Origin of the sequence: Actinoplanes sp. NPDC051411, assembly GCF_040682075.1 — a bacterium.
Lineage (GTDB): Bacteria > Actinomycetota > Actinomycetes > Mycobacteriales > Micromonosporaceae > Actinoplanes.
Window position 1 is genome coordinate 1 of the sequence record NZ_JBFBAD010000038.1, and the last position, 55647, is coordinate 55647.

General features: G+C 71.6%; 53 protein-coding genes (1 of these 53 only partly in view). 20 read left to right on the plus strand and 33 right to left on the minus strand.

All coding sequences use genetic code 11. The features are described 5' to 3' along the window. The first annotated feature begins 109 nt into the window (after positions 1–109). The 5 genes from AB0M88_RS21765 to AB0M88_RS21785 all read left to right on the plus strand — a co-directional run bounded on the left by AB0M88_RS21765 (position 110) and on the right by AB0M88_RS21785 (position 4617). Complete coding sequence (locus AB0M88_RS21765; RefSeq protein WP_364104884.1) at positions 110–346, plus strand: helix-turn-helix domain-containing protein; 237 nt, start codon at positions 110–112, stop codon at positions 344–346. A 2-nt stretch (positions 347–348) separates the two neighbouring features. Next, positions 349–963, plus strand: coding sequence for a Clp protease N-terminal domain-containing protein (locus AB0M88_RS21770; protein ID WP_364104886.1), 615 nt, complete (start codon positions 349–351; stop codon positions 961–963). 18 nt (positions 964–981) lie between these two features. Continuing rightward, positions 982–1827 (plus strand): NAD(P)-dependent oxidoreductase, encoded by an 846-nt coding sequence (locus AB0M88_RS21775; RefSeq protein ID WP_364104888.1) that lies wholly within the window; start codon positions 982–984, stop codon positions 1825–1827. Beyond that, positions 1824–3083 carry an enolase C-terminal domain-like protein gene (locus tag AB0M88_RS21780; protein ID WP_364104890.1) on the plus strand — a complete coding sequence of 420 codons (1260 nt, stop codon included), beginning with the start codon at positions 1824–1826 and terminating at the stop codon, positions 3081–3083. Before AB0M88_RS21775 ends, AB0M88_RS21780 begins: the two co-directional genes overlap by 4 nt. Positions 3084–3234: 151 nt before the next feature. Continuing rightward, positions 3235–4617 carry a pyridoxal-dependent decarboxylase gene (locus tag AB0M88_RS21785; protein WP_364104892.1) on the plus strand — a complete coding sequence of 461 codons (1383 nt, stop codon included), beginning with the start codon at positions 3235–3237 and terminating at the stop codon, positions 4615–4617. 9 nt (positions 4618–4626) lie between these two features. Here the strand turns inward: AB0M88_RS21785 and AB0M88_RS21790 are convergent, their stop codons facing one another. Together AB0M88_RS21790 and AB0M88_RS21795 are read right to left on the minus strand one after the other, a co-directional pair. Continuing rightward, positions 4627–5154 carry a GNAT family N-acetyltransferase gene (locus AB0M88_RS21790; RefSeq protein WP_364104894.1) on the minus strand — a complete coding sequence of 176 codons (528 nt, stop codon included), beginning with the start codon at positions 5152–5154 and terminating at the stop codon, positions 4627–4629. Then, positions 5147–5623, minus strand: a complete 477-nt coding sequence (locus AB0M88_RS21795; RefSeq protein ID WP_364104896.1) for a GNAT family N-acetyltransferase — start codon at positions 5621–5623, stop codon at positions 5147–5149. The genes AB0M88_RS21790 and AB0M88_RS21795 overlap by 8 nt, the downstream gene beginning before the upstream one ends. A gap of 98 nt (positions 5624–5721) precedes the next feature. On the opposite strand from AB0M88_RS21795, the gene AB0M88_RS21800 reads away from it, so the two are divergent. From AB0M88_RS21800 to AB0M88_RS21815, 4 genes are read left to right on the plus strand one after another with little or no spacing between them, the layout of a single operon-like run. Further along, positions 5722–6162, plus strand: a complete 441-nt coding sequence (locus tag AB0M88_RS21800; protein ID WP_364104898.1) for a MarR family transcriptional regulator — start codon at positions 5722–5724, stop codon at positions 6160–6162. A 1-nt stretch (position 6163) separates the two neighbouring features. Then, positions 6164–7114, plus strand: a complete 951-nt coding sequence (locus AB0M88_RS21805; RefSeq protein WP_364104900.1) for a pirin family protein — start codon at positions 6164–6166, stop codon at positions 7112–7114. A gap of 14 nt (positions 7115–7128) precedes the next feature. Continuing rightward, positions 7129–8325 carry an aminopeptidase gene (locus AB0M88_RS21810; protein WP_364104902.1) on the plus strand — a complete coding sequence of 399 codons (1197 nt, stop codon included), beginning with the start codon at positions 7129–7131 and terminating at the stop codon, positions 8323–8325. After that, positions 8313–8981, plus strand: coding sequence for a class I SAM-dependent methyltransferase (locus AB0M88_RS21815; protein ID WP_364104904.1), 669 nt, complete (start codon positions 8313–8315; stop codon positions 8979–8981). The genes AB0M88_RS21810 and AB0M88_RS21815 overlap by 13 nt, the downstream gene beginning before the upstream one ends. Here the strand turns inward: AB0M88_RS21815 and AB0M88_RS21820 are convergent. Beyond that, positions 8971–9114, minus strand: a complete 144-nt coding sequence (locus tag AB0M88_RS21820; protein WP_364104906.1) for a hypothetical protein — start codon at positions 9112–9114, stop codon at positions 8971–8973. The genes AB0M88_RS21815 and AB0M88_RS21820 overlap by 11 nt on opposite strands. Before the next feature lie 95 nt (positions 9115–9209). Between AB0M88_RS21820 and AB0M88_RS21825 the strand changes: the two genes are divergently transcribed. Beyond that, complete coding sequence (locus tag AB0M88_RS21825; protein ID WP_364104908.1) at positions 9210–10781, plus strand: phospholipase D-like domain-containing protein; 1572 nt, start codon at positions 9210–9212, stop codon at positions 10779–10781. A gap of 436 nt (positions 10782–11217) precedes the next feature. On the opposite strand, the gene AB0M88_RS21830 is transcribed toward AB0M88_RS21825, so the two are convergent. From AB0M88_RS21830 to AB0M88_RS21850, 5 genes are read right to left on the minus strand one after another with little or no spacing between them, the layout of a single operon-like run. Then, a complete protein-coding gene (locus tag AB0M88_RS21830) occupies positions 11218–11886 on the minus strand; it encodes a hypothetical protein (protein WP_364104910.1) in 669 nt (222 codons plus the stop codon). Continuing rightward, complete coding sequence (locus AB0M88_RS21835; RefSeq protein WP_364104912.1) at positions 11876–12247, minus strand: PadR family transcriptional regulator; 372 nt, start codon at positions 12245–12247, stop codon at positions 11876–11878. Before AB0M88_RS21835 ends, AB0M88_RS21830 begins: the two co-directional genes overlap by 11 nt. A 48-nt stretch (positions 12248–12295) precedes the next feature. Beyond that, on the minus strand, positions 12296–13393 hold the full coding sequence (locus tag AB0M88_RS21840) for a methyltransferase domain-containing protein (RefSeq protein ID WP_364104914.1): 1098 nt from the start codon (positions 13391–13393) through the stop codon (positions 12296–12298). A gap of 4 nt (positions 13394–13397) precedes the next feature. Then, the gene (locus AB0M88_RS21845; RefSeq protein WP_364104916.1) at positions 13398–14570 is read right to left on the minus strand and encodes a phosphotransferase; all 1173 of its coding nucleotides are present in this window, start codon (positions 14568–14570) and stop codon (positions 13398–13400) included. A 14-nt stretch (positions 14571–14584) separates the two neighbouring features. After that, entirely contained in the window at positions 14585–14962 is a 378-nt protein-coding gene (locus AB0M88_RS21850; protein ID WP_364104918.1) for a cupin domain-containing protein, read from the minus strand. 184 nt (positions 14963–15146) lie between these two features. Here AB0M88_RS21850 and AB0M88_RS21855 point away from each other — a divergent pair, with 184 nt between their 5' ends. Continuing rightward, complete coding sequence (locus AB0M88_RS21855; RefSeq protein ID WP_364104920.1) at positions 15147–15614, plus strand: hypothetical protein; 468 nt, start codon at positions 15147–15149, stop codon at positions 15612–15614. 60 nt (positions 15615–15674) lie between these two features. On the opposite strand, the gene AB0M88_RS21860 is transcribed toward AB0M88_RS21855, so the two are convergent. From AB0M88_RS21860 to AB0M88_RS21875, 4 genes are read right to left on the minus strand one after another with little or no spacing between them, the layout of a single operon-like run. Then, complete coding sequence (locus AB0M88_RS21860; protein ID WP_364104922.1) at positions 15675–16244, minus strand: deaminase; 570 nt, start codon at positions 16242–16244, stop codon at positions 15675–15677. Positions 16245–16281: 37 nt separating this feature from the next. Next, the gene (alc, locus tag AB0M88_RS21865) at positions 16282–17238 is read right to left on the minus strand and encodes an allantoicase (protein WP_364104924.1); all 957 of its coding nucleotides are present in this window, start codon (positions 17236–17238) and stop codon (positions 16282–16284) included. Then, complete coding sequence (allB, locus tag AB0M88_RS21870; RefSeq protein WP_364104926.1) at positions 17238–18542, minus strand: allantoinase AllB; 1305 nt, start codon at positions 18540–18542, stop codon at positions 17238–17240. Before allB ends, alc begins: the two co-directional genes overlap by 1 nt. A 17-nt stretch (positions 18543–18559) precedes the next feature. Beyond that, positions 18560–19768: a chitinase gene (locus AB0M88_RS21875; RefSeq protein ID WP_364104928.1), complete on the minus strand. Its 1209-nt coding sequence runs from the start codon at positions 19766–19768 to the stop codon at positions 18560–18562. A gap of 400 nt (positions 19769–20168) precedes the next feature. Between AB0M88_RS21875 and AB0M88_RS21880 the strand changes: the two genes are divergently transcribed. Beyond that, positions 20169–21245 (plus strand): serine hydrolase domain-containing protein, encoded by a 1077-nt coding sequence (locus tag AB0M88_RS21880; RefSeq protein ID WP_364104930.1) that lies wholly within the window; start codon positions 20169–20171, stop codon positions 21243–21245. Here the strand turns inward: AB0M88_RS21880 and AB0M88_RS21885 are convergent. From AB0M88_RS21885 to AB0M88_RS21895, 3 genes are all read right to left on the minus strand, one after another. Further along, a complete protein-coding gene (locus tag AB0M88_RS21885) occupies positions 21240–22202 on the minus strand; it encodes a DUF6454 family protein (protein ID WP_364104932.1) in 963 nt (320 codons plus the stop codon). The two genes, AB0M88_RS21880 and AB0M88_RS21885, sit on opposite strands and share 6 nt — an antisense overlap. Positions 22203–22276: 74 nt before the next feature. Then, positions 22277–23773 carry an EAL domain-containing protein gene (locus AB0M88_RS21890; RefSeq protein ID WP_364104934.1) on the minus strand — a complete coding sequence of 499 codons (1497 nt, stop codon included), beginning with the start codon at positions 23771–23773 and terminating at the stop codon, positions 22277–22279. Positions 23774–24014: 241 nt separating this feature from the next. Then, the gene (locus AB0M88_RS21895; RefSeq protein ID WP_364104936.1) at positions 24015–24290 is read right to left on the minus strand and encodes a hypothetical protein; all 276 of its coding nucleotides are present in this window, start codon (positions 24288–24290) and stop codon (positions 24015–24017) included. 136 nt (positions 24291–24426) lie between these two features. Here AB0M88_RS21895 and AB0M88_RS21900 point away from each other — a divergent pair, with 136 nt between their 5' ends. Then, positions 24427–24822 carry a hypothetical protein gene (locus AB0M88_RS21900; RefSeq protein WP_364104938.1) on the plus strand — a complete coding sequence of 132 codons (396 nt, stop codon included), beginning with the start codon at positions 24427–24429 and terminating at the stop codon, positions 24820–24822. On the opposite strand, the gene AB0M88_RS21905 is transcribed toward AB0M88_RS21900, so the two are convergent. After that, the gene (locus AB0M88_RS21905) at positions 24730–26034 is read right to left on the minus strand and encodes an MFS transporter (RefSeq protein WP_364104940.1); all 1305 of its coding nucleotides are present in this window, start codon (positions 26032–26034) and stop codon (positions 24730–24732) included. The genes AB0M88_RS21900 and AB0M88_RS21905 overlap by 93 nt on opposite strands. Positions 26035–26124: 90 nt before the next feature. On the opposite strand from AB0M88_RS21905, the gene AB0M88_RS21910 reads away from it, so the two are divergent. Then, entirely contained in the window at positions 26125–27051 is a 927-nt protein-coding gene (locus tag AB0M88_RS21910) for a LysR family transcriptional regulator (RefSeq protein WP_364104942.1), read from the plus strand. Here AB0M88_RS21910 and AB0M88_RS21915 read toward each other — a convergent pair. From AB0M88_RS21915 to uraD, 7 genes are all read right to left on the minus strand, one after another. After that, positions 27048–28184 carry a hypothetical protein gene (locus AB0M88_RS21915; protein WP_364104944.1) on the minus strand — a complete coding sequence of 379 codons (1137 nt, stop codon included), beginning with the start codon at positions 28182–28184 and terminating at the stop codon, positions 27048–27050. The two genes, AB0M88_RS21910 and AB0M88_RS21915, sit on opposite strands and share 4 nt — an antisense overlap. Beyond that, positions 28184–29701, minus strand: coding sequence for a malate synthase A (gene aceB, locus AB0M88_RS21920; protein WP_364104946.1), 1518 nt, complete (start codon positions 29699–29701; stop codon positions 28184–28186). The genes AB0M88_RS21915 and aceB overlap by 1 nt, the downstream gene beginning before the upstream one ends. Positions 29702–29950: 249 nt before the next feature. Then, positions 29951–30199: a hypothetical protein gene (locus tag AB0M88_RS21925; protein ID WP_364104948.1), complete on the minus strand. Its 249-nt coding sequence runs from the start codon at positions 30197–30199 to the stop codon at positions 29951–29953. Between the two features lie 328 nt (positions 30200–30527). Next, on the minus strand, positions 30528–31877 hold the full coding sequence (locus AB0M88_RS21930) for an 8-oxoguanine deaminase (protein ID WP_364104950.1): 1350 nt from the start codon (positions 31875–31877) through the stop codon (positions 30528–30530). Next, positions 31874–32734 carry a factor-independent urate hydroxylase gene (gene pucL / locus AB0M88_RS21935; RefSeq protein ID WP_364104952.1) on the minus strand — a complete coding sequence of 287 codons (861 nt, stop codon included), beginning with the start codon at positions 32732–32734 and terminating at the stop codon, positions 31874–31876. Before pucL ends, AB0M88_RS21930 begins: the two co-directional genes overlap by 4 nt. Positions 32735–32737: 3 nt before the next feature. After that, complete coding sequence (gene uraH / locus AB0M88_RS21940) at positions 32738–33097, minus strand: hydroxyisourate hydrolase (protein ID WP_364104954.1); 360 nt, start codon at positions 33095–33097, stop codon at positions 32738–32740. Continuing rightward, entirely contained in the window at positions 33084–33575 is a 492-nt protein-coding gene (gene uraD, locus AB0M88_RS21945) for a 2-oxo-4-hydroxy-4-carboxy-5-ureidoimidazoline decarboxylase (RefSeq protein WP_364104956.1), read from the minus strand. Before uraD ends, uraH begins: the two co-directional genes overlap by 14 nt. Before the next feature lie 91 nt (positions 33576–33666). On the opposite strand from uraD, the gene AB0M88_RS21950 reads away from it, so the two are divergent. Beyond that, entirely contained in the window at positions 33667–36849 is a 3183-nt protein-coding gene (locus tag AB0M88_RS21950) for an ATP-dependent helicase C-terminal domain-containing protein (protein ID WP_364104958.1), read from the plus strand. Further along, the gene (locus AB0M88_RS21955; protein ID WP_364104960.1) at positions 36846–37214 is read left to right on the plus strand and encodes a 6-carboxytetrahydropterin synthase; all 369 of its coding nucleotides are present in this window, start codon (positions 36846–36848) and stop codon (positions 37212–37214) included. Before AB0M88_RS21950 ends, AB0M88_RS21955 begins: the two co-directional genes overlap by 4 nt. Here AB0M88_RS21955 and AB0M88_RS21960 read toward each other — a convergent pair. From AB0M88_RS21960 to AB0M88_RS22005, 10 genes are all read right to left on the minus strand, one after another. Then, positions 37196–39502 carry an EAL domain-containing protein gene (locus AB0M88_RS21960; protein WP_364104962.1) on the minus strand — a complete coding sequence of 769 codons (2307 nt, stop codon included), beginning with the start codon at positions 39500–39502 and terminating at the stop codon, positions 37196–37198. The two genes, AB0M88_RS21955 and AB0M88_RS21960, sit on opposite strands and share 19 nt — an antisense overlap. A gap of 55 nt (positions 39503–39557) precedes the next feature. Then, on the minus strand, positions 39558–40280 hold the full coding sequence (locus AB0M88_RS21965) for a protein phosphatase 2C domain-containing protein (protein WP_364104964.1): 723 nt from the start codon (positions 40278–40280) through the stop codon (positions 39558–39560). Between the two features lie 103 nt (positions 40281–40383). Continuing rightward, positions 40384–41424, minus strand: a complete 1041-nt coding sequence (locus tag AB0M88_RS21970) for a hypothetical protein (protein WP_364104966.1) — start codon at positions 41422–41424, stop codon at positions 40384–40386. Then, a complete protein-coding gene (locus tag AB0M88_RS21975; protein ID WP_364104968.1) occupies positions 41403–42554 on the minus strand; it encodes a transporter substrate-binding domain-containing protein in 1152 nt (383 codons plus the stop codon). Before AB0M88_RS21975 ends, AB0M88_RS21970 begins: the two co-directional genes overlap by 22 nt. Before the next feature lie 274 nt (positions 42555–42828). Further along, on the minus strand, positions 42829–44562 hold the full coding sequence (gene treZ, locus AB0M88_RS21980; protein WP_364104970.1) for a malto-oligosyltrehalose trehalohydrolase: 1734 nt from the start codon (positions 44560–44562) through the stop codon (positions 42829–42831). Next, entirely contained in the window at positions 44562–46829 is a 2268-nt protein-coding gene (treY, locus tag AB0M88_RS21985) for a malto-oligosyltrehalose synthase (RefSeq protein WP_364104972.1), read from the minus strand. Before treY ends, treZ begins: the two co-directional genes overlap by 1 nt. Beyond that, positions 46829–48940: a glycogen debranching protein GlgX gene (gene glgX / locus AB0M88_RS21990; protein ID WP_364104974.1), complete on the minus strand. Its 2112-nt coding sequence runs from the start codon at positions 48938–48940 to the stop codon at positions 46829–46831. Before glgX ends, treY begins: the two co-directional genes overlap by 1 nt. Positions 48941–49108: 168 nt before the next feature. Further along, a complete protein-coding gene (locus tag AB0M88_RS21995; RefSeq protein WP_364104976.1) occupies positions 49109–50041 on the minus strand; it encodes a ketopantoate reductase family protein in 933 nt (310 codons plus the stop codon). A 6-nt stretch (positions 50042–50047) separates the two neighbouring features. Further along, positions 50048–50311 (minus strand): UBP-type zinc finger domain-containing protein, encoded by a 264-nt coding sequence (locus AB0M88_RS22000; protein ID WP_364104978.1) that lies wholly within the window; start codon positions 50309–50311, stop codon positions 50048–50050. After that, positions 50308–51891 carry a Na+/H+ antiporter gene (locus tag AB0M88_RS22005; protein WP_364104980.1) on the minus strand — a complete coding sequence of 528 codons (1584 nt, stop codon included), beginning with the start codon at positions 51889–51891 and terminating at the stop codon, positions 50308–50310. The genes AB0M88_RS22000 and AB0M88_RS22005 overlap by 4 nt, the downstream gene beginning before the upstream one ends. Positions 51892–52010: 119 nt before the next feature. On the opposite strand from AB0M88_RS22005, the gene AB0M88_RS22010 reads away from it, so the two are divergent. The 4 genes in view from AB0M88_RS22010 to AB0M88_RS22025 are tightly spaced (each overlapping or abutting the next) and all read left to right on the plus strand, a layout consistent with a single transcriptional unit that may run on beyond the window. Next, entirely contained in the window at positions 52011–53009 is a 999-nt protein-coding gene (locus AB0M88_RS22010) for a ketoacyl-ACP synthase III (RefSeq protein ID WP_364104982.1), read from the plus strand. Next, a complete protein-coding gene (locus AB0M88_RS22015; protein ID WP_364104984.1) occupies positions 53006–53737 on the plus strand; it encodes a glycosyltransferase family A protein in 732 nt (243 codons plus the stop codon). The genes AB0M88_RS22010 and AB0M88_RS22015 overlap by 4 nt, the downstream gene beginning before the upstream one ends. Beyond that, on the plus strand, positions 53737–55140 hold the full coding sequence (locus AB0M88_RS22020; RefSeq protein ID WP_364104986.1) for a class I adenylate-forming enzyme family protein: 1404 nt from the start codon (positions 53737–53739) through the stop codon (positions 55138–55140). Before AB0M88_RS22015 ends, AB0M88_RS22020 begins: the two co-directional genes overlap by 1 nt. Further along, positions 55137–55647 carry the 5' portion of a glycosyltransferase gene (locus AB0M88_RS22025; protein ID WP_364104988.1) on the plus strand. It continues 227 nt past the right edge of the window, so 511 of the gene's 738 nt are visible here — the first part of the coding sequence; the start codon lies at positions 55137–55139; the stop codon falls past the right edge of the window. The genes AB0M88_RS22020 and AB0M88_RS22025 overlap by 4 nt, the downstream gene beginning before the upstream one ends.

Here is a 55647-nt window from a genome sequence, read left to right on the forward strand (position 1 = left end):
GGTCACCGCCGGCCCCTACCATCTGACCGTCGGCTTCTCGACCTCCTCTCTCGTGCCCGATGTGTCAACCGGGGTTGACAACCCTCCCCTGTCAACCTATGTTGACACCATGACCGAGGCAACCGATCTGGCCGCCGCCGCGAGCAGCGCCGACCCGCGGGTCGGCCTGCGCGCGGTGGTGGCACTGCGCCGCCTGCTCGAAGGTCTCGAGCATCTGCAGGTGGCCAACGCCCGCCGCAAAGGCTGGTCCTGGCAGGAGATCGCCGACGCGCTCGAGGTAACCCGCCAGGGCGTTCACAAGAAACACGCCGGCCGCATGCCGGCGATGGATTCACGGGAGGACTGAAGATGTTCGAGCGATTCACCGCCGACGCGCGTGCGGTCGTGGTGGCGGCCCAGGAGGAGGCCCGCCGGCTCGGGCACGACTACATCGGCACCGAGCACGTGCTGCTCTCGCTGCTCGGCGACACCGACGGCCCGGTCGCGCGGTCGCTGGCCGGCGACGACGTCGATGCCGAGTTCGTGCGCGGCGAGGTCGTGCGCCGTGTCGGGACGCATCCGCCCGACCTGTCCGCCGCGGCCACCGAGCAGGAGGACGCCGAGGCGCTCAAGGCCATCGGCATCGACCTCGACCAGGTGCGCAAGGCGATCGAGGCCAACTTCGGGGCCGGCGCGCTGCGGCTGCCCCGCGACACCGAGCAGCAGAAGAAACGCGGGCTCTTCGGCCGGTTCTACATCGCCGGCGGGCACATCCCGTTCACCGCCCGCAACAAGAAGGTGCTCGAGCTCTCGCTGCGCGAGGCCCTGCGACTCGACCAGAAGTTCATCGCTCCCGAGCACATCATGCTCGGCCTGCTCCGCGAGGGTGAGGGCATGGCCGTCCAGATCCTCCGGGAGAAGGGCGTCGATTTCGCCCGGCTCCGCACCGACATGACCACCGCGCTGCGCGCCCGTGCCGCGTGAGCGGGGTAAGTTGCGGGCATGTCCGCTCGTGTCCTCGTGACCGGGGCCGCCGGCCTGGTCGGCTCGGCCGTGGTCCGCCATCTCTCCGAGCGGGGCGTCCCGGTGACCGCGCTCGTCCTCGAACCCGCCACCGATCTGCCCGCCGACCGGGTGGTGGTCGGCGACGCCCGCGATCCGGAGGTGGTCGACGAGGCGTTGCGGGACGCCGAGGGGGTCATCCACCTGGCGGCGATCCCGCACCCCAACTCGGATCCCCCCGAGGTCGTCTTCGGATTGAACACGCAGGCCACCTTCACCGTCCTCGATCACGCCGGCCGGGCCGGCGTCGGCAAGATGGTGTACGCGAGCAGCTACGCGATCTGTGGGCTCCCGTTCGCGCGCATCCCGCTCCGGCTGCCCTACCTGCCGATGGACGCCGACTTCCCGTTGCAGGTCACCGACGCGTACGCGCTGTCCAAGCGGGTCGACGAGACCACGGCCGAGATGATCGCGCTGCGCTACGGCGCGACCCTGGTCGGCCTGCGGATGCCGTTCATCGGCACCCCCGACGACCGGCTGCCGAAGATGGCGGCCCAGCACCGCGACGACCCGATCCGGGGCGCGGCCGACGTGTGGAGCTACCTCGACGCGCGCGACGCCGCCCGCGCCCTGGTCGCCGGGCTGACCCCGAGCCGGCCCGGCAACCACGTGCTCTACGTGGCCGCCCCGCGCACGCTCGCCCCTCAGCCGACCGAGTGGCTGCTCGACCACTTCCATCCCGGCGTACCCCGGCCGCACTTCGCCGGCCGCTCCGTGCCGATCGATCTGGAACCCGCCCGCGACCTGCTGGGCTTCACCGCCGCCTACCCATACGAGGTTCGATGACCGTCATCACCGAGACGCAGGCGCCCTGGCCGGCCCGGGACAACCTGCGGATCACCGCTGTGCGCACCGTGGTCACCGCCCCCGAGGGGGTCAATCTGGTTGTCGTACGCATCGACACCAGCGATCCCGGCCTCTCCGGGCTGGGCTGTGCGACCTTCCATCAGCGGTTCGCGGCCGTCGTCACCACGGTCGAGCAGCACCTGGCTCCGCTGCTGATCGGACGCCACCCGGCCGACATTTCCGACATCGGACGGATGCTGCACTACTCCGGCTACTGGCGGGGCGGCCCGATCGAGAGCAGCGCACTGTCCGGTGTGGACATGGCCCTCTGGGACATCGCGGGCAAACGGGCCGGCATGCCGGTCTACGAGCTACTGGGTGGCCGGTTGCGCGGGGCGGTTCCGGTCTACATCCATGCTTCGGGAGCCACGGTCGAGGAGACGCTCGACCAGGCTTCGTCATTCCGAGAAGAGGGCTACCGGCACATCCGGTTGCAGACCGGCCAGCCCGGCCTGGGTTCCTACGGCGCGCCCGGCACCACCAACGCCTACCCCGGCGCGCCCTATCCCGACGGCTGGAGCGTCGACCACTACCTGGCGTCGACGCCGGCCCTGTTCGCCGCGGCGCGGGAACGGCTCGGCGACGACGTGGAACTGCTGCACGACGTGCACTCCCGGCTCACCCCCAAGCAGGCCGTGGTGCTGGCCCGGGCGCTCGAGCCCTACCGGCTGTTCTTCCTCGAGGACGTGGTCGCGCCCGAGCACTACGACCGGCTGCCCGAGGTGCGGGCCGCCTCGCCGGTGCCGATCGCGGTCGGCGAGCTGACCGCCACCGTCGCCGACGCGGCCCGGCTGGTCACGTCGGGCGGCGTCGACCTGCTGCGCTGCCACATCTCGGCGATCGGCGGGCTCACCCCGAGCCGCAAGCTGGCCGACCTGTGCGAGCTGAGCGGCGTGCAGACCGCCTGGCACGCTCCGGCCGACGTCTCCCCGGTCGGCGCGGCGGCCAACCTCGCGCTCGACCTGACCAGCCCGGCGTTCGGCATCCAGGAGGGCCACGTCTATCCCGACCGGGTGCACGAGGTCTTCCCGGGTACGCCGGTGGTCGCGGCCGGTTACGCGACGGCGTCCGAGGAGCCGGGCTGGGGCATCGAGATGGACGAAAAGGCCGCGGCGGCCTTCCCGCCGGTCTTCCACGGGCACGAGCGGTGGACGGCCCGGGTCCGCCGGCCGGACGGCGCGGTCGAGGCGCCCTGACCTGTATGCCCGATCACACCGGCCGAACCCGCGGCGCGGCCTAACGTTGCTCCGAGGTGACGACCGATTCGGGGTGACGAACCGGTTCGGGACGACGACCGGTTCGGGACGACGACCGGTTCGGGACGACGACCGAGAGGAAGCGGTGGCCATGGCGATCGATCCCAAGGGATATGACGCGGCACTGGCCGTGGCGACCGAGCGTGCCCGCGCCTGGCTGGAGTCGCTGGCCGACCGGGACATCCCGCCGGGCGTGACCGCCGACCAGGTCGCCGACGTGCTCGGTGGCCCGCTGCCCGAGGGTCCGGCCGCGCCGGCCGAGGTCGTCGAGCTGCTGGCCCGGGGCGTCGAGCCGGGGCTCATGGGCATGGGCGCGGGCCGCTTCTACGGCTGGGTGATCGGCGGGACGCTGCCGGCCGCGCTGGCCGCCGACTGGCTGGTCAGCACCTGGGACCAGAACACGGTGCTGCGCTGGGCCACCCCGGGCACGGCCGGTGCCGAGGCGGTCGCCGCCGGCTGGCTGCTCGAGCTGCTCGGCCTGCCGGAGCGGAGCGACGTCGGCTTCGTGACCGGCGGCATGATGGCCAACTTCACCGGGCTGGCCGCCGCCCGCGACAAGGTGCTGGCCGACCACGGCTGGAACGTCGCCGAGCGCGGCCTGATCGGTGCTCCCCCGGTGCGGGTGCTGGTCGGGGACGAGCGGCACGCCACGATCGACCTGGCGCTGCGCTATCTCGGGCTCGGCGCGCCGACTCCGGTGGCCTCCGACGACCAGGGGCGGATCCGGGCCGGCGCCCTGCGCGAGGCCCTGGACGGCGCCGGCCCGGCGATCGTCTGCCTGCAGGCGGGCAATCTGCACTCGGGCGCGTTCGACCCGTTCACCGAGGCGATCCCGGTCGCAAACGAGGCCGGCGCGTGGGTGCATGTGGACGGTGCGTTCGGGCTGTGGGCCGCGGCCTCGCCGACCCTGCGGCATCTCGTGGCCGGCGTCGAAGCGGCCGACTCCTGGGCGACCGACGCGCACAAGACGCTGAACACGCCCTACGACTGCGGGATCTCGGTGGTCCGCGACGCGACGGCGATGCGGGCGGCGATGGGCGTGCACACGAGCTATCTCATCAACGCGGCCCCGGCCGACGGGCCGGCCGACCCGTCGGAGACCGCGCCGGAGTTCTCCCGCCGGGCGCGGGGCGTGCCGGTGTGGGCGGCGCTGCGCTCGCTCGGCCGCGGTGGAGTCGTCGATCTGATCGACGGGCTTGTCGTCGCGGCCGGGAAACTCGCCGAGGGCATCGCCGCGATCGACGGGGCCGAGATCCTCAACGACGTCGACTACACCCAGTTCTGCGTGGCCTTCGGCAGCGACGAGCGGACGCGGGCGGTCACCGAGGCGCTGCTGGCCGACGGCCGGGTCTGGATGTCGGGCTCCCGCTGGCGGGACCGCGACGTGCTCCGGGTCTCGGTCAGCAACTGGTCGACCGACGAGGCCGACATCGCCGAGTCGATCGAGGCCGTCCGCCGAGCGGCCGCGGCTTAGGACCGGAAATCAGGAGCGGACCGCGGCGAACATCAGGCGGTCGCGCCACTCGCCCCGGATCAGGAAGTACGCCCGCATGCGGCCCTCCGGCGCCATGCCGATCTTCCGCAGGACCCGGGCCGAGCCGGTGTTGTCCGGATCGCAGGTGGCGGCGACCCGGTGCAGGTCGAGCTTGTCGAACGCGTAGCCGAGCAGCGCCCCGGCCGCCTCGGTCGCATAACCCTGGCCCCAGGCCTCGCGCGCGAACACGTAGCCCATCTCGGCGCGGCGATGGTCGAGGCTGGTCATGCTCAGCTCGGCCGCGCCGATCACGCGACGGTCGGCGAGGCGCTCCACCGCGTACGGGAAGGTGAGCCGAGGGGAAACCTCGGCCATGGCCACCGACCGGTTGACGTGGTAGCGCGTCTCCTCGACCGTGTTCGGCCCCCAGTCCATGAAGCGGACGACGTCGGCGTCGCTGGCGTACGCGTGCACGGCCGGCAGGTCGCCGGGCCGGAAGGCCCGCAGCAGGAGGCGGTCGGTCAGCAGCTCATCCATGGGTCACCCGCAGTCGCATCGCCGGGTCGGCCGTGCGCACGAAGCCCAGGTCGGCGTAGAGCCGCTCGCCGTCGGCCGACGCGCGCAGATCGGCGGCCCCGACGCCCCGCGACCGGAACCATTCCAGGAGGGCTTCCATGCAGGCCCGGCTGTAGCCGCGACGCCGGTGAGACGGGTCGGTGGAGACGTTGAAGACGTAGCCGAACAGCCCGGACGGGTTGACGGGGCTGCCGAGCCGCTCCTCGATGATGCCGACCGCGCAGGACGCGAGTCCACGACCATCGGGCCGGTCGACCACGAACGCGGCCATCGACGAGTCGGGCCCGGTGAGACGCTTGCGCAGGGTCTCGCCGGCCGACGGGACCCAGTCGTCGTTCCAGCTACTGGGGTCGGTGAAGGTATGGAGCATGACCGCGCGGAGGCGGATCAACTCGTCGGCGTCGTCGGGGGTGGCCGGGCGGGCGCTCATGCGCAGGAGGCTAGCGAAGCCGGGCTAGCCCGGTCGCGGCAATATCGGGTGAGCGAGCACACCTGGTCTTTCAGATTTTAAAGAGTTAGGGTTTCTCCATGGCCGAACCGTTGACGGACACCGAGCAGACCGCCTGGCGTACGTTCATCGAGAGCTCCTGGGCACTGCACACGCGCCTGGAAGACGAGTTACGCGCGGCCACCGGCCTGAGCATGAACGACTACCACGTCATGGTCGTGCTCTCCGAGGCACCGGAGCGCCGGCTGCGGATGGGTGAACTGGCCAGCCGCCTGGTCTTCTCGCCCAGCCGGGTCACCTACCAGATCAACTCGATGGTCAAGCGGGGCCTGGTCCGCAAGCAGAGCTGCCCCGAGGACGGCCGCGGCCAGGAGGCCGTGCTGACCGACGACGGGCTGGCCGCACTGCAGGCCGCCGCACCACTGCATCTCGACACTGTCCGTAAGGCGTTCATCGACCACGTGGACGCCGACGAGCTCGAAGTGATCAACCGCGTCTTCAAAAAGGTCCGGGAGGCCTGACATGCCCGCCATCACCGTCGACGACGTCCTCGTCCTGCCCCGGCTGCCGCTGCTCGACCCGGCCGCCACCGCGTTCCGCCCGGTCCGCCGCCTGACGACGGCGCCTCAAGGCTATGAGGGCGAGGGCTTCCCCGTACGCCGCGCCTTCGCCGGAGTGCCCCTCAACGAGCTCGACCCGTTCATCCACCTCGACCAGATGGGTGAGGTCGACTACGCGCCGGGCGAACCCAAGGGCACCCCGTGGCACCCGCACCGCGGCTTCGAGACCGTCACCTACATGATCGACGGGATCATGGACCACCAGGACTCCAACGGTGGCGGCGGCACGATCACCAACGGCGACACCCAGTGGATGACCGCCGGCCAGGGCATCCTGCACATCGAGGCCCCGCCGGAGCAGCTGGTCATGAGCGGCGGGCTGTTCCACGGCCTGCAGCTGTGGGTCAACCTGCCCCGGGTCGCCAAGATGATCGCCCCGAAATACCAGGACATCCGCGGCCGCGAGGCCTCGCTGCTGACCACGCCGGACGGCGGCGCGCTGATCCGGGTCATCGCGGGCGAGATCGCCGGGCACAGCGGCCCCGGCTCGACCCACACCCCGATCAACCTCGCCCACATCACCCTGCAGCCGGGTGCCCAGCTCGACCTGCCGTGGCAGCCCGACTACAACGCCCTGGTCTACGTGCTCTCCGGCCGCGGCACGGTCGGCGCCGAGGCGCGCCCGATCGAGGCCGGCCAGCTCGCCGCGCACGGCCGGGGCGACGCGATCCGGGTCTCGGCGCGCGACACCACAGACCTGTTCGTGATGGGCGGCCGGCCGATCCGCGAGCCGGTGGCGCACTACGGCCCGTTCGTGATGAACACCAAGGAAGAACTGCAGCAGGCGTTCGAGGACTTCCAGAAGGGCCGCCTCGGAGTCATCCCGGCGGGCAAGGTCCCCCACACCGACTGACTACGCTGTCCCCCATGGGGATGATCGAGCAGTTCGCTGATCTCGTCGTCCGGGCCGGCGCCAACGTGCAGCCGGGCCAGGGCGTGGTTCTTCGCTCCGACACGGCGCATCTTCAGATCGCCCGGGTGGTGGCCGAGGCCGCCTACGCGGCCGGCGCCTCCTGGGTCGAGCCGGTCTTCAATGACGGCCCGCTGCGGCGGTCCGCCGTGTCGCACGCGAGCCTCGAGACGCTGAGCACCAGCCGGGGCTGGGCGCTGGCCCGCATCGAGGAGTGGCGCGAGCAGGGCTTCGCGTCGATCCTGCTGGCCGGTGACCCCGACCCGCACCTCTTCGACGGGCTCGACCCGGCCCGGGTCGCCGCCCAGCCGGTCGAGGAGGCGCAGGCGATGCGGCGGGCGATGTTCGGCGGCATGCGCTGGAGCATCGCCGCCGCGCCCAACGCGGGCTGGGCCCAGCAGGTCTTCGGCGAACCCGACCTCGACCGGCTCTGGGAGGCGGTCGGCACCGCCATGCGGCTCGACACCGCCGACCCGGTCGCCGAATGGCAGCAGCGGTCGGCCACGCTCGGCGCCCGGGGCCGCGTCCTGGACGCGCTCGAACTCACCGAGATCCGCTACGTCGGCGAGGGCACCGACCTGACCGTCGGCCTGCTGCCGGGCACCCGCTGGACCGGCGGCGGCCTGGTCGACGAGGCCGGCGTGCCCTATCTTCCGAACATCCCGACCGAAGAGGTCTTCACCAGCCCCGACCGCTCCAAGGCCGATGGTGTGATCCGGCTCACCAAGCCGGTGGTGATCGCCGGCCAGCTCGTCACCGGCCTGGTCGTCACGTTCTCCGGCGGCGTGATCGTCGACGTGACCGCGTCCGAGGGCGTCGACGTCGTGCGGGCCCAGCTCGAGACCGACCCGGGCTCGCGCCGGCTGGGCGAGGTGTCCCTGGTCGACAAGGAGAGCCGCATCGCCAAGGCCGGCATCGTCTTCCACAACACGCTCTTCGACGAAAACGCGGGCTGCCACGTGGCCTGGGGACAGAGCTTCCCGTTCGCGGTCGACGGCGGCATGGCGATGACCCCGGCCCGGCGGTTCGAGCTCGGGCTCAACGAGTCGAGCGTGCACACCGACGTGGTCATCGGCGGCGCGGGACTGACCGTCACCGGCCGCGGGGCCGGCGGCACGGTCGACATCATCAAGGACGACGAGTGGGTGCTCTAGGAGCGCCCTACGACGAGATCGCCGACTGGTACGAGCACGAGTTCCTCCCGGCCACCGACATCCACGACAAGATCGGCGTTCGCCGATCGCTGGAGACGCTGCTCGGCCCGGGGAACGGCGCCTGCCTGGAGGTGGGTTGCGGCACCGGGGTGTACGCCGCCCAGGTGCGCGAGCTCGGCTGGACTCCCCTGGGCGTCGACCTCTCGGCCGGGATGCTCGCGTACGCCCGCGAGCGCCTGCCGATCGCCCAGGGTGACGCGACCGCCCTGCCGGTCCGCGACCGGTCGGTGGAGGCGGCCGTCGCGATCATGGTGCACACCGACATGCCGGATTACCCGGCGGTTCTGCGGGAAGTCGCCCGGGCCCTGCGCCCGGGCGGCGCGTTCGTCCACGTCGGAGTTCATCCGGCGTTCTGCGGGGGTTTCGCCGACCGGAGTGATCCGGAGGCGGTGGTCATCCGTCCGGGCTACCTGGACGGCCGGTGGACCCGGTCGTCGTGGACGACCGAGGGGGTGCGCCACCGGGTCGGAGCCTCCCACTTCCCGCTGCCCTCCCTGTTGAGCAGCTTCCTGGCGGCCGGCTTGACTCTCACCGGATTCGCCGAGGGCGGTGGGCCGGTCCCGGTGACGCTCTCGATCCGGGCGGTCAGTTCATGAAGAGCATCGCGGTAACACCCAGCAGCACCATCAGCAGGACCGCGATGAGCAGGCCCTTCTCCGCGGAAGCGGCGGCAGCGGGGACGTCGGTGGTGGATGCGGCGGCGGTCGTGGTGAGCGGCTCGCTGCTCATGATGTGATCCCTCCGGGGAGTCGACTGGCTCAGCGTGCGCCGGTCAGTCAAGGGGCATAACGTGAGGGCTTCGTCGACCTCGGGGAGAGCTGCCCGTGCCATTACCGGACTGGTTTCTCAGCGCGGAGGAACGTGGCAACCCGGACTCCTCCATACCCACCTGGTGTGCCGCAAACACGGTTGAGACCCTTATTCACGGAAAAGGGTATTTCGCCCGATTGGCCGAGACGGTAGAAACGCTGAGTGATGGTGATCACCTCTTCTTCACCGACTGGCGCGGCGACCCCGACGAGCTGACCAGCGACGATGGCCCAACCGTGGCCCGGCTGTTCGCCGACGCGGCACGCCGGGGAGTAATCGTCAAGGGGCTGCTGTGGCGCTCGCACTGGGACAAGCTCGCCTACAGCGAAGAGGAGAACCGCAGCCTCGGCGACGAGATCCGGGCCGCCGGCGGCGAGATCCTGCTCGACCAGCGCGTCCGCCGCGGCGGCTCACATCACCAGAAGCTGGTGGTGTTGCGCTTTCGTGACCGGCCGCACCTGGACGTCGCGTTCGCCGGCGGCATCGACCTCTGCCACAGCCGGCGGGACGACGAGAACCACCTGGGCGACCGGCAGCCGATCGCGATGGCTTCGGCGTACGGGAAGACGCCGCCCTGGCACGACGTGCAGCTGGCGTTGCGGGGCCCGGTCGTCGGCGCACTCGACCTGACCTTCCGCGAACGCTGGAACGACCGCGCCCCCCTCGACCAGGACGGCCCGATCTCGACCGCGATGGACAAACTCCACCACGCCGACCTGCACGCGTCTCCGCTGCCCCCATTGCCGCCCGACCCCGCCCCGGCCGGCTCCCTGGACATCCAGACGCTGCGCACCTACCCGTCGATGCGGCCGGCCTACGGCTTCGCCAAACACGGCGAACAGTCGATCGCCCGCGGCTACACCAAGGCCATCAAACGGGCCCGCCGCCTGATCTACATCGAAGACCAATACCTGTGGTCGGCCGAGGTCGCCGACCTGTTCGCCCGGGCCCTCCGCGCCAACCCCGCACTGCACCTGATCGCCGTGGTGCCCCGCCACCCGGACGTGGACGGCAAGTTCGCGCTGCCGCCCAACGAGGTCGGCCGCGAGATCGCGGTGACGGTGTGCCGCAAGGCGGCCCCCGACCGGGTACACATCTTCGACCTGGAAAACACCGAGGGCACCCCGATCTACGTGCACGCCAAGGTGTGCGTGATCGACGACGTCTGGTGCAGCGTGGGCAGCGACAACTTCAACCGGCGCTCGTGGACCCACGACAGCGAACTGTCCAACGCGATCGTCGACTCAGAACTCGACGAACGCGCGCCCCAGGACCCGGCCGGTCTGGGCGACGGGGCGCGGCGCTTCGCCCGCGAACTGCGGCTCACCCTGATGCGCGAACACCTCGGCGCGGACGCGGATCTCATCGATCCGCTCGACGCCGTACGCGCGATGACCGCCGCCGCCGACCGCCTCCGCTCCTGGCACGACGGCGGCCGCGCGGGCGACCGCCCACCGGGCCACCTGATGCCGCATCGCACCGGGCACATGCCGTGGCACCGGCGCCTGTGGGCGGTGCCGACCTACCGCGTGGTCTACGACCCGGACGGCCGCCCGTTGCGCGACCGGCTCCGGGGCCGCTGGTAAGCCGTCGGCGTCAATCTTGATGCGGTCCGTGAGGACATCGCCGTGCTGCCCCGCGATCTGCCCGGCGCCCGATCGACCTGAGCGACCCGACGGTGGTTTCGTTGTCGGGCGCGTCGTCAGGGCGCTCACAGTCGGCGCGCGGGTCGCTCCCACGCGCACGGACACCGCGTTGCCGACGCTTGGTGGTCAACTCGCCGATCGCCGGGTTTGTGGGTGGAGGCGTCGTCCGGCACCGCGTGCACGTCGGGGGCGGTCAGGGGCGGCGATGCTCGTCCACGCACACACCGCGGTGGTGCAGTCGCCGGTTGCCCCGGTCGCCGCGTCGTCGTGCGTCGGCGGGGCGCGGCGGGGCGCGGCAGGGCGGGGCGCGGCGCGGCGCGGCGCGGCGCGGCGGTGAAGCCTGAACCCGGCCGGCCGGGCCTCGTAAGTCGCGAAGCTAGCTCCTCGCCGGCACGGGCGGGCCGGCCTTCGCGGTGACGGACAGGTGGCGGGCGGCCGCCGTCGCCGCCAGGAAACCCGCGAGGACGATCGCTCCCTCGGCGCCGATGACGGCTGGGGTGAGGGCGAAGTCGAGCGCCCAGCCGACCCCGGCCGCGGCGAGGATCGCGGCGGTCAGCGCGGGCGGCAGCAGCAGGCTCATCCTGGTCGCCGTGTCGCGGATGCGGGACGTCTGGCGCAGGACGAGGCGTACCCCCACGGCCGCGCCCGCGATCACCACCGCGGCCACCCCGCCGTAGAAGATGCCGGCCGCGAGCCAGATCGGCACGTGCGTGCCGCGCGGCAGGTCGAAGGCGGCCACGAACACGTCGTGCAGACCGATCACCACGCCGTAGCCCACGATCAGCGACAGCACGGCGCCGGCGGTCGCGACGCCGAGGACCGGGCCGTAGAGCGGCGGGGTGCGTTCGACACCGGCCTCCTCGGCGACCCGCCGGGCGAATCCGGCGACGTCGGCGCCGACCAGGCCGGCCGGGTCGAGCCCGTCGGCCGCGGCCGCCTCGAGCTCGGCGCGCAGGTCGGCGGCGAGCGTCGCCCGGTCGCCGGGGCCGACGCCGAGCTTGCGCCACTGCCGGTCGGTCACGGTCACGAGCTCGTCAACGGACATGGTCGTCTCCCAACGGGATGAGGGTGTCGTTCACGACGCCGGCGAAGTGGACCCACTGCTCCCGCCAGGCGGCCAGCCGCTCGTGGCCGGCCTCGGTGAGCCGGTAGATCTTGCGGGGCGGGCCGGTGGGGCTGGGCTCCACCGCGTTGGCGAGGAGCCCGAGGCGGTGCAGGCGGGTGATCAGCGGATAGACCGTGCCGTAGCTGACCGTCCCGAAGCCGGCGACCTCGAGCCGGCGGACGAGGTCGTAGCCGTGGGCGGGCTCGGCGGCGAGCAGCGCGAGCAGGCACATGTCGAGGCAGCCGCGCAGCAGCTGAGCCTGCCGTTCGGCCGCGTCGTCGGCACCCGGGGTCGCTATCATACACCGCATAATACTGAAGGTATTAGGTGCCGTAAACTAGCGCAGTGCCTAGCTGGTGAGTTCCCAGGAGCCCGGCACCCAGATGGGTGCCTCCGGGTCGCCGGTCAGGGTGAAGCCGACCCGCCACATGCTCACGGCCGGGCGGCCCGCGGCGATCCAGCGGTCGAGGATCGACGCGGCCTCGGCGCCGAGCAGGGTCGGGCCGGCCGTGCGCACCGAGCCGTCGGGGAAGATCACGGCGCCGCCGCTGCGGTCGTCGTCGATCAGGGCCAGCGAGCTCTGCTGGACGCCCGGCACCGCGGCGTGGCTGGTTCGCCGGTCCCAGACGCCGGAGGCGTACCAGAGGTCGCGGTAGGGAATCCCCTCCAGCGGCGGGTCGAACCGGGCCGGGGCGAACTCGGTGAGCTCGCCCAGTTCGCGGGCCCCGGCGGCCGGTGGGAAGGAGCCCGGGTGGGTGGCCGAGAGCGGCCCGGCCGCGGTCATGAAGCCGGCGTGGCAGACCAGGCCGGCGGTGAGCGGGCCCGCCGGATCAGCGAGCGTCGCCGGGCGGCGGGCGGCCAGCACCGGGTGCATGCCGGCGTGGTCGACCGGGGCGACGATGACGCCGTCCGGTTCGAGCTGGTCGAGCCAGCGCGGCGAGATGCCGGCGACGCCGACGGTCACGATCACCCGGTCGAAGTGGCCGCCGGGGTGACCCGCGTAGCCGTCGCCCTGCTCGACCGTCACGCCCTCGACGCCGGCCCGGGCGAGCGCCGCGCGGGCCCGGCCGGCGACGTCTTCCTGCACGTCGACGCTGGTCACGGTCGCGCCGATCGAGGCGAGCACGGCCGCGTTGTAGCCGGTGCCGGCGCCGATCTCGAGCACCCGCAGGCCGGGCCGCACGTCGAGGGCCTCGATCATCAGGGCCATCAGCGACGGCTGGCTCGACGAACTGATCGGCAGCCGGTCGCGGACCTTGGTGACCAGCGCATCGTCCTGATAGACCAGGGACAGGAAGTCGTCGTCGCCCGGCCGCGCCCAGCCGCCGCCGTTGCGGCGGAAGCCGTCCGGCACGAAGGCCTCGCGCGGCAGCCCGGCGAACGCCGCCGCCAGCTCGGGCGTCAACGTCACCCCGCTGCGGCGGATCTGCTCGAGGAACTCATCCATGCGGCTATGTTTGCGCTGCATCGACGGCCGCCGCTAGTCGCTCGGGCACGTCGGCGGCGTGGTAGGGGTGTTCGGCCGGCTCGATCGCGGCCAGGAACCGGGCATAGGTCTCGGCCGCCCAGAGCGCGGCCATCGGCCGCATCAGCTCGGCGGCGCGCCTCGGCTCGCTGCCGGGCACGCTCAGTTCCCAGCGGTACGCCCATTGCCGCAGCACCGCCTCGGCATCCTCGAGGCGCTCGGTGAGACGCAGAATGTCGAGCGCCGGGTGGCCGGCGTAGCAGTCGCCCCAGTCCATGATGGTCAGTCGCGCGTCCGGGCCGATCCGCACGTTGCCCGGGTGCAGGTCGCCGTGCACCAGCGTGTCGGGCAGCCCGCACGCGGCGACCTCGGCCAGCCGCCGGGGCACGTCGTCGAGCAGCTTGCCCAGCCCGGGGATCCGCTCCTCGAACGCCCGGGCGAACGTCAGGTCGATGCCCCGCCGATCCGGAACGACGACGGGCACCCGGCCCGCGAAGTGCTCCTGCACCGGGTGAAACGCCGCCGCGATCCGGTCGCAGACCTCGGCCCCGGCGCCGTAGCCGTCCTCACCCGGCCGGTGCCCGAGCAGCATCCGCCCGTGCGTCCCGGCCGCGAGCAGAGGCGGGACGAGCCCGGGCGCCACCGAGTCGACCATCGGCAGCGCCTCGGCCTCGTGGACGAAGAAGGACGGCACCTGCTTGATCCAGGCCACCGGCTCGCCACCCGCGTCGTCGAGCCGCCAGATCGCCGACAGGTTCCAGGTGCGCTGCTGACGCGCCGCCGCATAGTCGATGTGCCGCGCGGCCCAGGCGAGGGTCGCCGCCGGCCCGCCCACGGCGGCATAGGCCGCCCGGTGCGGCTGCGCCGATCCGGGAGAATCGTCCCGGGCCGCCGCCGGCGCAAGGCCGGCCGAAGCCGGGTAGGCCAGCGTGAGTGCCTGGAGTGCGCCCGGGATCGGGCCGGAGACCTCCGCCAGGTAGGTGACGTGGCCGCCGGGCGGGGCCGGGCGGTCGGCGTGCAGCAGGCGCAGCACCTGCACGCCCGTGCGCGAGGCGATCTCGCCGACCTCCTGCCACCAGGGCGTCGTCACCTCGAAGGGCGGCAGCTCCCCCAGCACCTCACCCGACGGGTCGACCAGGACCAGAGTCACCGTGCGCACGGCGGGACCGTAGCCTAGGCGAGCGGCTTCCCGCTCGTGCTTTTCACGTGGGCCGGGATCTCGCCCTCGTGGTGGTCGCCGGTCGTGGCGGTGCCGCTCGGCTCGAACATCAGGATCGATCCGCCGGGCGAGGACGGCTTGTGCTCGACGCCCTTGGGCACCACGAAGACGTCGCCCGGGCCGAGCGAGACGGTGCGGTCGCGCAGCTCGATGTCGAACCGGCCGTCGAGCACCAGGAAGAACTCGTCGGTGTCGGTGTGGGTGTGCCAGACGTGCTCGCCCGCGGCGTGCGCGATCCGCACGTCGTAGTCGTTCATCCGCGCCACGATGCGCGGGTCGTAGACGTCGTCGAACGAGGCCAGCGCCTCGTGCAGGTTCACCGGTCGCTCCATGTCCGCCATCGTGCCCCCTGGAGGTCAGCCGGTCTTGCACGTTTTTGACATGTGACGACCGTTCCGGCGGTTCCGGTCGTCCGGCCGGACAGGTCGGCGACCCGGGCCGCCGATGCGTTCCGGTGCCCGCGATGCCAGCATGACCTGGGAAAACACCTCTGCTGCAAGAGGGGCGGGCGGGCCGATGATCGGGGAATCGAAGCTCGGTGGTCCGGAATATCCGGAGCCACCCTCGGCGACCGAGGCCGAGGTGGAGGCGGAGAGGGAACACGCCGCCCGGGTCGAGGCGCACCAGGCGACGACGGGCTGGGGCCCCGAGTCGACGGTCCGGCTGGCCTCGCTGACCTCGCGGATCGCCAAGCTCCAGCGGCAGCCGCCGATCGGCCCGGTCCAGGCCGCGCTGGCCGTTCTCGCCATCGTCGCCGACCTGGGCTTCGCCGCCCTGGCCACGATGTCGGCGCTGGGCGGTGACGGCGACATGGCCGACGAGGGCGTGCTCGTTCTGCTGGCGATGTTCGTGCCGACGGTGTGGGCGGCGTGGACCCTGGCCGGGCTCGTCCGGCGCCGCCGCGAACACATCTATCGCGCCGAGCGTGAGCACCTGCGCCGGGCGCGCGGATGCGGCGACCCGGGCTGCCGGCGCTGCACCTGACCGGTCAGGGTCACTTCGGCGGATGCGGCGACCCCGGCTGCCGGCGCTGCACCTGACCGGTCAGCGGATCACCGCGTACCTCAGGTGGGTGACCGATTTTCCCTCGGTGACCACCGGGTCGCCGAGCCGGACCGGCGTCTTCGCGAGGTGGTCGAAGAAGCGGATGCCCCGGCCGAGCAGCACCGGGATCAGCGACACCGAGATCGCGTCGAGCACGCCCGCGTCGAGGAACTGCTGGGTGATCGAGGGCGTGGCGACCACGATGTCCCGCTCGCCGGCCTCGACCCGGGCCGCCTCCAGCGCGGCCATCGGGTCGGTGTAGAAGGTGGTTCGCGAGTCCGGGCGCGGCCAGCCGTTGGGCACCGTGTGGCTGACGACGAAGACCGGGCTTCCGGCCGGGTGCGTGCCACCCCAGCCGCCGGCGATGTCGAAGACGCGGCGGCCGCAGATCAGCGCGCCGACCCGGCCCGAGATGAGCGGCTCCAGGTGACCGGCGCTGGCCTCGGTGACCCGGAAGGAGAACTGTGGGTTCGCGGTCGGCACTTCGATGTCGCCGTTGCCGAACCAGCCGAAGAGTTCGTCGATGCCGTCGTTCTCGTCCGCGATGAACCCGTCGAGGGACATGGACATGTCTGCGATAACTGTCATGCCACTTGGTCGGAGCGGTTCAGCGCGGCTCGACACGGCGGCGGAAGTTTTCTTCGAGCACGCGGCGGTCGGGACGCCCGAGCAGGCGAAGGCGGGCCATGCCGCCGTCGGGGTAGATGTCGAGGCGTACGTGGGCGGCCGGCCGGTCGTCCGCGAGCGGGAAGCGGTGGCGGGTGTCGGGGTGCAGCGGCGTACGCGGAAGCAACTCGAACCACTCCCGTTGGTCGGCCGAGCCGAGCAGCCGCGCGGCCCCGGGGGCGTTGCCCTTGAAGTGGGTGGTGTCGAGGTCGGCGAAGGTGAGCCGGGACGGGGCGGCCAGCCGCACGATCACCCAGTCGTTGCCGTCGTCGCGCCGGCGGGCGGTCTCCCAGCCGTCGCCCATGTGCTGGGCCAGGCCGGGCATCAGCATGCTCTCGGGGTGGCCGTAGAACATGTCGCTGCAGTCGACGACCCGGCCGCCGTGTTCCAGGGCGGCCACGTCGAACTCGCTCGGCAGCAGCGCGGGGTCGGGAACGACGTCGCCGTGCACCCGCAGCCGGGCCACCCCGCCGTCCGGATAGATCGTGAGACGGACCTGGCTGAACCGCCGCTCGTCGTCGACGCCGAACAGGTTGCGTGAGTCGCCTTGGAGAGGGCTCTTCGGCACGAGGGGCAACCAGTCATGCCCGAAAAGACCATCAATCGATGCGAAGGGCGGAAAGTTTCCGGTGAAGAACGCCGTATCGACGACCACCCCACGAATCACGCCCGGCGCCCCCAACCGGATGATCACGGAGTCGGAGCCCGGCGAACGGCGCCGCCGCGACTCCCAGCCGTCGTAGACCTGGCCCTTGTGGTCGAAGGTCCGCGGGGTGAACGTGGGCGCCGACGGCAGCACCAGATGGTCGGCCGACGCGAAGAACTCGTCGTCGACCCGGACCACACCGCCCCCCAGGAGGCGGGACGCCAGGTCGGGCAGCTGCGTGAAGTCGGCCATCAGGTGTCCTCCCGGATCAGGAAACGGCCGCGCGGCACGTCGCCGGTCACCGGCCGGCCGCGCAACCAGGTCGTCGTGACCACACCGGCCAGCGCCTTGCCCGCATAGGGGGTGACCGGGTTCTTGTGGTGCAGCTTGAGCGGATCGACCACGAACGTCGCCTCCGGATCGAACGCCACCAGATCCGCGTCGGCGCCGACCGCGATCCGGCCCTTGGCATAGAGCCCGACCAGGTCGGCCGGCCGCCGCGCCATCCAGTCGGCCACATCGGCCAGCGTGTGCCCGCGCTCCCGGGCCGCCGTCCACATCACCGGAAGCCCGAGCTGGATCGACGCGATGCCGCCCCAGGCCGCCGCGAAGTCGGGTTTCTTGAGCTCCGGCGTGCAGGGCGAGTGGTCGCTCACGACGCACGTGATCAGGCCCTCGGCCAGGGCCGCCCACAGGCGGTCGGCGTTGGCGGCGTCCCGGATCGGCGGGCAGCATTTGAACTCCGACGCGCCGTCCGGAACCGCGGCCGAATCCAGGGTCAGGTAGTGCGGGCAGGTCTCGGCGGTCACGCGTACGCCCGCAAGCCGTGCCGCGGCGATCAGCGCAAGCGAGTCGGCGGCCGAAAGATGCAGGATGTGGACCCGCGCGCCCGCCCGGCGGGCCGTTTCGATCGCCGTGGCGATCGCCGACCGCTCGGCGTCGGGCGGGCGTGAGGCGAGGAAGTCGGCGTAGGAGCGGGAGGGGGCGTGGGCGTGCAGGTGATCGGGGTCCTCGGCGTGCACGATGAACTGGGCGTCGACCGTGCGCATCGCCTCGGCCAGCTCAGCCGGGGTGACGGGGGGAAACTCGGGGACTCCGGAGTCGGCGAGGAACGACTTGAAGCCGAAGACGCCGGCGTCGTGCAACTCGCGCAGTCGGCCGGAGTTTCCCGGGACGGCGCCGCCCCAGAAGCCGACATCGACGTGGATCTGCCCGTTCGCCGCCTGCTGCTTGATCCGCAACGCCGCAAGATCCACTGTTGGCGGCCGGGAGTTCAGCGGCATGTCGACGATCGACGTCACGCCACCCGCCGCGGCCGCCCGGGTCGCCGACGCGAAACCCTCCCACTCGGTGCGCCCCGGCTCGTTGACGTGCACATGCGTGTCGACCAGGCCGGGCAGCAGCGCCGTGTCTCCCAGATCGACATCCTCGCCGGCGTCGGCCTCCGCGTCATACTGCCGAACGGCGACGATCCGCCCGCCACTCACGACGACGGCGGCCGGGGATTCCCCGGCCGCCGTGATCGCCCTTCGCGAGCGCACGACGAGGTCGTCCATGCACCCGACACTAGGGCCTAGCAGGTGCCGTTGTCGGTCCAGACGTCCCACTGGCCGCTGTGGGTGGCCGGCGACTCGTTCTGCGTCCACCACTTGGCGGTGTACTTGTGACCGTTCTGGCTGACCGTGGCGCCACCGTTGTAGGCCGTGGCCGCGTTCCACGCCGCCGGGCAGTTACCGCCGCCACCGGTCGGCGGCGTCGTCGTCGGGCCACCGGTCGGGACCGTGGTGGGCGGGGTCGCGCCGGCGAACCGGGCCGAATACTTCGTGAACTCCCACGCCGTCTGGGGAACGCTGCTGCACGTGCCCGAGGTCGTGCTCTGGTTGGGGTCCGGGCACTGGCGGTCGCGGTTGACCGACCAGTTGGTATAGCGGGCCAGGTGGTGGCTGGTCGCGTAGTCGAGCGTGGCCTGGAAGTCGGCCTGCCGGAAATACTCGCCCGAGTCGCTGCGGCCGTTCATCTGCGAGATGCCCTCGTGGGCGTACGCGGTCGCGCTGTCCCACCCGAACGTGCTCATCAGCAGCGAGTGGAAGGCTTCGAGCGCCGAGATCTGCGCCGACGACCCGTTGAACCCGCCGTCGAACGGCATGATCGAGTAGTTGGCCGGGGTGAAGCCGTCCGACTTCGCCTGGAGCAACATCTGGGTGCCGAACCATCCGGTGCCCGCCGAGGTGCCGGCCGTGGTGATCGAGACGTACAGGCCGGGGTTGTTGCGCTGCAGGATCTGCGCGGCGCCGACCTCGTTGGCCACCGCGGCGGTGTTCTCGTACTCCGGCTCCTCGAGGTCGAAGTCCATCGCCTTGAGGCCGTACTTGGTGACCACCTGCTGGTAGGCGGCCGCGGTCGCCTGCGGCGTGCCACAGGTCTGGCCGAGCTTGGTGCCGCCGTACCCGCCGATCGAGACGGAGACGTCGCCGCCGTTGTTCCGGATGTTGTTGATCATCGCCGAGGCGGTGGTGTCGGAGGAGACCGCCTGGGTGCCGTCCCACGTCGGCGTACAGCCACCGCCGTTGGGCGCCAGGATGAACGCGAGCTGGAAGGCTTTCTGGCCGGTCGCGTTCATGACCTGCACCGGGTCGGGCGGGCTGTTGTCGAACGGCATCAGGTAGGGGGCGCTGGCATACCAGTTGCTGCTGAGCGTGGCGGCGCTGGCCTGGGTGGCGGCGAAGACGCCGACGCCGGCCAGGGTCGCGGCGGCCGCCGCGACGGTGAGGATCTTCTTCACGGTCTCTCCTTGGGGGTGGGTCCGAGCCCGTATAAGAAACTTTCTTAACAGTTATTACACCAACCAACCCATGACAAATGTCATGGGTGCGTGAACGGCCATCGATGTTTGCCCGCTTTTCGAGTACGCCGCCGCCCCTCCCCAACCGCACGGCGCCCCTTCCGGCGGTCTCGGCGGCCTCCTGCCCGGGCACGGCCGTAGCGCCCGCTCGGCCTTCCGGCGCCCTTCGGCGCCCTTCGGCGCCCTTCCGTCGCCCTTCGGCCTTCCGTCGCCCTTCGGCCTTCCGGCGCCCTTCGGCCCTTCGGCGCCCTTCGGCCCTTGGCCCGGAGATGTTTTCTCGGGGATCGCCCAGGGTCTTCCCGGATGTCCTGTCCACGCCGGCCGGCGAAACGTATGACCAATGAGACGACTTTTAGGAGTATTGCTGTCCGGGACGCTCGTCGCGGCGACACCGGTCGCCGCGCGAGCCTCGACTTCGCCCCGGCAGGCCGCCCTTGATCAGATCGTCGCGACCGGCGCCGTCGGGGCGGTCGCCGAGGTGCGTGACGATCACGGTGTCTGGCGCGGCAGCAGCGGCACCGCGGTGCTGAACACGACCACGCCCGTACCGGTGAACAGCCGTTTCCGCGCCGGCAGCATCACCAAGACCTTCGTCGCCACCGTCGTGCTCCAGCTGGCCGCGTCCGGCCGCCTCCGCCTCGACGACCCGGTCGCCCGATGGCTGCCGTCGATCGGCCCGGGGATAACCGTGCGCGACCTGCTCGACCACACCAGCGGCCTGTTCGACTACCTGCGCACTTTGGACCTGCCGCCGTCGCCCGAGTTCTTCGCCAACCGCTACCGCACGTGGACCGCGGACGAGCTGGTGGAACGAGGGCTGGCCCAACCACCCACGTCCGACCACCCCGGCACCACGTTCGCCTACTCCAACACCGGCTACATCCTGCTCGGCCAGCTCATTTCCGCCGTGACCGGGCACACCTACGCCGACGAGATCGACCGCCGGCTGATCCGCCCGCTCGGCCTGACCGGAACCTCGGTGCCCGGCACCTCGCCCCGCATCCCCGGACCGCACCCGCACGGGTACGTCCGGGGACCCGGCGACAGCCTCGTCGACCTCACCACCATGAACCCGTCCGTCATGGGCGCGAGCGGCCAGATGATCTCCACCACCGCGGATCTCAACCGGTTCTTCGCCGCGCTGTTCGCCGGCCGTCTCCTGCCCCGGCCCGTGCTGGCCGAGATGGAGCTTCCCGGAGTGCCCGGCTCGCCCTACGGGCTGGGCCTGTTCTTCCGGAACACCCCGTGCGACATCCCGGTCTACGGCAACGACGGGGACGCGCTCGCCTACCAGGCCTGGTCGTACTCCACACTCGACGGAAGCCGCCAGGTCACGATCGCGGTGACGCCCAACTTCCAGGCCAACCTCGACGACCTGGTCAACTCGTATGTCGACCAGGTCGTCTGCGGTTCATGACCCGGTTCGGAACTGGTAGATCTGCGTGCCCGCGGTCTCCTCGCCGTTGTCCGGCGCGGCCCACATCGTGATCGCCGGGCCGCCGGCCTCGAACTTCAGCGGGTTGCGGGTCATCACGTGCCCGGCCGCCGACCACTGCTGGAACGGGAACTCGTCGACGATCGTGCGCTTGTGCAGGTCGATCAGCGCGACGCCGCCCAGCTCGTATGTCGCGGCCGGGCCACCCGCGGCCGGCGTCTGCGGGAGCCCGGTGATCCCGCCGCACGCCATCTTCCCGGACTCCACGTATTGGCAGTCCTGGAAGTCGAGCAGGTTCTCCGGGTTCCGCCAGGTCGCCAGCGGCCGGCCGCTCAGCGACCACTCGTAGAAGGTCCGCGACCCCCAGTTGTTGCCGACCAGGCGCTCGCGCGTCGGGTCGTACACGATTCCGCCGATGTGGTCGGCGACCGTGAACATCCGGGTCACTTTGAACGTCCGCAGATCGACGCGGTCGATCTCGGCCGTGCTGCCCGGTCGGTATTGCGCGACCGGCACCCACAGGTAGTCGCCGGTCCGGTCGATGCCGCCGGGGTGATAGACGATGTCGTGGCCGAGGACGATGTCCTTGACCAGTTTCCCGGCCCGGTCGATGACGAACAGATGCCCGATCCCCTTGCCGGGGGTGCGGTCATAGCCGTCCACCGGCACCGGATATTTCACCGTCGCCTCGATGATCTGCGTCGAGCTCAGATAGAAGCGGTCCCTGGTGACGACCAGCCCTTCCGGGTGGTAGGTCGGAAAGTCCAGCTTGAGCGCCGACAGCTGCGTCCACGTGGTGTTCCGGTCCACCGTGGCCAGATCCTTGGCCAGCGTCGAGTCTCGCACCTGAGGCGAGGCCGACGCGCTTCCACCGACCGACAGGAGCGCGGCGACCAACGTGGCCGCGCCGAGCACCGACAGCACAGTCCTTCGATTCATCTTCAATCCCCTCCCACCGCGAGCCTTGCCCGCCGACCTGAACACCCGGCGTCACCGGGGTGACATGGTCGCGGTCAGGCGCCGCGGCGGAGGGTGTCGAGGTTGCTCGGTTGCTCGTCGTCGCCGCCGCGGGTGCGCGCGGCGATGTCGTGGCGCACCTCGTCCGACAGGGCGCGGAGCTGCGGGGTGGCCGGGGTGCGCGCGATGTAGCCCTGCACGTGCCGGATCTTCTGGTCGAAGATCTCCTTGAGCGTGAGCGGCGACTCGTCGTCGACGCCCTCGACGATGACGACGCGGCCGATGTGGGTGGCGCCGCGCTCGACCGGGTCGCGGGCGACCTGCATGACCAGGGCCAGTTCGGCCGCGGCCTGCGGGTGGTGGAGCATCGTGCGGTCGACCTTGATCTGGGTCAGCGGGAGCTCGGCCATGCGCGACACCGTGGCGTAGCCGGCGCCGAAGTCGTCGACCGCGAAGCTGACGCCGATGTCGCGGGCGACCTCGACCAGCTTCTGGTGGAAGTACGCATGGGGCTCGCCCGGCCAGCGCTCGCCGGGCCGGGCCTCGATCGGGTCCTGCTCGGAGATCTCCAGCGTGACGTTGGCCGCGTCGAGGCGGGCGGCGGCGATCGTCTCCCGGACCGTGTCGAGGTATTCGTCGCTGAGCAGCGAGCGGACCGACACGTTGACCGACACCGGCTTGGGGAAGTCGTCGGACCACGGCCCGTCGATGTGGGCCTGCGCGTAGGACAACAGCGCCTTACGGACGATGATCTGGTCGCGCACGATCACGAACCGGTCGCCCCACGCGTGGGCGATCTTCAGCATCGACACCGGGGCGCGGGTGTCGTCGGGCGCGCGGCGGGCCAGCGCCTCATAGCTGTGGACCCCGACCTTTTCCCATTCCGGGCTGATTTTGACTACCGGCTGGAAGACCACGACGAACGACTCGAGGACTTCGCGGTAGAGCGCCAGGCAGCGTTCGTAGAGAGCGGCCGGGAGCCGGCCGAACGTCTGCCGCAGCGCGCTCAGCACGTGGATCTCGGCCTCCTGGGGCGAGGCCGGGACGTCGGTGTGCCAGACCGTCTCGAGCACCTTGGCCAGCGGCTCGCCGATCGCGATCAGGTCGGCCGGCGGGTTGACGAACGCCAGCAGCAGCGTCTTGCCCTCGGCCCGGCTGATCGGCATGCAGAACAGCTCGTGGCCCAGCGAGTGGGTGACGTGGCCGAACCAGAGCGGGTCGGTCGGGAACCGCAGCTCGCTGCGGCTGCCGAGCAGGTGCTGCACGTCGGAGAGGTCGAACCGCGGCGTGGCGTCGACCTGGGTGAACCAGCCCGCGGTGTATTCGAGCAGGGCCACCGACTCGGCCCCGGTCGCCAGCTTGAGCAGATAGACCTTCGAGTTGTTGGCGACCGTCGGCACCTGCTGGGAGAGCCGGTCGATGAGGCCGGTCAGCGCCTCGGAGTGCCGGTCGAGCGGGCCCTCAAGCGGGACTATTCGGACACTGGGGGAGATCATCGGGACGTCGTCGGCGTCGTCGACGCCGATGATCACCTCGAGCCTCTTCTCAGTCACCGAGCGTCCTCGATTTCGAGCGTTCCCGACCGGAACGCTGTTCGAATGCGGCGTTGAGTGATCGTAGCGACTCCGGGCCGGCATTCAAATCGATCAGCGTCGAGTTGGGGTCCAATGACGACTATGGGCGATATCACCGTATGCACTGCTCACGTGCCGGATTGGCCGCCGATTTCGGATCCGGAAGACTACTCGTGGGTACGTCACTCAAATCACCCCGAGGGCGACCAAACCGCACCGATCATGTGAGCCAGTCGCTCAGACTGAGCCAGTCCTCGTCGTCGGCCGGGCGCACGCGCACCGAGTCACCGGCGTCGAGATCTTCGATGACCCCGAAGAGCCGATCAAGGACCTCGTCGTCCGGAAGGTCGCGGCTCAGTTCGAGATCGAGCCCCGAGTCCCCGTCGTCCAGGCCGGACGGGACCAGGTCGCCCAGACCGGCGAAGGCCTCGGCGATCGCCTCCTCGAGATCGTCCCGGTCGACCGAGCCGTCGATGACGATTTGCACCAGTTCCATGACCCGCTCCTCCTTCCGGACCATCGTCCAACCACTCGGCCACGCGGGAGCGGCGAGATCACCGTTTTGGCATCAAGTGCGACGGTGTGGATCAGGGGTTGCGTTGCCGGTCTCCGGGAGTTTGATATCCGGCATCATGCCTGGCCGGGGAAATACGGTGCTGGTCGCCCTGCGGGGTGGGGTGATCGGCTTGATCGCGTGCGGCCTCGGCACGATGGTCTACATGGCCCTGGCCGGCAACACCGCGGGCCCGCACGCCGCGCATCCAGGGCTGGTCGCCCAGGCGGTCCTGCCGGTCGGCCTGGGCAGCGGGGTGCTCCTGGCCTGGCTGCTGCGGCTGCGCCGGCCCCTGGCGGTCGGCATCGCCGGCCTGATCCTGAGCATCGCCGGCGCCATCTTCGCCTTCGTCGTCATCTACAACATGCTGGACATGTCCGACTCAATGGGAGAGCACCCCGCCTGGCCGCTCGGGGTCCTCCTGGCCGTGGTCGGCGTGGCCTACGCGGTGGCCGCCGTCCTGGCCGACGACTAGCGCCGCCGGCCGACCCGGGGCGGGCGCCGCCACCGGGTCGGGCATGTGCGACCGCCGGGGCAGCAGCAGGGGCGCCCCGAGCAGGAGCACCCCCGACACGGTGATCGCCGTCAACGGGCCGGTCAACGTGGCGAGAACGCCCCAGATCACCATCAGGGTGGCCTGGGAGAGCTTGCTGCTGATGCTCCAGGCGCTGACCACCTGGGCGGCGTGCTCGGTGGGCGCGCGCTGTAGGCGCTCTGTCGCGTAGATCGGGTTGAAGACGCCCATGCACGCGATCAGCAGGCCCTCGACGACGATCACGGTGAGCAGTCCGGGGATGCCGGGACGGGTGAACGCGAGACCGAGCGGGAAGATCGAGCGCAGCCAGCCGGTGACGATCATGACGCGGTACCGCCCGTAGCGGGCGACCAGCCGCGCGCAGAGGCGGGCGCCGGCGAAGCCGCCGAGGCTGGGCACGCCGAAGGCGAGGCCGTACTGCCAGGCCGGGAAGTGGTAGCGGCCGAGCAGGAGAACGGCGAGGAGCGGGAGGGTGGCCATGATCAGCCCGCTGGTCATCATCGCGTTGAGAAACAGTCGCCGCAGTGCCGGGTCGCCGAACACGACCCGCCAGCCGGTCAGCAACCGGGTCGCCGGGCCCCGGCGCGTCGCGACGTCGCTGCCGCGGATGCGGAGGACGGCGAGCGCGGAGAGCAGATAGCTCAGGGCGTCCGCCGCCACGGTGACGACCGGGCCGAGGGCCCCGATCAGGGCCCCGCCCAGGGGCGGTCCGGTCGCGGTCGCCACCCAGGTGGTGCCCTCGAACCGCCCGTTCGCGGCCAGCAGTTCGTCGCGGTGGACCAGGTGCTTCAGGTACGCGCCGGAGGCGGCGGTGAACACGATGTTCGCCGTTCCCGAGACGATCGACACAACGAGGAGTTGACCGAAGGACAGCCGGCCGAGAAGGTACGCCACCGGCACGCTCGCCATCGCCAGGAAGCGGACGACGTCCATGCCGATCATCACGGGGCGCTTGGCCCGGTGCTGGATCCACGGGCCGAGCGGAATCGCGACGACGGCGGCCACGGCGAGACCCGCCGCCTCCAGCACCGACACCGCGAACGCCGGCGAGTGCAGCACGCGGACCGCGATCAGGGGGAACGCGCCGAAGGCGATCCACGTGCCGTAGGTGCTGACCGCGTACGCGGACCACAACCAGCGGAAAGCTTTCATGCGTGCATCCCACCGGCCGGCCGGGCGGGCGGCAAACAACCGGTCTCCGGCGCGCCACAACCAACGGTTGAGTGGACCTAGGCTCAGGCCATGGATACCGAGGCGGTGCGTTCGTTCGTCCTCGCCGCGACGCTCGGCCGGCTGCAGCACGCCGCCGACGAGCTCGGCGTCACCCAGCAGGCCGTGTCGAAGCGCATCGCCGGCCTGGAGCGCGAGCTCGGCGTACGCCTGTTCACCCGCACCCCGCGCGGGGTCGAACCGACGCTCGACGGGCAGGCGTTCCTCGCCCACGCACGGGCCGTCGTCGCGCACGTCGATCGCGCCGTCACCGCGGTCCGGCCGGGGTCGCGGGCGCTCCGGATCGACGTCCTCGGCCTGCGCTCGGCTCAGGCGGTCATCCTGCACGAATACTGGCGGGCCCACCCCGAGACCGGCCTCGACGTGGTCACCATCCGGGTCGACGATCCGCGCCAGGCGGTCGCCGCCGTCCAGGCCGGCGACGTCGACGCGACCTTCCGCACGATCACCGACCCGGCCGCGCTGCCCGGCGACGTACGGATGATCCGCGCGTTCCACTCCCCGCTCGAACTCCTCGTCGGCCCGCGGCACCCGCTCGCCGGCGCACGGTCACTGACCCCTTCCCAGCTGCGCGGGCACCGCATCTGGGTGCCGGGCATCGCGCCGCGCACCGAATGGGCCGAGTTCTACGACCAGCTCACCACCGAGTTCGACCTGCGGATCGACGCCGCCGGCCCGAACTTCGGCACCGAGGTGCTCCTGGACGAGCTCGCCGACTCCTCCGACCTGGCCACTCTCGTCGGCTCGCGCGACCGCTGCGTCTGGCCGACCAGCTACGACCTGCGCCGCATCCCGGTCGCGAACCCGGCGATCGCCTACCCGATCTCGCTCATCCTGCCCAGCGCCGGCCCGCACCCCGGGTTACGGGCCGTCATCAGTCACTTCCGGAGCCTGACCCCGCTACCCGGAACGACCTGGCTCCCCACCTGGGCTCGCTAGCCGACGACCAGCGCGAGCAGGGTTTCGCGGGGGAAGCCGGCGTCGTCCAGCGCCCCGCAGTCGAGGCCGCGCAGCAGATAACCGGCCAAGGCCCGCGCGGTCGCGGGCTCGTCGGCGATGCCGCTCTCCTGCCGCGACAGATAGCGCTTCAACCGCTCGACCGCCACGTCGCGCCCCGAGACGAAGAACTCGTAGGTCGCCGAGTAGCGGGTCGGCAGGTGGGCCGGGTGAAGATCCCAGCCCTGGTAGAAGCCCCGGGCGAGCGACCGGGTCACCAACCGGTGATGCAGCTGCCAGGCCGAGGCGACCTCGGACGCCGAGCCCACCGGCAGCACGTTGGTCGACCCGTCCGAGAGCCGCACCCCGGTCTGCGCGGCCGCCGCCTGCATCACCGACTTCGCGTAGTCGGCCGCTGGATGCTCCAGCGACTGATGGGCCGCCGCGATGCCCAGGGCGGAGGTGTAGTCATAGGTTCCGAAGTGGAGGCCGACGCACCGCCCGGCCGCCGCGGTGATCAGGCGGGCGACGACCGCCCGGCCGTTGGCACCGACGATCGCGGCCGGCAACTCGATCTGGATCTCGAAGCGCAGCGACCGTTCGTAGGCCCTCTCGAGCCGCGAGCACAGGACGACCATCGCCGACACCTGATCGGGCCCGCTCACCTTGGGCAGGGTGACCACGAACGGCAGCGGGTAGTGCGTCAGGAACAGGTCGAGCGTCCGCAGGGCCCGCCGCCGGGTGGCCGCCTCGAACGACTTGATCCGGATGCCCAGGAACGGTGGCCGCTCGCCGTCGAGCAGGACCGCGGCCGCCTCCCGTACGGCCGCGTCCTCCGCGTCGTCGTCGCGTACCCCGTAGCCGTCCTCGAAGTCGACCCGCAGGTCCTCGATCGGCTCGCGGGCGAGCTTGGCCCGCACCAGCGGGGCGTGCGGGAAGTCGAACCCGTATTCCTCCATCGCCGCGAGCGCGCGCACGCCCCAGCTCCGGAACCCGCTGATCTTGTCGGCCGGGATGTACGCCGTGTGCACCGGCTGCCGTCCGCCCGGATCACCCGGGTAGTGGGACTCCAGATAGGCGTCGTGCTTGGCCAGCCGGTAGTCGAGTGCCGCATAATCGGCCTCCGTGAGCCGCATCAGTCGATCGACTCGTACGCAACGGTCGTCAGGAAGTCGGGGAAGTCATCGGAGAGCGCGACCCGCTCGAACAGCCTCCGAGCCTCGTCGTAACGGCCCGGCGAGCCGGCCAGTTCCTCGTCTTCGAGCCGGCTCACCAGCTCGGCGGTGATCGGCTCGCCCGACGGCAGCTTCACCCCGTTGTGGATCCACTGCCAGATCTGCGAGCGCGAGATCTCGGCCGTCGCGGCGTCCTCCATCAGGTTGTTGATGGCCACCGCCCCGTTCCCGGTCAGCCACGACGCCAGATATTGCAGGCCGACCGAGATGTTGTTGCGCAGCCCTTCCTCGGTCACCGCGCCGGGCGTGGCCGAGACGTTGAGCAGATCGTCGGCCGACACGGAGACCTCGGGCCGCTGCCGGTCCAGCTGGTTGGGCCGGTCGCCCAGCACCCGGTCGAAGATCTCCTGGCAGACCGGCACCAGGTCGGGGTGCGCCACCCACGACCCGTCGAACCCGTCGCCGGCCTCGCGTTCCTTGTCTTCCCGCACCTTGGCCAGCGCGACCTCGTTGACCGCCGGGTCGCGCCGGGAGGGGATGAACGCCGCCATCCCGCCGATCGCGAACGCGCCCCGCCGGTGACAGGTCGAGACGAGCAGTTCGGTGTAGGCCCGCATGAACGGCGCCGTCATCGTCACCGACGCCCGGTCGGGCAGGATCATCGACGGGTTGTCGCGGAAGTATTTGATGATGCTGAACAGGTAGTCCCAGCGACCGGCGTTCAGCCCCGACAGGTGCGGGCGCAGCGCGTGGAGGATCTCCTCCATCTCGAACGCGGCCGGAATCGTCTCGATCAGCACGGTCGCCCGGATGGTGCCGACCGGAATGCCGAGCTGCTCCTGGGCGAACGTGAAGACGTCGTTCCAGAGCTCGGCTTCCTTGTAGGACTCCATCTTGGGCAGATAGAAGTAGGGTCCGCTGCCCCGCGACAGCAACTCGGCCGCGTTGTGGAAGAAGTAGAGTCCGAAGTCGACCAGCGCCCCGACGGCCGGTGAGCCGTCGACCGGCAGGTGCCGCTCGTCGAGATGCCAGCCGCGGGGCCGCACGACGATCGTCGGATAGGGCCCCTCGCCGAGCGAATAGACCTTCTGCGCCGTCTCCAGCCGAATCGTGCGCCGAATGGCGTCGAACAGGTTTCGCTGGCCGTCGACCACGTTCGACCAGTGCGGGGTGTTCGCGTCCTCGAGGTCGGCCAGCCAGACCTTCGCCCCCGAGTTCAGCGCGTTGATCGTCATCTTGCGCTCGGTCGGCCCGGTGATCTCGACCCGGCGGTCGCGCAGGTCGGCCGGGGCCTCGGGGGCCGACCACTCGGCCGCGCGGATGTCGGCGGTCTCGGGGCGGAACCCCAGCGAGCCGCCGGAGGCGATCTCGGCCCGCCGGGCTGCCCTGGCTTCCAGCAGCTCATCGCGGCGGGGACGGAATCGCCGGTTCAGCTCGGCGACGAACGCCACGGCCTCATCGGACAGGATCTCGGTCATCGTCGACGCTCCCTCGGTGCGGCTCCCTCCCCGTACCGTATCGGTCCGGCCTGGCGTCCGCCGAGAGGTCGGGCACGAGCCCGCCGAGCAGGGCGCCCACGGCGTACCGGAAGCGCTCTTGATCATCGGAGCCGGCGCCGCCGGCGACCGCCGCGAGCAGCAGCGGATGCCGGTCCGCGGACCGCCCCGAGGGTGGGCCCGCCGAGCCGATCGCGGCCTCCGCCCGCCCGTGCCCGATCACGAAAACGGTCAGCGCGTTGAGCGTGTCGAGGGCCCGGCCAGCGAGAACCCGGCCTCGGTGAGCCCGCGCAGCATCGTCTCCACGGCGTCGAGCGCCGCCCCGAGCCCGCGCATCGTGAGCGCCTTGAGGCCGTCCCGGTCGACGATCGCCACTGCGGCGTCGAGGATCTGCGAAGGATTGTCGCGGGATTCTTCGAGGCCCTGAACGCGCGCCGGTTCGCCGACTGGCCGCGCCACATGGCCGCCGACGTCGTTCACCACAACAAGGTGATCCACGGCGAGCCCGACGAGCCGGGCGCCGTCTCCGATCGCCTCGGCATGTTCCTGCGGCGCGGCTGGGACTGGCCCGAGGCGGGCTGACCAACAGTGAGGCCCCGCCGGGGAATGCGGGGCCACACTCGGGGACGGTGCTTATCGGGGGAACGTTTCTGGAGAAATTATGCTCACATGAACAGCTTGTTTCAATACGCGAAGGAAGATTTGCGAATCGCATTCCGGGCCGCCCCAGGTGGCCGCGATTTCGCTTCCCGATAACCGTTTTGGCGCGCCCGATTCTTGAAGTTCTCCTTAAGCGCCACGCCGACCGTCAAGATCTTATATCGGTCATGATTCGCCGGTGGGCTCGCCGGGCCCCGCGAGCCAGCTCTTCCGCGTCCGCGTTGACCAGCTCTCCCCTCGAGACGACCGGCCGGCCGCCGACCAGCGCCAGCTCGACGGGCGCGGCCGGGCCGAGGACCAGCGCGGCCAACCGGTCGTCGATGCCCTCGTGGCCGAGCCCGTCCAGCCGCCACATCACCAGGTCGCCCAGCTTGCCCACCTCCAGCGAACCCAGATCGTCCTGCCGGCCCAGGCACCGCGCCCCGCCCATGGTGCCGAGCCGCAGCGCCTCCGTGGCCGACAGAGCGCCCGGGCCGCCCCGCTGACGGGCCGTGTAAAGAGCCTGCCGCAGCTCCTCGCCCAGATGCGACGCCTCCTGGGAGGCCGACCCGTCGACCCCGAGACCGACCGGCACCCCCGCGTCGAGCAACTCGCGCACCCGGGCCATCCCGGAGCCGAGACGGGCGTTCGAGCTCGGGCAGTGCGCGACGCCGGTGCCGGTCGCGCCCAGCCTCGCGATCGCCCGGTCGTCCAGGTGGACGCCGTGCGCCAGCCAGACATCGTCGCCGAGCCAGCCGACCTGTTCGGCATATTCGACCGGGGTACGTCCGAAGTGCTCGCGGCAGTAGTCCTCCTCGTCGGACGTCTCGGCGAGGTGGGTGTGCAACCGCACGCCCTTGGCGCGGGCGAGCGAGGCGGCCTCGCTCATCAACCGCGACGTGACCGAGAACGGCGAGCACGGCGCCACCGCGATCCGCAGCATCGCGTCGGGCGACGGGTCGTGCCAGCGGTCGATCGCCGCCGCCGTGGCCGCCAGCGCCTCGTCGGTCTCCTCGACCACGTTGTCGGGCGGGAGGCCGCCGTCCTTCTCGCTCAGATCCATCGACCCCCGCGTGGGGTGGAAGCGCAGCCCGATCGTCCGCGCGGCGACGATCTCGGCCTCGAGCACGTCGCCGCCGTCGCGGGGGAAGACGTAGTGGTGATCCATGCTGGTCGTGCAGCCGGAGAGCGCGAGCCAGCCGAGCCCGGCCGCGGCCGCCGCCCCGACGATCTCGGCGTCGAGCCGGCCCCAGATCGGATAGAGCGCCTTCAGCCAGCCGAACAGCGTCTCGTCGACCGCCAGCCCGCGGGTCGCCCACTGGTAGAGGTGGTGGTGGGTGTTGACCAGGCCCGGGGTCACCAGGCAGCCGGTGCCGTCGGTCACTTCGGCCGGGCCGGAGAAGCGCCCCGGTCCGACCGCGGCGATGCGGCCGTCGTCGCCGACCGCGACATGACCGTCCGCGAAGTAGGTGTCATTCGCGTCGACCGTCGCCACCGCCACGTTCTCGAGCACGATCACAGGTACCACTCCGCGTGCGCCTCGGGCGCGTCGTCGCGGGACACGGTGCCCTCGATCAGGCCGTACGGGCGATCGCCGGCGATGAAGACCTCGTTGTCGTTGGCCAGGTCGAACGGCGACAGGTCGACCAGGTAGTGGTGCCGGTTGGGCAGCGCGAGCCGGACCTCGGCGATCTCGGGCCGGGTCTCGAGCACGTGCGAACCCATCGAGAAGAGCGTCTGCTGCAGCGACGAGCTGTAGGTGTTGACGAACCCGTCGGTCAGCGCCTCGACCGCGGCGGTGAACGACTCATACCAATCGATGTCGGTCCGGAGAAACCGCCACTTCGCGTCGACCGCGGTGGCCAGAATGCGGTCGTCGGTCTCCGGCAACGTGGTGTACCGGTCACGCGGGAAGCCCCGGAACTCCGACGCGGTCGAGTTGAGCAGCACCAGATCGCGCAGGCCGGAGACGACCTGCTGCTGGTCGATGGTCACGGTGACGGCGGCGGTCCGGACGAAATCGCCCCGGCGGCGGAACGAGTGCGGCCCGAGCCGCTCCCAGCCGTACGCCTCGATCGCCACCTTGGCCGCGCGCACCTGGGGCTGGGTCGCCACGAAGTGCATCGCCAGCAGCAGCCCGAACTCCTCCGGCTCGCCGACGCCGTACTCCTTGGCGAACGCGTACACCGTGTTCTTCATCGTGTCGGTCGGCAGCACGCCGGCGTTGTCGCCGGTCAGATGGGTGGCGGCGAGGTCGCCGGAGAGCGCGATGCTGACGTTGAAGTCGGTGAGACAGTGCGTGTCGTCGTCGCGGAACACGCGGACCAGGCGCGTCTCCGCCTTGCCGTAGCGGTTGGGTCCGAGCACGATCGCCACGGGTCAGCTCCCTCGGTAGGTGGTGTAGCCGTACCTGCTCAGCAGCAGCGGCACGTGGTAATGCCGCTCGGCGTCGTGGACGTGGAAGGCGACCACGATCTCGGGGAAGAACGCGTCGCGGCCCAGATAGGGCTCCACGTAGAAGAGGAGGCGGTAGCCGCCGGCCTGCCACTCGTTGAGCGGCACCCGGTAGCGCAGGCGGCCGTCGGCGTCGGTGCGGCCCTCGTCGATCCTGCGCCAGCCCTCCGAGTCGCGGCGCTCGAGGCGTACGTAGACGTCGCGGGCCGGCTCACCGGACACCGTGTCAAGGATGTGGGTCGAGATCCGGGCGTGCGCCTCGGCGGTGCCGTCATCCGCGGGCATCGAGCATCCGCTCCAGCCTCAGCAACGCGATCTTCCGCAACTCGTCCTGGACGATCTCCCGCTCGGTGCCGGAATCGTTCTCCAACCGTTTTCTGGCTTCCGCCACGATCTCCTCCTTGCCACGGCCGCTGGCGAAGATCAGAAAGACGTGCCCGAATTTCTCCTCGTAAGCCCGGTTCGCGGCGACGAGTTCGGGGTCCGGCGCGACGGCCGACTGCTCCCGCCGCGACCACGCGGCCTCGGTCGAGTCGCCGGCCGCACGCTCCCCGATGCGTGGGTGGGCGGCCAGCGCGACCAGCACGTCGTCCCAGCTCAACGACCGGGCGGCGGCATCCGCGGCGGCCCGGACGGCGGCGCGGTCGGCGAACGGGCGCGCGGCCACGATCGCGGCACCCCAGGCCGGGGCCGCGCAACAGGCGCGAAGATCTCGCCCGAGGCGCTCGGCCGGCAGCGAGTTGACGGCGTCGACCGCGTCCATCCGGCGCATCACCTCCGTTACCGATCAGTCAATCAGGCCGGGCGACCGCCACGCACTCCATCCGGCGGTTTTGTCGTACCCGTACGCAAGGATGGTGACCGTGCCGATCGCCGCCGCCCTTCCCGATCTGCCGATCCGTGCGGCCCTGCCGCGCATCGCGTCGGCCCTGGCCGGCGCCGGCTCCCTGGTGCTGGTGGCGCCCCCGGGCACCGGCAAGACCACGGTGGTCCCGCTCGCCCTGGCAAGTGACGCGGGCAAGGTGGTGGTCGCCGAGCCGCGGCGCCTCGCGGCGCGAGCCGCCGCGCGCCGCATGGCCTCACTGCTGGGCGATCGGGTGGGCGGCCGCGTCGGCTTCACCGTACGCGGGGAGCGACGAGTCTCCGCCTCCACCCAGATCGAGGTCGTCACCACCGGAGTCCTGGTCCGCCGGCTGCAACGCGACCCCGAGCTGGCCGGCACCGCCCTGGTGATCCTCGACGAGTGCCACGAGCGCCACCTCGACTCCGACCTCGCCCTGGCCTTCCTGACCGAGGTGCGCGCCGCCCTGCGCCCCGACCTGCGGCTGCTGGCGACCTCGGCGACCGCCGACTCCAAGCGCCTGGCCGAAGTGCTCGACGCCCCGGTCGTGACCGCCGAGGCCCCGATGTTCCCGGTCGAGGTCGTCTGGTCGCCCCCGCCCGGCCCGATCGCGCCGCCCCTCGGCCTGCGGATCGACCCCCGCCTGCTCGACCACGTGGCCGCCGTGACCCGCCGCGCCTTCGCCGAGAGCGACGGCGACGTGCTCGTCTTCCTGCCCGGCGCCCGCGAGATCGATCATGTGGCGAGCCGCCTCCCGCTCAACGTCGTCGCGTTGCACGGCCGCCAGCCCGGCTCCATTCAGGACGCCGCGTTGCGCCCCTCCGACCGGCGCCGGGTCGTGCTGGCCACCGCGGTCGCCGAGAGCAGCCTCACCGTCCCCGGCGTGCGCGCGGTGGTCGACGCCGGCCTGAGCCGCGTCCCCCGCATGGACCACGCCCGCGGCCTGGGCACCCTGGCCACCGTGCCGGTCTCCCGGGCCGCCGCCACCCAGCGCGCCGGCCGCGCCGGCCGCGAGGCGCCCGGCCGGGTCTACCGCTGCTGGCCCGAGGCCCGGCACGACCGCCTCCCGGCCCAGCCCGAGCCCGAGATCGCCACCGCCGACCTGACCGGCTTCGCCCTCGACCTCGCCCTGTGGGGCCACCCCGACGGCACCGGCCTGGCCCTCCCCGACCAGCCACCCGCCGGAGCCCTCCGGGCCGCCGTGACGACCCTGCACGACCTCGGCGCGGTCGACGGATCCGGCCGCATCACCGCCCGGGGCCGCGCCTTGGCCGACGCCGGCCTCCACCCCCGCCTGGCCCGGGCCCTGCTCGACGGCGCGGCCCTGGTCGGCCCCCGCCGGGCGGCCGAGATCGTCGCCCTCCTCGACGACGACCGCAACGCCCCCGACGACCTCCCGGCGGGCTGGCGCCGCGCCCGCTCCACCAACGACTCGGCGTGGCGCTCCGAGACCCGCCGCCTGACCGCCGCCCTGACCCGCTCCCCCACCGACGACACGGTCGACGCCGTCACCGACGCCGCTGAAGACGCCCTCGCCCCCGGTCCCGACCAAATTCCCGCCGCTGGCGCCCTCGCCCCCGAGCCCGACCACGCACCCACCGCCGGCGCCCACAACAGCGCACCCGACCACCCGCCCACCGCTGGCGCCCACAACACCGAGCCCGACCACCCGCCCACCGCAGGCCCGCAGCCGTCCGGGTTCGGCGGATCGCATTCCGGCAGGCCCACGGCTGCGGCAAGCGGAGCGCTCGCCGCCGACGGCCGAACGACCACGCCCGACCCGGCGCCCGCCCGTGCTTCAGTCGCGCCACTCAGCGGGACGGCTTCCACGGCCGGCAGGCCTAAAGCCACGGCCGGTGGGCCTAGAGCCCGGAGCGATAAGCCCGAAACGCCGCGCGGTGAGGCCGAAACCCCGGGCGGGGAGCTCAGAGCCCCGCGCGGTGAGGCAGAAACCCCGCGCCGTGAGGCCGAAACGCCGCGCGGTGAGGCAGAAACCCCGCGCGGCGAGGCCAGAGCCCCGCGCCGTAAGGCCGAAACCCCGCGCGGAGAGCCCAGAGCCCTGCGCGGCGAGCCCGAAACCTCGCGCGGGGAGCCCAGAGCCCCGCGCGGCGAGCCGAGGACCAGGGCCGGTGGGCCTGAAGCTGGGACCCGAACCGAGACCGGGGGCGGGCAGCCGGCCAGGGGCGTGGGCGGGCGGCGGGCCGAGGAGGGCGGCCGGCTGACCGACGATCTGGCGGCCGGGGTAGTGGTCGGGCTGGCGTACCCGGAGCGGGTCGCTCGCGTGCGCGAGCCGGGCAGCCGGTCCTATCTGATGGCCGGCGGCACCGCCGCCGAGTTGCCGGCCGGGTCCGGGCTGGCCGGGGTGACCTGGCTGGCCGTCGCGTCGGCCGATCGGGCCGCCGGGGCGCGCACCGCCCGCATCCGGGCCGCGGCGCCGCTCGACGAGGCCTCCGCCCGCGAGGCCGCGGCCACGCTGCTCGTCACCGAGACCGAGATCGCCTGGCGGGACGCCGACGTCGTCGCGCGCACGGTCGAGCGGCTCGGCGCGATCACGCTGGTCGAGCGCCGGCTCGACCGTCCCGACCAGGCCCGGCTGCAGGCGGCGCTCCTCGACGGTCTGCGGCGCGAGGGCCTGGGCCTGCTCAACTGGTCACGCACCGCGAGCGAACTCCGGGAGCGCCTGGCCTTCGCCCACGCCGCGCTCGGTGACCCGTGGCCCGACGTCAGCGATCAGGCCCTCCTCGACCGGGCGGAAGACTGGCTCGACCTGTCCCGCGCCCGCCGCCGCGCCGATCTGGCGAAGATCGACGTGACCTCGGCCCTGCGGCGTCTGCTTCCGTGGTCGGTGGCGGGGCGGCTCGACGAGGTCGCGCCCGAGCGGCTGCCGGTGCCGAGCGGCTCCCGGGTGCGGGTCGACTACACCGATGCCGAGTCGCCGGTCCTGGCCGTCAAGGTGCAGGAGGCGTTCGGCTGGCGGGACGCCCCGCGCCTGGCCGACGGCCGCGTGCCGGTCCTGCTGCATCTGCTCTCCCCGGCCGGGCGCCCGGTGGCCGTGACCCGCGATCTCGCCTCGTTCTGGGCCCAGGGCTACCCCCAGGTCCGGGCCGAGTTGCGGGGCCGCTATCCGCGACACCCGTGGCCCGAAGATCCGACCACCGCCGCACCGACTCGTCGCACCAACCCGCGCTCGCGATGAGCTTCGTCGTCGAGGTCGACCGCCGCTTCCCGGTCCGGCAGGGCCTGGCCGGCGGCGCGAAGGCGCGTCTCGTCCCCGGCGCGGCGATCGAGCTCAGGGTGACCGTCGGGGTCGCTTTCGAGGACGACCAGCTCGACCACCTGGGCCGCTATTTCGACACCGACGCCGCCGCCGAGCAGGTCGACCGGGTCTGCGCCGATCTCGCCGGCCACGTGTGGACCGACCTGTTCGACTTCCGGCCCACGTTCGAGCTGGTGGCCCGCCACCTGTTCGAGCGGCTGGCGCCCGAGATTCCGCAGCTCGCCTTCGTGCGACTTCGCGACGAGACGTTCGGGTCGCGCACCTGCTATCGGCCCAGGTTCTGAGACTCCAGGGGCGCCGGCTGGGCCGGGATCTTGGCGGGCCCGGTCAGGCGGGCGAGCGGGCCCGGCTGGCCGAAGAGGTAGCCCTGTCCCAGCGGGCACCCCAGCTCGGCCAGCGCCGTCGCCCGCTCGATCGTCTCGATGCCCTCGGCGACCACGACGACGTCCAGCTCGGCGCAGATGGCCAGGATCGAGCGGCAGACGGCGCCCGCCCGGTCGGGGGCGATGTCCACATCGGTCAGCGTGGAGTCGAGTTTCACGATGTCGACGGGCAGCGAATGCAGTTGGGCCAGCGCGTTGAAGCCGCTGCCGAAGTCGTCCAGGGCGACACGTACGCCATGGGAGCGCAAGGCCGCCGCGACCGCGGCGGCCTTCGGAAGGTCGGGAATCCGCCGGGTTTCGGTGATCTCGACGATGAGGCGGCCCGGCGGCACCTCGTGCCGGGCGAGCGCGGCGAAGACCGTCTCCTCGAGGCCGTCCTGGCCGAGCCGGGCCGCCGAGACGTTGACGTGCACGTCGATCGGGCGGCCGTAGGTCGATTCGAGCACGGCGATGTCGGCGCAGGCCTGGTCGAGGACGAAGTCGTCGATCGCGACGACGAGGCCGGTGCGCTCGGCGACCGTGACGAAGACGTCGGGGTGGACCGTGCCCGCTACCGGGTCGGTCCAGCGGACCAGCGCCTCAAAGGCGACCGTCACGCCGTCGGAGAAGCGGACGATCGGCTGGTAGTGGACCTCGAAACCGGACGCCGCCGGGCTGCCTCCGGCCAGCGCCTGGGCGAGCAGGTGGGGCAGGTCGGCGTGGGGGCCGCCGTCGTTCGATCCGGCGTAGCGGGCCAGCGCGCCCTTGCCGCGGCGCTTGCTGGAATACATCGCGGCGTCGGCCCGGCGGAGCAGCGTGTCGGCCGAGAGCGGCTCGCCGTCGTCGGGCACGACCAGGCCGATGCTGGCGCCGACGCCGATGGCGTGCCCGTCGATCAGGAACGGTTCGCGCAGCTCGGCCAGGATGCGGTGGCCGATCTCCTCGGCCTCGCCGGCCGACGACGGGTCGAGCAGCACCGCGAACTCGTCGCCGCCGAGCCGGGCCACCAGGTCGTCGGGGCCGACGCAGGCGATCGTACGGTCGGCGATGGCCCGCAGCACCCGATCGCCCATCGCGTGCCCGAAGCTGTCGTTGATGAGCTTGAAGTCGTCGAGGTCGGCGAAGAGGACGGCCAGCGGCTGCTCGCGGTGCCGGTGCGCGTCGAGCGCGAGCACCAGCCGTTCCCGGAACATCGCCCGGTTGGCCAGCCCGGTCAACGAGTCGTGATAGGCCTGATGGTGCAGCCGTTGCTGGCCCTCGGAGACCCGGTCGAGCAGCACCGTGTTGTCGACGATCGTGAACATCTGCCGGGCCACGACCAGCCCCAGGCCGAGCCATCCGAGATAGGCCTCGAAGGGGGTCAGCCGGTTGCCGGCCCCGGTGCTGATGCCGATGACCACTCCGGTCGCGGTGACCGGCACATAGGGCAGCAGCAGATGCAGCCAGTCGCGCTGCGGCGAGATCTCCTGGGCCTGGCCGTTGAGCGCTGGGCTGGTCGCGGCCAGCAGGATGAAGGCCGGCCCGAACAGGTGGCCCGCCGACTGCAACTGGGTCAGCGGCCCCGCGCCGAGAACCATCAGGCGGTAGGTGTCGGTCACCCCGAACGAGATGATCGCCAGCCCGATCAGGTAGAGCGGTCGCCGGCCGGCCCTCGAGTCGGGCCGGGTCGCCAGCAACAACACGACGATGGTGAGGAGCAGCAGGTCGGCGATCGGATAGGCGACGGCCACCCAGACCGTGCCGGTCGCCGGCTTCAGCACGTGAACCGGCAGCACCGACCAGCAGAACGCGAGCAGCGACCCGGTGATCAGCACGCTGTCGAGGACGAGCGCCAGCTGGTCGCGCCGGGCCGACGTCGGCACCGGCCGGGGCCGGGTGTGCACGGCGCCGAGCAGCCCGATGAACAGGCACAGCGGCAAAATAAGGAAGCCGACCGAGGTGCCCGGGCGTCCCGGGTCGACCACGTCCTGCACGGCCCACCAGAGCCGCTCCACCGCCCAGCCGGCCAGCCCGATCGCGGCGAGGAGCCGCCAGTGCCGTTGCACGCCCACTCGCCCGCGGGCCGCCACCAGGCACACCCACGCCGCGAGGCCCCCGACGACCATCTGCGCGACGTCGTCGTACAGCCGTCGCCCACCCGGCGCGATGAGTTCCCCCAGGGCCACCGCCCCCAGGACAAGCGTCAGCGTGACGAACAGTCGCGCCGTCATCATCACCACCCGGAGCCGAGACCTGTCGTAACGTACCGCAGGTCGGGGCCGACGGTTACTCGCCGGCGACCAGATCGGCGACGATCACCGTGACGTTGTCCGGTCCACCGCCTCGCAGCGCCAGGTCGATCAACCTCTCGGCGCACGCCTTGGGATCGGGCGCCTCGATCATCTCCTGCTCGATCGTCTCGTTGGTGACGACCGCGGTCAGGCCGTCGCTGCACAGGAGCCAGCGGTCGGCGACCTCCGGCTCGACGATCACGTACGCCGGGCTGACCGGCTCGCCCTGCAGCACCCGGGTGACCACCGACCGGCGCGGATGGCTGGCCGCCTCGTCCGGCTGGATCAGGCCCTGGTCGACCAGCATCTGGACGTACGTGTCGTCCTTGGTCAGCTGGTTGAGCCGGCCGTCGCGCAGCAGGTAGGCCCGCGAGTCACCGACGTGCGCCATCGCCGCCCGGGTGCCGGAGAAGATCACGGCGGTGAGCGTCGTGCCCATGCCCTGCAACGAGTTGTCGGCGACCACGGTCTCGGCGATCCGGCCGTTCGCGATCTCGAGGGCCTTGTGCAGCGCGTCCATCTGGTGCTCGTTGTCGATCGGGACGTCGAGCACGCTCATGGCGTCGATGGCGAGGCGGCTGGCCAGGTCACCGGCGGCCATCCCACCCATGCCGTCGGCGACGACGAGGAGGTGGTCGCCGGCGTAGTAACAGTCCTCGTTGTTGCTGCGGACATGTCCTTGATCGGTGACGGCCGCCCACCGGAGGTGCAAGGTCATGGCGTGCAGCTTCCCAGATCGCCGTTCACCTGTCTGCACGCGGTAGGCGGCGCGTCGCGGAAGTGCACACCGAAAACCCTGAAAGGGCAGGTGGAAAACGTTGTCACGGGGACACCAGAGGGCGGCCGAGACAGCGTGGATCGACCTCGGTCACCGGGCGTGTCGGTGCGACCCAGGACAGTGCGGAGTCGTCGACCGCCCAGCCGCGCACCGACACCTTGCTGTCGGGGGCCTGCTTGACCGCCGGGCAGAGGATGCGGGAGCGCACCTGACCGTTCGGGATGAAGGTCACGTCGCCGTCCCCCTGCAGAATGGTCGTCGAGTTGTCGTCGACCGCCACCAGCTGGCCGCGCATCACCTGCACGACGCCGCCGGGCGGACCGACCTCGACCGCGCTGTCCGGCAGCACCGGCACCCGCAGGAAGACCACGCCGATCACGAAAGGGGCGACCAGCGCCGCTCCGACCGCCGGCCAGTGCGTGACCAGCCGGGCCGACCACACCGGCACCGGCCCGGTCATCAGCGGCCCGAGCAGCGGCGGCACCCCGAGCAGCAGCGCGGTCGCCACCTCGTGGTCGCGGACCGCGGTCTCGATGCCCGGCCACACGAACGCCAGCACGAGCAGACCGATCAGCACCGGCACCCCCACCGTGATCCACAGCATGACCCACCGCCCGGCCCGGAACCGCTGCACCGCGGTCAGCCCGAGAATCGAGACGACCAGCATGGCCAGCGCCGGCAGCAGGCGCAGCTGCCACGTGAAGGCGGCCAGCACCGCCGCGACCACCACCACCCAGTCGGGCATCCGCAGCGCACTCACCGCCAGCATCGAACGGCCGGCCTGGCCGGGCGCGCTGACCAGCAGAATGCCGCCGAGCGAGCGCAGCACGAGAATCACCGCCGGCACCGTCCAGACCAGCGTGATGAAGAGCGCGCTGATCATGCCGAGCGGGCTGATGTACTGCACCAGCAGCAGCATCGTCGGCAGGTCCTGGCGGCTCAGGTACCACAGCCGGAGCACGAGCAGCACCAGCGGGAACGCCGGCAGCACGGTGAAGAGCCAGTTGAGCTGGGCCCGCCGCCGCCGGGGCGGCGCCGGGGCGCCCTTGACGAAGATGTCGGTCACGGCACGCTGTCTTCCCACGGCAGCTTGCGTACGTCCGGACGGGCCGCCCGCGGCTGCTCGGCCACCGCGATCGGGGTGTGATCGTCCTGGCTCGCCCGGGTCTCCACCTGCAGATTGTGGGCGTACGCGAGCTCCCACCGGTCGTCGTGCGGGTCCTTGTACGACTTGTAGAGCGTCGCGTCGACCAGCGTCTTCAGCGCGTCGTTGTCACCGACGTTGACGCCCCACTTCTCGGTCGAGTCGTAACCGAGATCCCAGTGGTGAAACTCCTGGGGATGTTGGTATTTGTAGCCGGCCAGGATCGCCGCGTCGGTGCTCACCGCGTCGACCCGGTCCGGCCCTTTACTGCGCAGCAACGCGATGCATTCACTGATCTTGTTTTTGCGCACCACGGTCGCGCCCGCCTGTTCCGGTGCCGTGATGCTGGTCGACGCCGACAGCGAGCAGACCCGTTTGTGCGCCAGATCCTCGAAGGTCGCCACCGGCGAGTGGCCGGCCAGCGTCAGGGCCGACTCCTCGGTGTAGAGGTACGGATAGGAGAAGGTCGCACCCTGATCGATCCGGTCCTGGGTGATGCTGTAGCTGGCGATCACCATCTTGACCGCGACCCGGTTACCCTGCGGATCGGCGGCCTGCATGCGCCCGCGGTCCTCGCTCTCGATGGCGTAGAACCGCACGTCCTGCCGCCGAAAACCGAGATCCTCCGCGATCATGTAGGCGATGTCGATGTCGAACCCGCTCCACGTGCCGCATCCGCCCGCCGGCGGCCGGGCCGCGCACTCCTTGCTGCCCGGGTCGTAGTAGGCGATGCCCGGCTGGTCGTCCTTCACCCCGACGCTCAGCGTGGTCCACGAGTTGACCCCGGCCTGCGCCCGCAGATCGGCCAGCGACGGCGGCCCGGTCACGAACAGCTTCACCATCGTCAGCGTCAACGCCAGCACGAGCGCCAGCCCTAACCCGGCCAGCCGCAGAATCGCCAGGTTGAACCGCTGCGGCGGCTCCGGCAGCCCCATCGGCTCGGGCAGCGGAGGCGGCAGCTGATCGGCCACCTCCATCTGGGCGATGTCCCGCGCCGCGATGTCTTCCGCGGTCGCTTCCTCCCGCCGCCGCACCGGCCACCGCAACCGGCCACGCACCGACTCAGCCATCCACACCCCTCACCACCGCGGCGCGGGCTGGGCGCGCCGCTCGCGCGCCCCTGCCGGTACGCGACTGGCGCGTCCTCCCCAGGCCCACCATGCCGCCCATAGTGGCCTACGAGTACGACAGGAACCCATCCCCCACCTCGGTGGCTTGTCCCACAGCCCGCCGACTGTGGACGAAGCGGGAGCTGCGAACGTGCAGAGGTCAGCGCGCGGTAATCGAACATGTCGGTCATGCGCCCGGTCCAGGGTCTGTCACCGTGTCAGGGTCAAGGCCTCGTCAGCGGAAGGCGACCACCACGGCGGTCTCCGGCGGCAGGTCGACGCGGTCGCGCTGCAGCACGACGCCCGGCTCGGTGGCCAGCAGCACCTTGCTCGGCACCGCCCGCAAGCTCACCGTCTGCGGCACCGGGGCCAGATTGGCCGCGACCGCGCACTGCCCCCGCCGCATCACCACATATTGGTCACCGTGCCAGACTTCGGCCTTGTCGAGCCACGGGTCGCTCAGGTCGGCCCGGCCGCGGCGCAACGCGATCAACTTCCGATACAGGTCCAGGATGTCGGCATGGCCCGGCTTGTCGAGCTCGTTCCAGTCCAGCTTGGAGCGTTCGAACGTGGCCGGGTCCTGCGGGTCGGGCACGTCGGCCGACGCCCAGCCGTGGGCGGCGAACTCGCGCCGCCGGCCGGTCTGCACCGCCTCCGCCAGTTCGGGCTCGGGGTGGCTGGTGAAGAACTGCCACGGGCTCGACGCCGCCCACTCCTCGCCCATGAACAGCATCGGCGTGAACGGTGACGTGAGCAGCAGCGTGGCCCCGACCTTGAGCAGTCCCGGTGACAGCGTCGCCGAGATGCGGTCGCCGATCGCCCGGTTCCCGATCTGGTCGTGGTTTTGCAGGTAGGCGACGAACCGGTGCCCCGGGATCAGGGACCGGTTGACCGGCCGCCCGTGTCGCCGCTTCCGGAAGCTCGACCACGTGCCGGCGTGGAAGAACGCCCCTTCGAGCACGGTCTGGAGGCACGAGAGCGAGCCGAAGTCGCCGTAGTAGCCCTGGCGCTCGCCGGTCAGCAGCGTGTGCAGGGCGTGGTGCACGTCGTCGTCCCACTGTCCCTGCAGGCCGAGGCCGCCCGCCTCGCGGGGCGTGATCAGGCGCGGGTCGTTCAGGTCGGACTCCGCGATCAGCGACAGCGGCCGGCCCAGCGCGACCGACAACGACGAGACCTCGACCGCCATCTGTTCGAGCAGGTTGACCGCCGAGTGGTCGACCAGCGCGTGCACGGCGTCGAGCCGCAGACCGTCCACGTGGTAGTCGCGCAGCCACATCAGGACGCTGTCGATGATGTAGCGGCGTACCTCGTCCGACTGCGGCCCGTCCAGGTTGACCGAGGCGCCCCACGGGTTGGACCCCGAGGCCGCCAGATAGGGCGCGAAGGAAGGGGCGTAGGCCCCGGACGGCCCGAAGTGGTTGTAGACCACGTCGAGGATCACGCCGAGCCCACGCGCGTGGGCCGCGTCGACGAAACGCTTCAGCCCGTCCGGGCCGCCGTACGCCTCGTGCGGCGCATACCAGCACACGCCGTCGTAGCCCCAGTTGTGTTCACCGTTGAACGAGCCGACCGGGAGCAGCTCCACCATGTCGACACCGAGCGACACGAGATGGTCGAGCCGGGCGATGGCGGCGTCAAAGGTCCCGGCAGCGGTGAACGTTCCGATATGGAGCTCGTAGAGAACCGCGCCCGGCAGCTGCCGGCCCGTCCACGACGAATCAGTCCACGCGAACGCCGACTGGTCGTATACCCGGCTCGGCCCGTGCACCCCCTGAGGCTGCCACTGCGAGCGAGGATCGGGTAGCCCGTTGTCACCATCCGGCAGGATGTACGCGTAGTCGGTCCCGGGACCGGCGGCGGGCACGTCGAGGCGCCACCAGCCGTCATCCCCGCGTTCCATCTCGCGGTCTCCCTCAAGAACGCGCAACTTGACCGTTTTGTCAGGCGCCCAGACTTCGAAGTGCGTCATTATTCTTTCACCAGCAGGGCAACCGGATAGGCGTGCAGGAGCTCAGCCACCGCGAGCCGGTTCCCCCCATAGCTCGTGTTCGTGAAGACTTCCGTCCAGCTGTGTCCGTCGAGTGACAACGTGGTGTCCCCCCACCCTCCGTGCCGTGACAATCCGACCGGCAGCCGGGTGGCGACGGCCACCACGCCACCCCGGTCGAAGGCGAGCACGTGTTCCCCCACGCGCCCCTCGGCAAACACCGGGCGATACGACGAGAAGAGTTCCGGGCGCTGCCGGCGCAATCGCATCGTGCGGCTGGTGACCAGCAGCTTCGCCGCTCCACTGTCGTCGACCGGCGGCAGCCACCCGTCGTCGATGCGGGCCAGAAGCGCGCGCCGCAGGGAGAAGTCGACCGGCCGCCGGTTGTCCGGGTCGACCAGCGAGTGGTCCCACAGTTCGGTGCCCTGATAGACGTCGGGCACCCCGGGCATGGTCAACTGCACCAGCTTCTGCCCGAGCGCGTTCGACCACCCGGGCGCGGTGACCGAGGCCGCGAAGTCGCCCACCTCGCGGTGCAGGGCCGGATCGTCGTAGATGTGGTCGACCATCTCGGTCAGGCGGCCCTCGAAGCGCTCGTCCGGGTGCAACCAGTTGGTGCCGGCGCCGCTCTCTCGCGCGGCCTTCACCGCGTACGCCTGGAGCCGCGGCCGGGAAATCGGCCAGGCGCCCACCGCGGCCTGCCAGATGAGGTGGGCGAGCGCCGGGTCGGGCAGCGGGGCGACCCGGACCCACCGCCGCACCACCTCGGTCCAGTCGCCCGGCACCTCGGCGAGCACCGCGAGCCGGGCCCGCACGTCCTCGCTGCGCTTGGTGTCGTGCGTGGAGAGGGCGGTCATCGAGTGCGGCCGCAGGCGCTGCCGCGACTCCATCGCCTCGTGGAAGTTGTCCGGGGTGACGCCGAATTCGCACGGGTCGCAGCCGACCTCGTTGCGGGCGGTGAACCGGGTCCAGCGGTAGAACGCCGTGTCCTCGACGCCTTTGGCCATCACCGCGCCGGTGTACTGCTGGAACCGCTGGGTCAGCTCGTCCGCCGGCCGGCGCAGCCGCGAGGTGAGCTGGTCGAGCACCGGGATCAGCTCGGGTCGCCGCCGCCCGGCCTCGGATCGCGCCCGGGCGAGATGCCGCGCCCCGAAGGGCAGATAGGAACGATAGACCGGAAAACACGCGGCCAGCTCGGCCAGCGCCTTCGGCGCGGCCTCGATTTCCGGTACGAGGTGGGCCATGCGCGTCAACTCGGCCGCGAGCTGGGTCGTGGCCAGGGTGTGCTTGGTCTGGTGGACGAGGTCCTGCCAGCTGACCTCGCGCCCGGTCAGGTGATGGTCGAGGGTGTCGAAGAACCGCTCGGTGCTCGGGTCGATGAACACCCCGCACACCTCGGCCAGCGCGTCGTAGCCGGTCGTGCCGTCGACCGGCCAGGGCGGCGGCTCCTCGCCCGGTTCGAGGATCTTCTCGACCACGAGCCACGCGTCGGGGGCCGCGTTGTGCAGGCGTTCGAGGTATTCGCCCGGGGCGCGCAGGCCGTCCGGGTGGTCGACGCGGATGCCCTGGACGGCGCCCTCGGCGTACCACCGGAGGATCTCGGCGTGGGTCGCCTCGAACACCTCCGGATCCTCGACCCGCAGCCCGGCCAGGTCGGCGATGGTGAAGAACCGGCGGTAGTTGAGCTCGGAGTCGCCCCGGGTCCAGTCGGCCAGCTCGTAGTGCTGCCGGTCGTGCACCTCGCGGGCCGTGCCGTCGCCGGTGCCGTCGGCGATCGGGTAGCGCTTGTCGTAGTAGCGCAGTTCGCCGTCCTCGACCCGCAGGTCGTCGAGCGCGTCCGGCGAGTCGGCCAGCACCGGGATCAGCACCCGGCCGCGCGTCCAGTCGATGTCGTAGAACTTGGCGTACTGCGACTTCTGCCCGTGCTTGAGGACGTCCCACCAGGTCGGGTTGGCCGCCGGGACGCCGACCCCGGCGTGGTTGGGCACGATGTCGACGACCAGGCCGAGCCCGGCCGCGTCGAGGGCGGCCTTGAGCGCGCGGCGGCCCTCCTCGCCGCCCAGCTCGGGATTGACCTTGGTGTGGTCGACGACGTCGTAGCCGTGGCTGGAACCGGGAGCCGCCGCCAGCAGCGGGCTGGTGTAGAGGTGGCTCACCCCGAGATCGGCCAGGTAGTCGGCGAGCGCGGCGGTGTCGGACAACGGGAACTCGGGGCGGACCTGAACTCGGTAGGTTCCAGAAGGGGGCATCAAACCGTCCTGTCCAACACGATGAGAGATCTGTCGGGCACCCAGAGCTTGGTGCCGGCCTCGACGACCGACGGGCGATCCGGGGACGGCTCCGCCGTCTCGATGACCTTTTCCCACTTTTCGCCGTATTCAGCCGGCGGGGTGGCAAATTCGATGGGCGCGTCGTGCGCGTTGAAGAACAGCAGGAACGAGCTGTCGACGTGGCGTTGACCGTATTGCCCGCGCTCGCGGATGCCCTCGCCGTTGACGAAGAGCGCGACCGCCCGGCCGAAGTCGTTGCCCCAGTCGTCGCCGGCCATCTGCCGGCCGTCGGGGGTGAACCACTCCAGGTCGGGCAGCGGGTCCCCGCCGCCGCGGGCGGTCACCGGCAGGCCGGTGAAGAACCGCCGGCGCTGGAACACCTGGTGCCGGTGCCGGAACGCGGTCAGCTTGCGGGTGAACTCGAGCAGATGCTCGTCGGCGTTGCCCCAGTCGATCCAGGCCAGCTCGTTGTCCTGGCAGTACGCGTTGTTGTTGCCCTGCTGGGTGCGCCCGAGCTCGTCGCCGTGCGAGATCATCGGCACGCCCTGGCTGAGCATCAGCGTGGCCAGGAAGTTGCGCCGCTGCTTGGACCGGAGCGTCAGCACCTGGACGTCGGTGGCCGGGCCCTCGATGCCGCAGTTCCACGACCGGTTGTAGCTCTCGCCGTCCCGGTTCTCCTCGCCGTTGGCCTCGTTGTGCTTGTCGTTGTACGAAACGAGGTCGTTGAGCGTGAACCCGTCGTGCGCGGTCACGAAGTTGATCGAGTGGAACGGCTTGCGCCCGTCGTCCTGGTAGAGGTCGGCCGAGCCGGTGATCCGGGAGGCGAACTCGGCCAGCGTCGCCGGCTCGCCACGCCAGAAGTCGCGGACCGTGTCACGGTATTTGCCGTTCCACTCGGTCCAGTTGGGCGGGAAGTTGCCGACCTGGTAGCCGCCCGGGCCGACGTCCCACGGCTCGGCGATCAGCTTGACCTGGCCGACCACCGGGTCCTGCTGCACCACCTCGAAGAACGTGGACAGCCGGTCGACGTCGTAGAACTCGCGGGCCAGCGTCGAGGCGAGGTCGAACCGGAACCCGTCGACGTGCATCTCGGTCACCCAGTAGCGCAGCGAATCCATGATCAGCTGGAGGCTCTGCGGGCTGCGCACGTTGAGGCTGTTCCCGGTGCCGGTGTAGTCCATGTAGAACTGCGGCTGATCGTCCACCAGGCGGTAATACGTACGGTTGTCGATGCCCTTCAGCGACAGCGTCGGGCCGAGATGATTGCCCTCGGCGGTGTGGTTGTAGACGACGTCGAGGATCACCTCCATGCCGGCCTTGTGCAGCGCCTTGACCATGCCGCGGAACTCCTGGGTCTGCTGGCCCAGCGTGCCGGTCGACGAATAGCCCTGGTAGGGCGCGAAGAAGCCGATCGTGTTGTAGCCCCAGTAGTTGCGCAGGCCCAGGTCGGAGAGCCGGTTGTCGTGCACGAACTGGTGCACCGGCATCAGCTCGACCGCGGTCACCCCGAGGCTCTTCAGGTGCTCGATGATCGCCGGATGGCCGAGCGCCGAGTAGCTGCCCCGCATGTCCTTGGGCACCTCGGGATGCCGCTCGGTGAGCCCCTTGACGTGCGTCTCGTAGATCACCGAGTGGTGATAGGGGATGTCCGGCCGGCGGTCGTTGCCCCAGTCGAAGTACGGGTTGACCACCACGCCCTTGGCCATGTACGGCGCCGAGTCGAGGTCCGACATCTGGTCCGGGTTGTCGAAGTCGTACGCGTAGAGCGACCGGTGCCACTCGATGTCGGCGTCGACCGCCCGCGCGTACGGGTCGAGCAGCAGCTTGTGCGGATTGCAGCGGAGCCCGCGGGACGGGTCGTACGGCCCGTAGACCCGGTAGCCGTACCGCTGGCCCGGCTCGACCCCGGGCAGGTAGGCGTGCCAGACGAACGCGTCCTGCTCGTGCAACTGGACCTTGCGCTCGTTGCCGGCCGGGTCGAACAGGCACAGCTCGACCGCCTCGGCCACCTCGGAGAAGATTGCGAAGTTCGTGCCCGTGCCGTCGTACGTGGCGCCCAGCGGGTACCGATGACCAGGCCAAACTTGCATATTGCGTTCCCACCCCTCGACAGTCGGTGCAAGGCGACCGCACCAGGACGTTCACCCGCGGCGGGTCTCTTGCCCCCGCCCCGGGTGGTGTAATCCTGTGCGGCCGCGTCCGCCCGCCATTGTCGCCGATCGGCAGAGCGCGTTCGGCAGGACTGTCCGGTTATCGCCCTAGCGTCCCCCGGCCGGGGTCGTGCGCGACGCGCTGTAGAGCGACAGGCGGGTGTAGGCGGCCGAGAGCAGCGGAACCGGCAGCTCGTGCTCGGCCGCCCGGGCCACGAAGTCGCCCAGGATGGCGTCCGCCTCGACCGGCCGGCCCTCCACCATGTCGCGGAACATCGACGAGGTGGTCGGCCGGTCGCTGGCCACCACCTGCTCGAGCAGGGCGACCGCGCCCGGTCGCGGGGCGTGCCCGGCCGCGGTCGCGGTGGCGATCGCCTCGGCCATGACGGCCTGCGCGAAGACTGCTCCGCCGGGGGCCCGGTTGATGTCGCCGACCGGGGCCCGCATCAGCGTGGTGATCGCGCCGAGGGCGGCCAGCAACATCCACTTCTCCCACATGTCGCTGACGATGGTGTGCGACGGGTGGGAGTCGAACTCCTCGCCCTCCAGCGCGAAGGTCACCTCGGACAGCCGGTCGTCGTCACCGCCGTCGAGCGGGCCGTAGCCGAGCCGCAGCGGGCCGCCCATCAGCGTCACGTCGCCGTCCGCGTCGAGAGTGGCCATCACCACACAGACGCCGCCCCAGACCCGCTCCGGCCCGAACGCCCCGACCAGCTGGTCGATGTGGCGCAGGCCGTTGAGCAGCGGCACGATCACCGTGCGCGGGCCGAGCGCGGGTGCCAGGTCGAGCATCGCCTGTTCGAGCGCGTAGCTCTTCACGGCCAGCACGACCAGTTCGTACGGCCCGTCGAGGGTGCCGGTGGTGACCGTGTGCGGATGCACTTCGGTCTCGCCGTCCGGGCCCTTGATGTGCAGGCCCCGCCGGTTGAGGGTCGCCTGCCGGCCCGGCCGCACCAGGAACGTCACGTCCTTGCCCGCCTGCGCCAGGCGGCCACCGAAATATCCGCCGGTCGCGCCGGCACCCACGAAGAGGGTTCGCATGAGCGATCAGCCTAGATGCTCGTCGAGGTAGCACCAGCGCCACGACTCACCGGGTTCGTAGGACCGCATCACCGGATGGCCGGTCGCCTCGTGATGGGCCGTCATGTGTTTCAGTGGGGAGGAGTCGCAGCACGCGACATGGCCGCAGCCGAGGCACAGCCGCAGGTGGACCCAGTTGTGCAGGCCGGCGGCGTGGCACTCGGCGCAGCCCTCCTCATAGGTTGACTGCGGGGCCGTCTCGGCGGCCTCCTTGAGGTGCTGGCAGATCACTCGTCACTCCGTTGCAGCAGGGACTCTTCCAGATCCAGATCGCGCTGGGCGCGGGTGAGCACCTCTTCGGGGATGCGTCCCTCGTTCCGGGCGACCTTGAACACTCGGCGTTCCGCACCGATCATCTCGCGACGCAGCCGACCGTACGCCGCCGAGGGCGTCTCCTGCTGCTGATTGCCGAGCCGCTCCCAGGCGTTGTTGGACCGGCTCTCGACGAGCGCCCGCAGGCGGTCGACGACCGAGGGCGGCGCCCCGTCGGCGGCGGCCTCGAGCGCCTCCAGGGCGGCCCGGCTGGCCTGGTGCTGCACGCCCGCCTCGGCCAGCGCGTCGGCCGTGCTGTTGTCCTGGCGGACGCCGAGCCGCACGGCCAGCCAGGACAGCGTCGTGCCCTGCAGCAGCAGCGTCACCACGATGACCGCGAACGCGACGAAGATGAACAGGTTGATCGGATAGTTCGGGATGTACTTTTCCGGGTCGGGGTTGGGCTTGGGCAGCGTCTGCGCGGCGGCCAGCGTGACCACGCCGCGCATGCCCGCCCACCCGATCACCGTCGGCACCGTGACCGGCGGCCTCTCCTCGCGGTCCCGCACCCGCGGGGACAGCCGCGGAAGGTAGGTCGCCGGGTACATCCAGATGAACCGGACGACCAGCAGCGTGCCGATCACCGCCGCGGTCACCCCGATCGTGGTGCCGACGGTGGTCTCGATATCGCTGCCGACCGTGCGCAGCTGAAGGCCGACGAGCAGGAAGACGATGCCTTCGAGGAGGAACGTGATCATCCGCCAGACCGCCTCCATCTGCAGCCGGGAGGTCGGCGACAGCAGGTAGGGCATGCGATGGCCGAGGTAGAGCCCGGCGATCACGACGGCCACGACGCTGGAGGTCTTCAGCTCCTCGGCGACGATCACGACCACGAACGGGGTGAGCAGCGAGACCGCGTCGTCGAGCAGCGAGTCCTCGATCTTGCGGTGCAGCTTGGCCGCGATCCAGGCCGCGGCCAGCCCGAGCACGATGCCGCCGCCCGCCTTGAGGGCGACCTGCCCGGCGATCGGCCAGAACCCGACCGCGGCGCCACCCAGCGCGGCGGTCGCGACCCGCACCAGCACCAGCGCCGACGCGTCGTTGAGCAGGCTCTCACCCTCCAGGATGGTCACCACCCGGCGGGGCAGCCCGATGCGCTTGGCGATCGCGGTCGCCGACACCGCGTCGGGCGGGGCGACGACCGCGCCCAGCGCCACGCAGGCGGCGAACGGGATCTGCGGGAGCAGCACGTGCAGGACGATGCCGACCGCGAACGCCGTGACCAGCACCAGGCCGATCGCGAGCATCAGGATCGGCCGCAGCGCCCGGCGGAACGCGGGCACCGAGGTCTCGAGGGCGGCCGTATAGAGCAGGGGCGGCAGGATGCCGATCAGCACGAGATCGGGGTCGAGGTGCGCTTCCGGCATTCCGGGCACGAAGGACAGGGCGAGTCCGGCGACGAGCAGGACCAGCGGGGCGACGAAGCCGAGCCGCCGGGCCAGAGCGGCGCCGAGAACAGAGATCGCCACCAGGGCGACGACGTCGACGATGCTCTCCATGCCGGGAAGCTTATTGAATCCCCGACCCGCGGTCGCGTGCCGCAACTCACCCTGATGACGGTCAAGATAGGCAGTTCTACTCACGCGAGCGACACAAGATCTACGGAAGGCTGTCGCGCATGACCAGAGTCGGGATCACCGGGATCGCCTACGCCCTGCCCGCGCGGGAGGTGGCGACCGCCGAACTCCAGCGCAAGGTCGCGGTGGCCAGCGGCCTCATGCTGCCGCCCGGCATGTTCGAGAAGGCGACCGGCATCGTCCGGCGCCGGGTCGCGGCCGACGACGAATACGCCTCCGACCTCGCGGTCGACGCCGCGACCAAGGTGCTCGCCGACACCGGCACCGACCCGCTCGACGTCGACCTGCTGCTGTTCGCCAGCGCCACCCGCGACATGGCCGAGCCGGCCACCGCCCACGTGGTGCAGGCCGCGCTGGGCAGCCGGGCCCACGCGCTCGACGTCACCAACGCCTGCAACAGCTTCCTCAACGGCATCGACCTGGCCCGCTCGATGATCCTGGCCGGCCGGGCCCGGCGGGCGCTGGTGGTCACCGGCGAGACCCCGACCCGGGCGATGCGGCCGCGCATCGACGGCATGGCCCAGGCGCGCACGGCGTTCGCCGGCTACACGTTCGGCGACGCCGGCGCGGCGGTGCTGGTCGAGCCGGTGGCGGCGGGCGGCATCGTCGACGTCGACAGCGAGACCCACTCCGAGCACTGGGCGGCCGGCGGCATCTTCGGCGGCGGCTCCCGGCACCCGCGCGGCGACGAGCACACCTATTTCACCGGCGACGGCCACCGGCTGCGGCGCATCTTCGAGAAGATCGGGGCCGGGCTGATCGAGCGCGTCGCGCTCCGCACCGGGTACGCCTGGTCCGACTACTCCAGGGTCCTCGTGCACCAGGTGACGCTGCCCTACCTCGAACGGTTCGTCGAGGTCACGGGCGTGCCGCGCGACAAGCTGGCGATCACGGTCGACCGGCTCGGCAACATGGCGTCGGCGACCCTGGGCGTCCAGATGGCCGAGGTCCGTCCCGATCTCGCCCCCGGCGACCGGGTGCTGCTGGTCGGCCTGGGCGGCGGCGTCAGCCTGATGACCATGGTGTGGGAGGTCTCGTGAACTCGCTGTGGGTGATCGTCCCGGCCTACAACGAGCGGGAGCGGATCGGCGCCACGCTGGCCGCGCTGGCCGCCCAGACCGACACCGACTTCACGCTGCTGGTCGTCGACAACGCCTCGACCGACGGCACCGCGGAGATCGCGGCCGCGTTCCGCGGCCCGTTCACCACCGAGGTGCTCACGGAACCGGAGAAGGGCGTCGGCTCGGCCGTCGACACCGGTTTCCGGCACGCGATCAGCCACGGCGCGGTGCACCTCGCCCGCACGGACGCCGACTGCCTGCCCCGGCCCGGCTGGGTGGCGGCGGCCCGGCGCGCGCTGGCCGCCGGCGACGGGCTCGCCTGCGGCCGGGTGATCGCCCGGCGCGACGAACACGGGCCGGCCGGGCGGGCGGCCTTCCAGGTGCTGGTCACGCTGGCGGCGGCGTTCGGCCGGTGGCGCCCCGGGCATCGCGGCTCCGAGTTCCGCGCGCCCTACCGCATGCACGCCGGCAACAACATGGCCATCACCGCCGAGCTCTACCAGTCCTGCGGCGGCATGCCCCGGCGGCCGTCCCCGACCGACCGCACGTTCCTCAACCGGGTTCGCCGCACCACCCCGGCGATCGGCCACCACCGCGACATGGTGGTGGAAAACTCGACCCGCCGGTTGCGGGCCTACGGCCTGGCCGGCACCGCCCGGTGGTACCTCGACCGCGGCAGCGGCCCGCGCACGGCGGATCCCCGCTGATGCTCACCGAACTGATCGAAAGCCTGCGCGACGACGACCCCCGCCCCGCGCTGGCCGGGTCGGCCACCCGCGGCGACCTCGCCCGCCTGCTGCGGGCCTACGCCCGGGCGCTGCACGACGAGGGGCTCACCGCGGGCGACACCCTGGGCCTGGCCGTACGCCCGGGGCCGCGCTCGCTGGCCGCCATGCTCGCGGCGTACCACCTCGGCCTGCGCATCGCCGTGCTCGACCCGACCGCCGGGCCGGACGTTCTCCTGGCCCGCCTTTCCCTCGCCCCGCCCCGGCTGGTGCTGGCCGACGCCGCCGCCCAAGCCGTGTCGGGCTGGGCCGCGCCGCTCGCCCGCCGCGCCCACCTCGCCCTGCCCGACCTCGGCGCGGTCGCGCCGGTCCGCACGATCGGCCGGCGGCTCCCCGGCTCGGCGCCCCGCCTGCGCTGCGGACCGGGGTCACTCCCCCGGGCGTACGCGGGTGACGGCGACGCCGTGATCGTCTTCACCTCGGGCACGACGTCCTCGCCGCGGGCCGTCGTACACACCCGCGCGTCGCTGTCGGCCGGAATGGCGGCGGTCCGCGACCTGGTCCGGCCGGCGCCCGGCACACCGGTCGTCGGCGGCACGTTCTTCGTGCTGCTGCCGTCGCTCGCCGCGGGGGCGCCGGTCGCGTTCCCGCGCGGGCGGGCGCTGCGCAAGCTCCACCCGCAGGCGACCTACCTCACCCCGCCGCAGCTACGGGCCGCGCTGGCCGCCGGGGTGCGGTTCACCGGCCGGGTCTACAGCGGTTCCGCGCCGGTGAGCGCGTCGCTGCTCGCCGCGGTACGCCGGGCCGGCGCCTCGGAGGCCTGGGGCGTCTACGCGCTGACCGAACTCTTCCCGGCCGCCGCCGTCGAGTCGTCGGCCAAGGCGGCCTTCGAGGGCTCGGGCGACCTGGTCGGCGACCTGCTGCCGGGGGTCTCGGCCGAAATCTGCGCGGGGCAGGTCATGCTGCGCGGGCCTGCGATGGCCGACCGCTATCTGGGCTCGCCACCCCTGGAACGGGTCGCGACCGGGGACGCGGGCTTGATCACCGACGGCCGGCTGGTGCTCGGCGGCCGCCAGAAAGACATGATCCTGCGGCGGGCCGAGAACATCTACCCCGGTCTGTACGAGCCGATGCTGCACGTGCCCGGGGTCGAGCTGGCGCTGCTCGTGGGCGTCCCGGCGGGCGACGGCGACGAGCGGGTGGTGGCCGTCGTGCAGACCGCGCCCGGCGTCCCCGAGCAGCGGGTGCGGGCCTGTCTGCGTACGCCGATAAGCCGGATGGGCACCGCCCGGCCCGACGCCGTGGTTTTCGCCCGCATCCCGCTGGCCGGCCGGTCCCGCAAACCGGACCGCGCCGCGACCGCCCGACTGGCGGCCTCGGCGTGAGAGACCTGGCCGTGATCGTGCCCGCCCGCAACGAGGAGCGGCTGCTCCCGGGCCTGCTCGCGGCCCTGGCCGCCCAACAGGACCCGCGCTTCACCGTGGTCCTGGTCGACAACGCCTCGACCGACCGCACCCCGGCCCTGGCCCGGACGTCCCCCTTGGACATCTCGGTCGTCTCGGAGCCCTCCCGGGGCGCCGGCACCGCGGCCGACACCGGCTTCCGCCACGCGATCGCCGCCGGAGCCCTCCTCTTGGCCCGGACCGACGCCGACTGCCTCCCCGCCCCCGACTGGACCGCGGCCATCCGCCGCCACTTCCGCTCCGGCGCCGAAATGATCTGCGGCCGCAGCGTGCCCCGCCGCGACGAAAACCCGGGCCTGCTCGAACGCCACCTCTACCCGGCCTTCGTCCGCACCGCCGCGCTGTACGGTCGCCACCGCCACCGCGGCCCCGGGTTCCGGACGCCGTTCGTGCTGGTCCACGGGCACAACCTGGCCCTGACCGCCGACC

Excerpts from the sequence above, each read along its gene's own strand:
- AB0M88_RS22005 (WP_364104980.1), bottom strand. The coding sequence starts at position 51,891 with ATGGAGAGCATCGTCGACGTCGTCGCCCTGGTGGCGATCTCTGTTCTC.
- AB0M88_RS21835 (WP_364104912.1), bottom strand. The coding sequence starts at position 12,247 with ATGATAGCGACCCCGGGTGCCGACGACGCGGCCGAACGGCAGGCTCAG.
- glgX (WP_364104974.1), bottom strand. The coding sequence starts at position 48,940 with ATGCAAGTTTGGCCTGGTCATCGGTACCCGCTGGGCGCCACGTACGAC.
- AB0M88_RS21770 (WP_364104886.1), top strand. The coding sequence starts at position 349 with ATGTTCGAGCGATTCACCGCCGACGCGCGTGCGGTCGTGGTGGCGGCC.
- AB0M88_RS21855 (WP_364104920.1), top strand. The coding sequence starts at position 15,147 with ATGATCGGGGAATCGAAGCTCGGTGGTCCGGAATATCCGGAGCCACCC.
- AB0M88_RS21795 (WP_364104896.1), bottom strand. The coding sequence starts at position 5,623 with ATGAGCGCCCGCCCGGCCACCCCCGACGACGCCGACGAGTTGATCCGC.
- AB0M88_RS21820 (WP_364104906.1), bottom strand. The coding sequence starts at position 9,114 with ATGAGCAGCGAGCCGCTCACCACGACCGCCGCCGCATCCACCACCGAC.
- AB0M88_RS21765 (WP_364104884.1), top strand. The coding sequence starts at position 110 with ATGACCGAGGCAACCGATCTGGCCGCCGCCGCGAGCAGCGCCGACCCG.
- AB0M88_RS21790 (WP_364104894.1), bottom strand. The coding sequence starts at position 5,154 with ATGGATGAGCTGCTGACCGACCGCCTCCTGCTGCGGGCCTTCCGGCCC.
- AB0M88_RS21800 (WP_364104898.1), top strand. The coding sequence starts at position 5,722 with ATGGCCGAACCGTTGACGGACACCGAGCAGACCGCCTGGCGTACGTTC.
- treZ (WP_364104970.1), bottom strand. The coding sequence starts at position 44,562 with ATGACGCACTTCGAAGTCTGGGCGCCTGACAAAACGGTCAAGTTGCGC.
- AB0M88_RS21975 (WP_364104968.1), bottom strand. The coding sequence starts at position 42,554 with ATGGCTGAGTCGGTGCGTGGCCGGTTGCGGTGGCCGGTGCGGCGGCGG.
- AB0M88_RS22020 (WP_364104986.1), top strand. The coding sequence starts at position 53,737 with ATGCTCACCGAACTGATCGAAAGCCTGCGCGACGACGACCCCCGCCCC.
- AB0M88_RS21900 (WP_364104938.1), top strand. The coding sequence starts at position 24,427 with ATGCCTGGCCGGGGAAATACGGTGCTGGTCGCCCTGCGGGGTGGGGTG.
- AB0M88_RS21915 (WP_364104944.1), bottom strand. The coding sequence starts at position 28,184 with ATGCGGCTCACGGAGGCCGATTATGCGGCACTCGACTACCGGCTGGCC.
- alc (WP_364104924.1), bottom strand. The coding sequence starts at position 17,238 with ATGGCCGACTTCACGCAGCTGCCCGACCTGGCGTCCCGCCTCCTGGGG.
- AB0M88_RS21880 (WP_364104930.1), top strand. The coding sequence starts at position 20,169 with ATGAGACGACTTTTAGGAGTATTGCTGTCCGGGACGCTCGTCGCGGCG.
- treY (WP_364104972.1), bottom strand. The coding sequence starts at position 46,829 with ATGCCCCCTTCTGGAACCTACCGAGTTCAGGTCCGCCCCGAGTTCCCG.
- AB0M88_RS21965 (WP_364104964.1), bottom strand. The coding sequence starts at position 40,280 with ATGACCTTGCACCTCCGGTGGGCGGCCGTCACCGATCAAGGACATGTC.
- allB (WP_364104926.1), bottom strand. The coding sequence starts at position 18,542 with ATGGACGACCTCGTCGTGCGCTCGCGAAGGGCGATCACGGCGGCCGGG.
- AB0M88_RS21955 (WP_364104960.1), top strand. The coding sequence starts at position 36,846 with ATGAGCTTCGTCGTCGAGGTCGACCGCCGCTTCCCGGTCCGGCAGGGC.
- AB0M88_RS21895 (WP_364104936.1), bottom strand. The coding sequence starts at position 24,290 with ATGGAACTGGTGCAAATCGTCATCGACGGCTCGGTCGACCGGGACGAT.
- AB0M88_RS21805 (WP_364104900.1), top strand. The coding sequence starts at position 6,164 with ATGCCCGCCATCACCGTCGACGACGTCCTCGTCCTGCCCCGGCTGCCG.
- aceB (WP_364104946.1), bottom strand. The coding sequence starts at position 29,701 with ATGACCGAGATCCTGTCCGATGAGGCCGTGGCGTTCGTCGCCGAGCTG.
- AB0M88_RS21785 (WP_364104892.1), top strand. The coding sequence starts at position 3,235 with ATGGCGATCGATCCCAAGGGATATGACGCGGCACTGGCCGTGGCGACC.
- AB0M88_RS21885 (WP_364104932.1), bottom strand. The coding sequence starts at position 22,202 with ATGAATCGAAGGACTGTGCTGTCGGTGCTCGGCGCGGCCACGTTGGTC.
- uraD (WP_364104956.1), bottom strand. The coding sequence starts at position 33,575 with ATGGACGCGGTCGACGCCGTCAACTCGCTGCCGGCCGAGCGCCTCGGG.
- AB0M88_RS21960 (WP_364104962.1), bottom strand. The coding sequence starts at position 39,502 with ATGACGGCGCGACTGTTCGTCACGCTGACGCTTGTCCTGGGGGCGGTG.
- AB0M88_RS22010 (WP_364104982.1), top strand. The coding sequence starts at position 52,011 with ATGACCAGAGTCGGGATCACCGGGATCGCCTACGCCCTGCCCGCGCGG.
- AB0M88_RS21995 (WP_364104976.1), bottom strand. The coding sequence starts at position 50,041 with ATGCGAACCCTCTTCGTGGGTGCCGGCGCGACCGGCGGATATTTCGGT.
- AB0M88_RS21775 (WP_364104888.1), top strand. The coding sequence starts at position 982 with ATGTCCGCTCGTGTCCTCGTGACCGGGGCCGCCGGCCTGGTCGGCTCG.
- AB0M88_RS21910 (WP_364104942.1), top strand. The coding sequence starts at position 26,125 with ATGGATACCGAGGCGGTGCGTTCGTTCGTCCTCGCCGCGACGCTCGGC.
- AB0M88_RS21810 (WP_364104902.1), top strand. The coding sequence starts at position 7,129 with ATGGGGATGATCGAGCAGTTCGCTGATCTCGTCGTCCGGGCCGGCGCC.
- uraH (WP_364104954.1), bottom strand. The coding sequence starts at position 33,097 with ATGCCCGCGGATGACGGCACCGCCGAGGCGCACGCCCGGATCTCGACC.
- AB0M88_RS21905 (WP_364104940.1), bottom strand. The coding sequence starts at position 26,034 with ATGAAAGCTTTCCGCTGGTTGTGGTCCGCGTACGCGGTCAGCACCTAC.
- AB0M88_RS21780 (WP_364104890.1), top strand. The coding sequence starts at position 1,824 with ATGACCGTCATCACCGAGACGCAGGCGCCCTGGCCGGCCCGGGACAAC.
- AB0M88_RS21860 (WP_364104922.1), bottom strand. The coding sequence starts at position 16,244 with ATGTCCATGTCCCTCGACGGGTTCATCGCGGACGAGAACGACGGCATC.
- AB0M88_RS21950 (WP_364104958.1), top strand. The coding sequence starts at position 33,667 with ATGGTGACCGTGCCGATCGCCGCCGCCCTTCCCGATCTGCCGATCCGT.
- AB0M88_RS21840 (WP_364104914.1), bottom strand. The coding sequence starts at position 13,393 with ATGGATGAGTTCCTCGAGCAGATCCGCCGCAGCGGGGTGACGTTGACG.
- AB0M88_RS21850 (WP_364104918.1), bottom strand. The coding sequence starts at position 14,962 with ATGGAGCGACCGGTGAACCTGCACGAGGCGCTGGCCTCGTTCGACGAC.
- AB0M88_RS21830 (WP_364104910.1), bottom strand. The coding sequence starts at position 11,886 with ATGTCCGTTGACGAGCTCGTGACCGTGACCGACCGGCAGTGGCGCAAG.